The 57671-nt window shown below is 38.4% G+C and carries 45 protein-coding genes (1 of these 45 running past the window's edge); 40 read left to right on the top strand and 5 right to left on the bottom strand.

Features of this window, described 5'->3' with window-relative positions; genetic code table 11:
- The 9 genes from gmk to K4422_RS05065 all read left to right on the top strand — a co-directional run.
- Positions 1-244: the final stretch of a guanylate kinase gene (gene gmk, locus K4422_RS05105; RefSeq protein WP_206902568.1), read on the top strand. The gene continues 371 nt to the left of window position 1, outside the view; 244 of the gene's 615 nt are visible here — the last part of the coding sequence; its start codon lies off the left edge, out of view; its stop codon occupies positions 242-244.
- Positions 245-249: 5 nt separating this feature from the next.
- Entirely contained in the window at positions 250-555 is a 306-nt protein-coding gene (gene rpoZ, locus K4422_RS05100; RefSeq protein WP_206902567.1) for a DNA-directed RNA polymerase subunit omega, read from the top strand.
- A 219-nt stretch (positions 556-774) separates the two neighbouring features.
- A complete protein-coding gene (gene priA, locus K4422_RS05095) occupies positions 775-3180 on the top strand; it encodes a primosomal protein N' (protein ID WP_230709565.1) in 2406 nt (801 codons plus the stop codon).
- Between the two features lie 59 nt (positions 3181-3239).
- Complete coding sequence (gene def, locus K4422_RS05090) at positions 3240-3731, top strand: peptide deformylase (RefSeq protein WP_206902668.1); 492 nt, start codon at positions 3240-3242, stop codon at positions 3729-3731.
- Positions 3724-4668 (top strand): methionyl-tRNA formyltransferase, encoded by a 945-nt coding sequence (gene fmt / locus K4422_RS05085; protein WP_230709564.1) that lies wholly within the window; start codon positions 3724-3726, stop codon positions 4666-4668. The genes def and fmt overlap by 8 nt, the downstream gene beginning before the upstream one ends.
- Positions 4661-6025, top strand: coding sequence for a 16S rRNA (cytosine(967)-C(5))-methyltransferase RsmB (rsmB, locus tag K4422_RS05080; protein WP_206902564.1), 1365 nt, complete (start codon positions 4661-4663; stop codon positions 6023-6025). The genes fmt and rsmB overlap by 8 nt, the downstream gene beginning before the upstream one ends.
- 9 nt (positions 6026-6034) lie before the next feature.
- Positions 6035-6778 carry a Stp1/IreP family PP2C-type Ser/Thr phosphatase gene (locus K4422_RS05075; RefSeq protein ID WP_206902563.1) on the top strand — a complete coding sequence of 248 codons (744 nt, stop codon included), beginning with the start codon at positions 6035-6037 and terminating at the stop codon, positions 6776-6778.
- Entirely contained in the window at positions 6771-8933 is a 2163-nt protein-coding gene (gene pknB, locus K4422_RS05070; protein ID WP_230709563.1) for a Stk1 family PASTA domain-containing Ser/Thr kinase, read from the top strand. Before K4422_RS05075 ends, pknB begins: the two co-directional genes overlap by 8 nt.
- Positions 8934-9220: 287 nt before the next feature.
- Entirely contained in the window at positions 9221-10429 is a 1209-nt protein-coding gene (locus tag K4422_RS05065) for a pilin N-terminal domain-containing protein (protein WP_230709562.1), read from the top strand.
- A gap of 66 nt (positions 10430-10495) precedes the next feature.
- On the opposite strand, the gene K4422_RS05060 is transcribed toward K4422_RS05065, so the two are convergent.
- Positions 10496-12073 carry a helix-turn-helix domain-containing protein gene (locus tag K4422_RS05060; protein ID WP_230709561.1) on the bottom strand — a complete coding sequence of 526 codons (1578 nt, stop codon included), beginning with the start codon at positions 12071-12073 and terminating at the stop codon, positions 10496-10498.
- Positions 12074-12565: 492 nt separating this feature from the next.
- Between K4422_RS05060 and K4422_RS05055 the strand changes: the two genes are divergently transcribed.
- The 15 genes from K4422_RS05055 (at position 12566) to K4422_RS04985 (ending at position 32687) form a co-directional block, all read left to right on the top strand.
- On the top strand, positions 12566-13927 hold the full coding sequence (locus K4422_RS05055) for a pilin N-terminal domain-containing protein (protein WP_230709560.1): 1362 nt from the start codon (positions 12566-12568) through the stop codon (positions 13925-13927).
- A 51-nt stretch (positions 13928-13978) separates the two neighbouring features.
- Complete coding sequence (locus tag K4422_RS05050; RefSeq protein WP_230709559.1) at positions 13979-16783, top strand: prealbumin-like fold domain-containing protein; 2805 nt, start codon at positions 13979-13981, stop codon at positions 16781-16783.
- 75 nt (positions 16784-16858) lie between these two features.
- Complete coding sequence (locus K4422_RS05045) at positions 16859-17908, top strand: hypothetical protein (RefSeq protein WP_230709558.1); 1050 nt, start codon at positions 16859-16861, stop codon at positions 17906-17908.
- Positions 17909-18239: 331 nt separating this feature from the next.
- Complete coding sequence (locus tag K4422_RS05040) at positions 18240-22664, top strand: prealbumin-like fold domain-containing protein (RefSeq protein ID WP_230709556.1); 4425 nt, start codon at positions 18240-18242, stop codon at positions 22662-22664.
- Positions 22657-23895 (top strand): class C sortase, encoded by a 1239-nt coding sequence (locus K4422_RS05035; RefSeq protein WP_230709553.1) that lies wholly within the window; start codon positions 22657-22659, stop codon positions 23893-23895. Before K4422_RS05040 ends, K4422_RS05035 begins: the two co-directional genes overlap by 8 nt.
- Positions 23892-25055 carry a class C sortase gene (locus K4422_RS05030; RefSeq protein ID WP_206902556.1) on the top strand — a complete coding sequence of 388 codons (1164 nt, stop codon included), beginning with the start codon at positions 23892-23894 and terminating at the stop codon, positions 25053-25055. Before K4422_RS05035 ends, K4422_RS05030 begins: the two co-directional genes overlap by 4 nt.
- A gap of 188 nt (positions 25056-25243) precedes the next feature.
- A complete protein-coding gene (gene rsgA / locus K4422_RS05025; RefSeq protein WP_206902555.1) occupies positions 25244-26173 on the top strand; it encodes a ribosome small subunit-dependent GTPase A in 930 nt (309 codons plus the stop codon).
- A 33-nt stretch (positions 26174-26206) separates the two neighbouring features.
- Positions 26207-26860, top strand: a complete 654-nt coding sequence (gene rpe / locus K4422_RS05020) for a ribulose-phosphate 3-epimerase (RefSeq protein WP_206902554.1) — start codon at positions 26207-26209, stop codon at positions 26858-26860.
- Positions 26857-27498, top strand: a complete 642-nt coding sequence (locus K4422_RS05015; RefSeq protein WP_206902553.1) for a thiamine diphosphokinase — start codon at positions 26857-26859, stop codon at positions 27496-27498. Before rpe ends, K4422_RS05015 begins: the two co-directional genes overlap by 4 nt.
- 500 nt (positions 27499-27998) lie before the next feature.
- Complete coding sequence (gene mreC / locus K4422_RS05010) at positions 27999-28859, top strand: rod shape-determining protein MreC (RefSeq protein WP_206902552.1); 861 nt, start codon at positions 27999-28001, stop codon at positions 28857-28859.
- On the top strand, positions 28859-29368 hold the full coding sequence (gene mreD / locus K4422_RS05005; RefSeq protein ID WP_206902551.1) for a rod shape-determining protein MreD: 510 nt from the start codon (positions 28859-28861) through the stop codon (positions 29366-29368). Before mreC ends, mreD begins: the two co-directional genes overlap by 1 nt.
- A gap of 190 nt (positions 29369-29558) precedes the next feature.
- Entirely contained in the window at positions 29559-30899 is a 1341-nt protein-coding gene (locus tag K4422_RS05000) for a C40 family peptidase (RefSeq protein ID WP_230709551.1), read from the top strand.
- Between the two features lie 152 nt (positions 30900-31051).
- Positions 31052-31276 (top strand): DUF2829 domain-containing protein, encoded by a 225-nt coding sequence (locus tag K4422_RS04995; RefSeq protein ID WP_230709549.1) that lies wholly within the window; start codon positions 31052-31054, stop codon positions 31274-31276.
- The gene (locus tag K4422_RS04990; protein WP_230709547.1) at positions 31251-32024 is read left to right on the top strand and encodes a 3-oxoacyl-ACP reductase; all 774 of its coding nucleotides are present in this window, start codon (positions 31251-31253) and stop codon (positions 32022-32024) included. The genes K4422_RS04995 and K4422_RS04990 overlap by 26 nt, the downstream gene beginning before the upstream one ends.
- 150 nt (positions 32025-32174) lie before the next feature.
- The gene (locus K4422_RS04985; protein ID WP_206902548.1) at positions 32175-32687 is read left to right on the top strand and encodes a QueT transporter family protein; all 513 of its coding nucleotides are present in this window, start codon (positions 32175-32177) and stop codon (positions 32685-32687) included.
- Positions 32688-32890: 203 nt separating this feature from the next.
- Here K4422_RS04985 and K4422_RS04980 read toward each other — a convergent pair whose 3' ends face one another.
- A complete protein-coding gene (locus K4422_RS04980; protein ID WP_230709546.1) occupies positions 32891-34696 on the bottom strand; it encodes a M3 family oligoendopeptidase in 1806 nt (601 codons plus the stop codon).
- Positions 34697-34907: 211 nt separating this feature from the next.
- On the opposite strand from K4422_RS04980, the gene K4422_RS04975 reads away from it, so the two are divergent.
- The 3 genes from K4422_RS04975 (at position 34908) to K4422_RS04965 (ending at position 37002) form a co-directional block, all read left to right on the top strand.
- Positions 34908-35411: a VanZ family protein gene (locus K4422_RS04975; protein WP_230709545.1), complete on the top strand. Its 504-nt coding sequence runs from the start codon at positions 34908-34910 to the stop codon at positions 35409-35411.
- 179 nt (positions 35412-35590) lie between these two features.
- Complete coding sequence (locus K4422_RS04970) at positions 35591-36316, top strand: YebC/PmpR family DNA-binding transcriptional regulator (protein WP_206902545.1); 726 nt, start codon at positions 35591-35593, stop codon at positions 36314-36316.
- A 2-nt stretch (positions 36317-36318) separates the two neighbouring features.
- On the top strand, positions 36319-37002 hold the full coding sequence (locus K4422_RS04965) for a YoaK family protein (RefSeq protein WP_206902544.1): 684 nt from the start codon (positions 36319-36321) through the stop codon (positions 37000-37002).
- A 132-nt stretch (positions 37003-37134) separates the two neighbouring features.
- On the opposite strand, the gene K4422_RS04960 is transcribed toward K4422_RS04965, so the two are convergent.
- Positions 37135-38535 (bottom strand): L,D-transpeptidase family protein, encoded by a 1401-nt coding sequence (locus K4422_RS04960; protein ID WP_230709544.1) that lies wholly within the window; start codon positions 38533-38535, stop codon positions 37135-37137.
- A gap of 237 nt (positions 38536-38772) precedes the next feature.
- Positions 38773-39768: an L-lactate dehydrogenase gene (locus K4422_RS04955; protein WP_206902542.1), complete on the bottom strand. Its 996-nt coding sequence runs from the start codon at positions 39766-39768 to the stop codon at positions 38773-38775.
- Positions 39769-40156: 388 nt separating this feature from the next.
- On the opposite strand from K4422_RS04955, the gene pth reads away from it, so the two are divergent.
- From pth to K4422_RS04925, 6 genes are all read left to right on the top strand, one after another.
- Entirely contained in the window at positions 40157-40720 is a 564-nt protein-coding gene (pth, locus tag K4422_RS04950; RefSeq protein WP_230709543.1) for an aminoacyl-tRNA hydrolase, read from the top strand.
- Between the two features lie 267 nt (positions 40721-40987).
- Positions 40988-44521 carry a transcription-repair coupling factor gene (gene mfd / locus K4422_RS04945; protein ID WP_230709542.1) on the top strand — a complete coding sequence of 1178 codons (3534 nt, stop codon included), beginning with the start codon at positions 40988-40990 and terminating at the stop codon, positions 44519-44521.
- A 108-nt stretch (positions 44522-44629) separates the two neighbouring features.
- Positions 44630-46237, top strand: a complete 1608-nt coding sequence (locus tag K4422_RS04940) for a putative polysaccharide biosynthesis protein (protein WP_230709541.1) — start codon at positions 44630-44632, stop codon at positions 46235-46237.
- 18 nt (positions 46238-46255) lie between these two features.
- Complete coding sequence (locus K4422_RS04935) at positions 46256-46519, top strand: RNA-binding S4 domain-containing protein (protein ID WP_206902539.1); 264 nt, start codon at positions 46256-46258, stop codon at positions 46517-46519.
- 78 nt (positions 46520-46597) lie between these two features.
- Complete coding sequence (locus K4422_RS04930) at positions 46598-47056, top strand: septum formation initiator family protein (protein ID WP_396139787.1); 459 nt, start codon at positions 46598-46600, stop codon at positions 47054-47056.
- A gap of 43 nt (positions 47057-47099) precedes the next feature.
- Positions 47100-47549 (top strand): S1 domain-containing RNA-binding protein, encoded by a 450-nt coding sequence (locus K4422_RS04925; protein WP_206902538.1) that lies wholly within the window; start codon positions 47100-47102, stop codon positions 47547-47549.
- A 67-nt stretch (positions 47550-47616) separates the two neighbouring features.
- On the opposite strand, the gene K4422_RS04920 is transcribed toward K4422_RS04925, so the two are convergent.
- Positions 47617-48138, bottom strand: coding sequence for a helix-turn-helix domain-containing protein (locus K4422_RS04920; RefSeq protein WP_230709539.1), 522 nt, complete (start codon positions 48136-48138; stop codon positions 47617-47619).
- A gap of 292 nt (positions 48139-48430) precedes the next feature.
- Here K4422_RS04920 and tilS point away from each other — a divergent pair, with 292 nt between their 5' ends.
- The 7 genes from tilS to lysS all read left to right on the top strand — a co-directional run bounded on the left by tilS (position 48431) and on the right by lysS (position 57274).
- Positions 48431-49807: a tRNA lysidine(34) synthetase TilS gene (gene tilS / locus K4422_RS04915; protein WP_230709537.1), complete on the top strand. Its 1377-nt coding sequence runs from the start codon at positions 48431-48433 to the stop codon at positions 49805-49807.
- A gap of 36 nt (positions 49808-49843) precedes the next feature.
- Entirely contained in the window at positions 49844-50389 is a 546-nt protein-coding gene (gene hpt, locus K4422_RS04910) for a hypoxanthine phosphoribosyltransferase (RefSeq protein ID WP_206902535.1), read from the top strand.
- 160 nt (positions 50390-50549) lie between these two features.
- Positions 50550-52685, top strand: a complete 2136-nt coding sequence (gene ftsH, locus K4422_RS04905; RefSeq protein WP_230709535.1) for an ATP-dependent zinc metalloprotease FtsH — start codon at positions 50550-50552, stop codon at positions 52683-52685.
- Positions 52686-52780: 95 nt separating this feature from the next.
- Positions 52781-53278: an LURP-one-related/scramblase family protein gene (locus K4422_RS04900; RefSeq protein ID WP_206902533.1), complete on the top strand. Its 498-nt coding sequence runs from the start codon at positions 52781-52783 to the stop codon at positions 53276-53278.
- Positions 53279-53709: 431 nt separating this feature from the next.
- Positions 53710-54597 carry an Hsp33 family molecular chaperone HslO gene (gene hslO / locus K4422_RS04895; RefSeq protein ID WP_230709533.1) on the top strand — a complete coding sequence of 296 codons (888 nt, stop codon included), beginning with the start codon at positions 53710-53712 and terminating at the stop codon, positions 54595-54597.
- Positions 54590-55600: a tRNA dihydrouridine synthase DusB gene (gene dusB, locus K4422_RS04890; protein WP_230709531.1), complete on the top strand. Its 1011-nt coding sequence runs from the start codon at positions 54590-54592 to the stop codon at positions 55598-55600. Before hslO ends, dusB begins: the two co-directional genes overlap by 8 nt.
- Positions 55601-55774: 174 nt before the next feature.
- The gene (gene lysS, locus K4422_RS04885) at positions 55775-57274 is read left to right on the top strand and encodes a lysine--tRNA ligase (RefSeq protein ID WP_206902530.1); all 1500 of its coding nucleotides are present in this window, start codon (positions 55775-55777) and stop codon (positions 57272-57274) included.
- Positions 57275-57671 lie beyond the last annotated feature (397 nt).

The raw sequence follows: 57671 nt of genomic DNA, 5'->3' as shown, positions 1-57671 counted from the left end.
ACCGCCGGATTTACATGAATTAAAATCCCGCATTGTTGGTCGCGGAACAGATGCCGCTGAAGTGATTGAAGAGCGGATGAAAGTTGCCAGAGAAGAAATTGAAATGATGGCACTTTATGATTATGCCGTTGTAAATGATGAAGTGCTCCTTGCAGTAGAGCGAATCAAAGAAATTATTGCCAGCGAACACTTTAGAGTCGATCGCGTGATCGGCAAATACATTAAAATGTTAAAGGAGATGTAGTCAAAATGATGCTACGCCCATCTATCGACTCATTATTAGATCGAGTAAACTCAAAATATTCATTAGTAATTTTATCAGCTAAACGCGCCCATGAATTAGATGCAGGGGCTAAACCAACGTTGGATCAATTTGAATCTGTTAAAAACGTTGGCCGTGCGCTAGAAGAAATTGATGCGGAAACATTGGTTAACGATCCTCATCCAGAAGTAAAACGAGCACGTTTGAAAATGGAACAAGAAGAAAACCAAGCGGTACAAAAACGAGAACAACAAGAATTAGAAGCTCGTATTCGTGAAGAACAAAACTTATAGACTTATATAGACAAAGGATGTGGCATGTTGTATTCATACAACGTGCCACATTTTTTGGCAATTACCATTCAACTAAAGTGTACACGGCCTTAGCTAAGCGCTAAGCGAGTTTACAAAGCTTTTCTTATGTAGTTTAATGGCAATTTCTAAATTTTCCTTTATTAACAGACAAACTTTCCTATTTTTAGTAGAATATAGCGGAGAAGGAGGGGAAGTGACATGTATCCTCTAGCAGAAGTCATCGTGGATGTACCAACGATGCAAACAGATCAGCCGTTTACATATTTAATTCCGGCTGATTTACAACCGGTGGTAAAAAAAGGGATGCGTGTTGAAGTCCCTTTTGGTAATGGCAATCGTCATATCCAAGGGTTTGTAGTGGATATAAGTGAAACGAAAACTTTAGATGAACGGCTTAAGCCAATTGTTCGCCTATTAGATATTGCGCCGGTTTTGAATACAGAATTATTGGCCTTGGCTGATTATATGAAAGAAACGACCTATGCCTTTAAAATCACCTGTTTACAGACAATGCTGCCGAGTGTGATGAAGGCAGAATACAAAAAAACGATTCTTTTAGTGGATAAAAAAAGTGAAGCGGCCCACTATTTTCCAGCAAGTGGTGAAATTGATTACGACGAAGCGCAAAAAAATGGGCACTTACCTAAATTAATGAAATTTCGACAAGCGGGCATTGTGGATATTCGTTATGAAGTCCATAATAAAAATCGCGTGAAAACTGTCCGGATGGTGAAGGCATTAGTTGATGCAAAAAAAGCTGAGGAAATATTCCCCACGCTGCGTAAGGGGTCTTTGCGAAAAGCCCAGCTTTTAGAAATTCTAGCTGCACAAAAAGAAGAACTACCAGTAAAATATTTTACGGCGTTAGGTCTAACGACTGCTCATTTGAATCAAGGGGCAAAAGATGGTTGGCTAGAACTCTTTGAAACAGAAACGTATCGCGATCCTTTTGCTGAGCATGAGTTTGAAACGACTACTAATTTTGTCTTAAATGAGGAACAAGAAATGGCGGTCGCAAAAATTTTAGCTGCTTACAAAAAAAAACAAGCTGAGACTTTCTTATTAGAAGGAATTACCGGCAGTGGCAAAACCGAAGTGTATTTGCAAGCTATCCAGCAGGTTTTAAAAGACGACAAGACCGCGATGATGTTAGTACCAGAAATTGCGTTAACACCGCAAATGGTGGAGCGTTTTAAAAGTCGCTTAGGGGATGCGGTGGCAGTCTTACACAGTGGTCTATCCCAAGGGGAGCGCTATGATGAGTGGCGCAAAATTGAACGAGGTGAGGCACAAGTTGTCGTTGGTGCTCGTTCGGCCATTTTTGCCCCACTAGAAAATATCGGCTTAATCATTGTCGATGAAGAGCATGAAGCAACCTATAAACAAGAAGAAGCCCCCCGCTACCACGCCCGTGATTTGGCCATTTGGCGCAGTCGTTATCACAAGTGTCCGGTCATTTTAGGAAGCGCGACGCCTTCTTTGGAATCCCGAGCTCGTGCGCAAAAAAAAGTCTATACGTTGTTGCCATTACAAAAACGAGCTAATCCCAATGCTAACTTGCCTACAATTGAGATCGTTGATTTAAAAGACGAATACAGCAAAGGCAATATGACTTCTTTTTCTTTAACATTGCAAGAAAAGATGCGAGATCGTTTGGCAAAAAATGAGCAGATTGTTTTATTGTTAAATCGCAGAGGTTATTCTTCTTTTATGATGTGCCGCGATTGTGGTTATGTCCTTGATTGTCCGAACTGTGATATTTCATTGACCTTACACATGGATACGAAAACGATGCGTTGCCATTATTGTGGTCATGAAGAAGCTATTCCACATAAATGTCCGGAGTGCGGTAGTAAAAAAATTAGTTATTACGGTACAGGGACACAAAAAGTGGAAGCAGAACTGCAAGAATTATTACCAGAAGCGCGAATTCTACGGATGGATGTTGATACAACCCGTAAAAAAGGCGCCCATGAAAAAATTTTGACTGCTTTTGGCGAGAAAAAAGCGGATATTTTATTAGGAACCCAAATGATTGCCAAGGGTTTGGATTTTCCAGACATCACTCTAGTGGGTGTGTTGAATGCAGATACAGCCCTAAACTTGCCAGATTTTCGTTCCAGTGAACGAACCTTTCAGCTCTTGACGCAAGTTAGTGGTCGCGCTGGTCGTGCGCAAAAGGCTGGCGAAGTTGTGATTCAAACCTTCAATCCAGAACACTACGCCATTTCTTTAGCTAAAGCTCAAGACTACGAGCGTTTTTACCAACAAGAGATGCGCATGCGACATCAAGCGGGGTACCCCCCTTATTATTTCACCGTGAAATTAACGGTGAGTCACGAAACAGAAGTGCAAGCAGCACAAAAAAGTTTTCAATTGGCACGACAATTACAAGCAGCCCTCAGTCCCAACGCGTTATTGCTAGGGCCAACACCTAGTGCCATTATGCGGATTAAAAACCGCTATTATTATCAAATTATTATTAAATACAAAAACGAGCCAGCTTTAAAACCGCTCTTAGAACAAATTTTAGACGAGAGTCAAATAGATCAGAAAAAAGGACTCTACGTTTCAATTGATAATGAACCTTTGAATTTTATTTAGTTGCTAGTGTTCGTAGCAGGCTTTGTAAAAAAATGCTACCAGAAAAGTTAGGAGTAAATATGCCTTATCCAATTTTATTAGATCCAGATCGCCGCTTACGGCAAGAAAATAAAGAAGTAACCGAAATTACCGATGAATTAGTCATGATGATTGATAAAATGCATGAAACAATGCTGGCTCATGATGGAATTGGCATCGCCGCACCACAGGTTGGCAAAAATCTGCAAGTTGCGATTGTCGAGCTGGATGAAGAAGAACGTTTTGAAATGATCAATCCTAAAATTATTTCAAAAAAGGGTAGTACAATTGATGTGGAAGGCTGTTTGAGTATTCCCCATGTCTATGGTACCGTCAAGCGATACGACCTTATTACAGTTCGTTTTTATGATCGAGAAGGCGATGAGCTGGAGGTAGAAGCAGACGGATATCTTTCACGGGCGATCCAACATGAGATTGACCACCTTCACGGTATTTTGTTTACCGATAAAGTGATTGATTACATTAAAGAAGAAGATTTAGAAACCTATATGGAGGAGCATGAGGATGACTAAAATTGTTTTTATGGGAACACCGGCTTTTTCTGTACCGATTTTAGAAGGTCTATTAGCGGCAGGGTATGACGTGCAGGCAGTTGTCACACAACCAGATCGTCCAGTAGGGCGTAAGCATGTTATTACACCGCCGCCAGTGAAAGCCGCGGCTTTAAAACGTGACCTGTTAGTTTTACAACCAGAAAAAATTAGTGGTTCACCTGAGATGGCTAAAATTGCCGAATTGGCACCAGATTTAATTGTGACAGCTGCCTTTGGTCAATTTTTACCGGAAAAATTATTGCAAATTCCGCGACTTGGTTCAATTAATGTTCATGCTTCCTTGTTGCCAAAATATCGTGGCGGTGCGCCTGTTCATTATGCCATTATGAATGGAGATGACAAAACTGGCGTAACGATTATGGAAATGATCAAAAAAATGGATGCTGGTGCAATTTATAATCAGGCGGAAATCCCAATTACAAAAACAGATGATGTGGGAACGATGTTTGAAAAATTAAGCCTATTAGGTAGAGAATTGCTTTTGGCAACATTGCCGGAATTGATTAAAGGTAATGTGACGAAAATCCCACAAAAAGAAGATGAAGTGACTTTTTCACCGAATATTAGTCGCCAACAAGAAGAAATTGACTGGCAAAAGACAGCTGTTGCCATTGATAACCAAGTTCGCGGCTTACGTCCTTGGCCGATTGCCTTTACAACTTATGAAGGTGCCCGGTGGAAAATTTGGAACGTGACACCGCTAGTGGAAACGACCCAAGAAGTTCCAGGTACGATTATTAAAAAAGATAAAAACCAATTGTGGGTAGCTTGTGGCAAGAACACAGTTTTAGCCCTGAATGAACTGCAACCTGCCGGTAAAGGTAAACAAGATATCAAAGCCTTTTTAAATGGCGTTGGTCAAAAAGTAGCGCAAGGAGAAAAATTAGGTGAGTAATAAAATTCCCAAATCCATGAAAAAATCAGTGCGTTTTGTGGCATTGCATGCGTTAGAACGCGTTGAAAAAGGCGGCGCTTATTCAAATTTGTTAATCAATGATGCCATTTTAAAGGGGAAGCTTTCAGATAAAGATGCTCGTCTTTTAACCGGCCTTGTTTACGGGACAATCTCCCGACAACTTCTATTAGATTACTATTTGTCCCCCTTTTTAAAAGGGGCTAAAAAAGTTGATACGTGGGTGCGTTTATTATTACGCCTATCACTTTTTCAATTACTTTATTTAGACAAAGTGCCAGATCACGCCATTTTAAATGAAGCCACTGAAATTGCCAAAGTGCGAGGAAATGTTGGGATTGGCAAATTTGTTAACGGCGTTTTACGCAACGTGCAACGTCGTGGTGTACCAGAGATTGCCGCAATAGAGGATCCTTTAGAACGATTAGCCACAGAAATTAGTATGCCGATGTGGTTGACTGAAAGATTTGTCCAACAAATTGGTGAAGAAAATACTCGTAAACTAGGCTTATCGTTATTTGAAGTTAGTCATGTTTCTGCCCGGGTGGACCTTAGTAGTATTACGCGCGCAGAAGCCATTGCGACTTTAGCAGAAGATGGAATAAAAGCAGAAGAAAGCATCGTATCTCCTTATGGTATTGTTGCTAAAAAGGGCTTTTTGGCGGGGAGTCAACTTTTTCATTACGGTGCACTAACTGTACAAGATGAAAGTTCGATGCTCGTTGCGCCAGCTTTGCAAATAGAACCGGCGATGAAAGTTTTAGACGCGTGTGCTGCTCCTGGGGGAAAAACAACGCATATTGCAACATTTCTTGATGCCACAGCCGGAGGAAAAGTGACGGCATTAGATATTCACAGCCAAAAAGTGAAACTCATTAAAGAAAATGCTGCCCGTTTACGCGTAGAAGATGTTGTTACGACACAACAATTAGATGCCAGAGAAGCTCATGAAGAATTTGAAGCAGGAACTTTTGATCGTATTTTGGTGGATGCACCTTGTTCTGGTTTAGGTTTAATGCGTAGAAAACCAGATATCAAATATCAAAAACAAGCGAGTGATTTTGAACGCCTGCCGATTATTCAAGGTGAAATTTTAAATAGTGTGGCGCAAACATTAAAACCTGGGGGCTTGCTGGTTTACAGTACGTGTACCATTTTAAAAGAAGAAAACCAAGAAGTTGTTGCACGCTTTTTACAAGCTCATCCTGAATTTAAATTGGTACCTGTAGTTGCAAATGAACGTATCACAAGTAAACTAGTAGATGAAATGTTGACGTTATATCCACAGGACTTTATGACAGACGGTTTTTTCATTAGTTGTCTGAAAAAGGAAAAATGAGGTGGCAAGATGCAGATTAGTTTTCAAACGGATGTAGGCAAAAAGCGTAATAGCAATCAAGACTATGTAGCTATTTTTAAAAATAAAGCCGGTATTACTTTAGCCATTTTAGCTGATGGCATGGGGGGACACCAAGCCGGAGATGTGGCGAGTAAAATGGCGGTGGAAGGTATGGGGGAAAAATGGCAAGAAACCACCCTCACTTCGCCAGAAAAAGCTTGTTCATGGTTTGTTGCGGCAATTCAAAATGCTAACGAGGCTGTTTATAATTTAGGCCAAGAAAAAATAGAGCTGCAGGGTATGGGGACTACAATTGTTTGTGTGGCGGTTTTTGAAGAGGAATTCGCGCTAGCACATGTTGGCGATAGCCGCATGTATTTAGTCCGGGACCACGAAATTACCCAGCTGACAGAAGATCACTCTTTAGTAAATGAGTTGGTGCGCTCTGGTGAAATCACAAAGGAAATGGCAGCAACGCATCCTAGACGTAATGTGTTGACCCGCTCTGTCGGGATGCCAGGATCAGTGGAAGTAGATATTGCCAGTCATTTTTACAAAGCTGGCGATTATCTGTTACTTGCTTCAGATGGCTTAACCAATATGCTAGCAGATGATGTTATTAAATGGATTATTGATGAACCCATCACACTGGATGAAAAAGTGGCCAAATTAATTTCTGGGGCCAATGACGCCGGTGGTGCGGATAATATTACCGTTTTACTAATCGAAATTGGGGGCAGTGCTCATGATTGAAATTGGTAAAAAACTAAGTGGCCGCTATTTAATAATTGGTAATATCGGTAGCGGTGGCATGGCGAATGTCTTTTTAGCCCAAGATTTGATTTTGGATCGCGAAGTGGCGATTAAAATTTTACGCTTTGACTTCCAAAACGATCAAGATGCGATTCGCCGCTTTCAAAGAGAAGCGCTAGCGTCAACAGAACTTGTTCACCCGAATATCGTGACAGTTTACGATGTGGGAGAAGAAGACGGGATGCAGTATTTAGTGATGGAATACGTTAAAGGGATGGATTTGAAACAATATATCAAAAAAAATTATCCTATTCCCTATCTCACTGTTGTTGAGATTATGCAGCAAATTTTAAGTGCTATTGCGCTGGCCCATCAACATCGCATTATTCATCGGGATTTAAAACCGCAAAATATTTTGATTAATGAAGACGGTGTGGTGAAAATTGCTGACTTTGGAATTGCCATTGCTTTAACGGAAACGTCGATTACCCAAACCAATACAATGCTAGGCTCTGTTCATTATTTATCACCAGAGCAAGCTCGTGGCAGCATGGCGACCAACCAGTCAGACATTTACGCTATTGGAATTATTTTATATGAAATGTTAACCGGCCGGGTGCCTTTTGACGGAGAGTCAGCCGTAACGATTGCTTTAAAACATTTTCAAGAAGAAATGCCTTCGATTCGGACATTTGATCATAACTTGCCACAATCATTGGAAAATGTCGTTTTACATGCAACGGCTAAAAATCCTGCCGATCGCTATAAAACTGCAGATGAAATGCGAGAAGACTTGGCGACAGTCTTAAATCCGGAGCGTTTAAATGAACCACGGTGGCAACCTCATGCAATGGATGATGCAACGAAAGCACTAACACCGATTCCAGAAGAATTAATTACCCAAACGCCACCCCAAGAAAAATCACAACCACAAGAGAAAGCTCAAGTAAAGAAACCAAAGAAAAAACGTAAATGGTGGCTAGTTCCGATACTTTTATTTGTTTTATTATGTGGCGGCTTAGCTTATGCCTTCTTTTCTGGTGGTAAAAGTGAAGTAACTGTGCCAGATGTTAGTGAGATGACGGTAGCCGCAGCAAAAGAGAAACTGCAACAAGTCGGTTTAAAACCTGGCAAGATAGAAAAAATCCCCAGTGAAACGGTGGAAGCCGATCGAGTAGTAAAAACAGATCCGGCAATTGGCAATGTCGTCAAAGAAAAAACAGAGATCACGATTTACGAAAGTATCGGCCAAGAAAAAATCGATATGAAAGATGTTACAGAAGAAAACTACGATGACGCTTTACGGATGTTAAAAAATCTTGGCTTCCAAGAAAGTAATATTAGCCGTAAAGATGAGTACAGTGATACTGTTCTAGAAGGCAAAATTATTTCCCAAGACCCAACTGAGGGAGAAAAAGTTTCACCAGAATCTCAAAAAGTTGTTTTAACAGTTAGCCGTGGTGTTAAACCGGTAGCATTGATCGATTATAGTGGTTACACGTACAACGAAGCTGTAAATGATTTGATGGAAAAAGGGATTAAGGAAGCTCAAATTAAAAAAGAAGAAACTTACAGCGATACAGCACCTGCAAATCAAGTTATCGCCCAAACACCCAAAGATGGTCAAGAAGCTATTCCAGATAAAACCCAGATTATACTGACAGTAAGCCTTGGAACAGACAAAATTACGTTACCTGACTTAGCCGGCAAGTCTGATGTAGAGGCCAAAAATACGTTGAAAGATTATGGCTTGGACTATGAGAAAGCTGAAGAATTTTCGGATACTATTGCCAAAGATCAGGTTATTAGAACTGAACCGGGGGCGGGACAGACGGTAAAAATTGGCGATACAGTCAAAGTGATTCTCTCAAAAGGACCAGATAAAAGTGATGCGCCAGAGACGTTTAAAGTGAACTTATCGGCAAGTTACAAAGGAACCGACTCCAAAAATCAACAAGTGAAGGTCTTTTTAACGGATGCTAATGGTACGAAAAAGCAAGTCGCTGACTTTACCTTAGCACCAAATGATACCCATAAAGAAGCGATTGATGTCACGGTCAAAAAAGGTGAAAGTGCTACTTTTTATTTCCAAAGAGACAACGGTCATGAAAACAGCCAAGCTGTTAGTGGAGCTGGCGATATTGAAGTACCTTAATTAATCACTCATTTAAAAGAAGATGAAAAACTAGGACAAAGCCCATTTGCTTTTGTCCTAGTTTTTTTGTAAAAAAGTTTTGATACGAAAAAGCTAATTGATAGAAATTTTCTCGCGTTTTTTGGTGCTTTTTATTTGTTATAAAGCACGCGCTTTTTATTTCAATTACGAATTGGCAGCTAATCGGTTATTGTTTACTTTTTGAAAAAATTTTGTGTCGAAATGGACGTTGCTTAAAAATATGCTATACTTTAAATGAGGATATTTTAATATTAGGTGGTGAGAAGATGAAACGCCAGATTGAACTACTTGTTTTTACGATTGTTATTTTTCTCGGTTGTTTTGCAGTAGCAAGGCCAACCTTTGCAACAGAAGAAATTACATTGCGTCTGCATAAGCGCATTTTTTTCGATATTGAAAATAAGATAACCTATGATTTGAAGGTAGCAGATGAAAAGAGAGCCTTTCTTAGTCAAACATTGCCACAAGATGGGGCTAACTTTATCATTTATGATTTAACCCAACCCCTCGATGCAAAAGCAAAACCTAAAAAAATTGTTTTAGCAGATTGGAAAGATGCGACACGTCGCGATGTTTTTGAGGCAGCCAAAAAATATAAGATTGTTGCAAAAGCACAAACGACTTATGACAAAAAGACAAAACAAGCTGGCGTTGCGACCGTGAATCTTCCCCGACAGCAAGCAAAAGACCCCTTGTATTTAATCTTAGAAGTCAAAGCAGAGCCGAATTCAGAAATTAACGGGGTGCAAGAGCAAAGCGTGGTTCCTACCGTCTTTGATCCCCAAGAATATCCTGAAAACGAAGTAGATTTGTATTTGGAAACAGTATACTATTCACGACATCCTTATTTTTTCAATTATGGCAAAATGAGGGGCACCGGTGAAATGCCTTTAGCTGGTGTGGAGTATGTGTTGTATAAACTTAATGATGAAGCGAAAAGACTTTACTTGGAAAAAAATGATGGCAGTGATACGTGGTATTCCTGGACATTTTCTGAGCAACCTAGAAATGATAAGCGCCTAGAACACTTTGTATCCGATGAAGAAGGATTAATTACTACGAATCATCGCAACTTACCGCCAGGAACTTATTATTTTCAAGAAATTAAAGCAGTTCCAGGTTTTGATAAAAATGTGCAAATCAGCGATGTCGAAGTCTTCATTCCAACGTCCTGGACGGATTTAAAAGGGGATTTTTTCCCAGCCACTGTTAATGGCGTAGGAATTTGCGAAATGCGAGATGGTAAAGTACCAGAAATTGTATTACAAAAGGCGACACCTAAAGTGCTACACGTTCAACGGGCAAAAAATAGAGTCCAAGGTTTTAGTCTGAATAATGTAGTCTTGGCTACAAAGCAGTTACCTGAAAAGTTTAAAAAAGGCGAACTAGGTTTTGAGATTATGTTGATTGTACTATTTTTACTGCTGTTGTTTGGATTTTCCATACGTAAATTTTATAAAGATAAAACCAAATAAATAAGTAACCTTAAATAAAAGCCAAACCTGACCGAAATCACTCGACCAGGTTTGGCTTTTATTGCTTTAATTGGCAGCATCGATATCTTTAGACATTGCTTTGTCGCATTCACCGTTTAAAGAAGATAGTTGCTGACAGTTTTTTCTTTGCAGCTTAGATTGCTGTAATGTTTTTTGACGATAAGCATGCCAAAGTTGGGCAAAAAGTTCTTTTTCATAACTGCTATCTTCGATTAATTCAACAATGAAATTTGGCTTTGCTAAATTATCAGGTAAAAGAACGTCAAAGGTACTGATGAAAAAATCAATATTAGGATCATCAAAGTTCGTAAAATAAACTTGAACAAAACCAAACTGATTTAAAACTTCTTTGACGGTTTGCATAATAAAGTAATCAGGAATTGTTAAAATACCGACATTTAGTGTTTGGTTGTCGTAACAGTTTTTGAAGGTCGGCAAAATATTATAGGTCACATCTTCTACTAAATCATCACAACAATCCGCAAGCCAGGCAAAGTTTTTACGACGGCAGATGCGACGGAAAAAATCACCATTTCGCTTTAATAATTCAAGATAGGCATCATGTTCATGGGCGTGTTCATGACGCGTAATATCCATAATTAAAGGAGAATCACCTTGATGAATGACATAATTCATTAAGGTTACGAATAAGTTGATATGTAATAGAAAGGACTCTTCATAATCAGGCGTTGTTTCAGGGACTAATTCGGTAAAGAAGTATTGCTCATACTCTTCAATTAAGTCGATTAAACTATTTCCGGCTTCCTTTAGTTCTTCGTAATATTCGTTAAGCTCTTTGATTCGAAAGTCGTTGATGTTGATATAAAAAGGCGTGAAATACAACATGTAGGAAATAAAACGGCCTTGTAAGTATGCCTGCTGTGGATCGGTGATGAATTTTTCACAATAAGTTGTCAACGATGGCAAGAACTCACTAAAAGGCAACGTTTGAAATTTAGGTAACTCCAGTTTGTAACCTTGTTCTGCCCGCAAACGATTAACGCAAAGGCGAAGAAATATTTCCCGCGGGTGCATGAAATTCGCTTTATCAAAATGAAGCTCCCGCATAATCTTACGTTCATCGCAAAAATTGAATTCACTTTGATGGATATCTTTTCCTAAATTTCCCGCCCACAAATAGGTGGTATAAAACATCCGTAGCATCGCTTCATTTCCGTCAATCTTCATTTTAAAAGCTAGTAGACGAATTCTAAAAGAATTTAAATACTTTTTCAAAGGACGTAATTTCCGTAAAATCGTTGATTGACTCAAGTAAAAATCTTCACAAAAATTTTCAAAAGTTGCTTCAGGTTTGATTAAGGAATACAAGATGAAATTATACGGAATAGAAGTCCGAACGAGATATTGAATGTATTCGTTGTGATGATAATCTGCCGGGTGCCATAATATTTTACCGTTAGCGGTTAAAAAAGGCTTCCCTGCAAGTTCTAATAAATTCTCATGAATTTCTTGTGTCAGGGTGCTTAAGGTTGTATAGGACAAATTTAGTTCAGAGCAAAGATAATTTATCGAGTAAGTGCCTGCTTCCTTATCTGAAAAAAACTCCATCACGCTGATTTTCTGTCTGGCGGCGTCATCTAAAATTAATGGGCTTAGTAACATTATTCCACCTCCTTAAAGAATACTTATCTAATTTTTATTTTATCATGATATTGTTAAAATTAAAAAATTTATATATGGATTTGTTATTTTGTTATTTGGGAAAGCTTTTAAAATGGCGTTTATAGCTTGCTTTAAACTAGGTGAGTTGTTTGTTGATTAAAAAAAGATTAGATGATATTCTTATTTAAGTGATTTATTTGAAGATTGTAAAAGCTTTTTTGGTTGGAGAATCATTACATCTAAATCAATTTTAACAAATAATCTTTATGTTTTTAATAAATTTTATCGAAACATAAGATTAAATAATGAAGGAAAAAGAATCGTTTGAATTAGAACGCTAGCTTACGTAAGGTTAAATAACTTTAGTTTTCTATTTTTTTTGAAGGAAAAAATGTTTGGGTAAAGTGAGGAAATCAATCGGAGTGTGTACAATAAAAGTGTACTCCCGATTCTAAACTTATTTATAAGTAGATAGTTAAGTGGAGGGGTTATATGAAAAAAATAATATTTTTATTACTACCATTATTTATGGCCGGTTTATGTTCAGTTTTTTTTGCTGGAAAATCAGCGGACGCAGCGGGTGAGGCGATCGATATCGTCTTGCACAAACGAATTTTTCGGGATGTGCGTTGGCGAGCTAATGAAAATTTGGATTCTTGGTTTTATGATAATGACGGACTTCCTATCGATAAAGAACAGGAAGACGGTCAAGGTCAGGATAATACATTATTAGAAAATTCAGTTCCGCTAAACGGCGCCCAGTATAAAATATGGGATGCGACAAAATTAGTGGATGTAGCAACCTTTAAAAAGTATTACCACGACAGTGAGATTCAGGATGCAAGAGATATCGTACAAGTCTTTTCTCGCATGACAAGAAGTAATGCCATTAAGATTGCTGAAAATGCGCAATTACCACAAATGAGCATTGCCAACAGTAAGACAGTAGTAACCAAAAATGATGTGATCACAAAAGATAATCCCGCTTCAAAGCAAGCGGGAATAGCTCGTTTTACTAATTTGCCACGTAAAGAAGGCGATACCTTTAAAGCCTATTTAATTGTGGAAACAGCGGTATCTGAAACAAAAGAATTAAATGTTGACTTGGAAAAATTTGCTAAGCCGATTTTGGTAACATTACCTGTGATGGCAAATAATGAAGAGTTAACAGAAATCCATCTGTATCCCAAAAATGTCGGCTATGTTCGTGATCCATACTTTTATAAATTTGGTCAAAACCGAAGCGGTGAAAATCTAGGTGCGCTAGCAGGAGCAACATTTGTTTTATATCGGGAAGAAAGCGGGAAACGGCTTTATTTGGACATGAGCCCCACAACGGATCTGAAAAATAAATGGGTAGAATCTGAAGACCCCTTAAACGATGAACGGGTAAACAAATTTATTTCAGATGAAACGGGCTTAGTTAATACCGGTGAACGCTTTTTACCTTCAGGAACTTTTTATTTTGAAGAAGTTCAGGCAGCAAACGGCTATGAAATTACCGCGGAAGCGAGAAAAGTAGAGGTCGTCATTCCAGCAACTTGGGAAGAAGCGGTAACGATTAACGGCCAAAAAATGGAAGAACTTATCACGGGTATTGTGCCGGAAGATGCGCAGCAAAAGCAAATGCCGCGTGTCTACAATACGCAAAATGAAGCAGTTCACTCCCAGCAAGAAACTTCAAACAGACTACGTTTACCACAAACACTTGGTCAGTTAGTTGCGACAGTTGAAGCAACCACCCGCCGAATGTTACCGCGAACAAATGAAGGAAAAGCTGCATTTTCAGTGATTGGAGTAATTATTCTTATTGGTGCAATTTTCTTGTGGCGCAAAAAAAATGAAGATAACTAAATTTAGTGAGCTAGTATGGTTATAAAATAATGGGCAAAGGAGGCGGGACAAATGAAAAAGAAGATGATTACAGGAATCATTATCGCGTTAGTGTTGTTGCCGTTTCTTGAAGGCTTGTTGTCGGCATCATCTATCTGGAAAACATCTGCCAGTAATGATGAAACAGAAGACGTAATCAAAAATGATAATCTTTTGTTGACGCAAACACTGCAAGAAAATGAAACGGGGCCGTATATTCAAATCAAGTATCAAAAACGGCCACATCAACCAGATGAAACTTTACGCCTCCATTTTTTAGTAGCCGATGAGGAAAATAAAAATATTGACTTAGAAGCGGCCACTGATTTTGGTAAAACACCAGAAGGTTGGTACTCTGAACAACAATTGAAAGAAAAAGGAACGTTCAAAATCCCTATTACAGCGGGGAAACGTTACTATTTAGCAACGCGTTTAGTAGCAGAAACACCTGCGGCAACAGGTGAAAATGAAACGGCGCAATCTTCGGGACAAGTTGTAGAAAATCCTTTGCTTAGTGAAAAAGAGCAAGCAAAAAAAGAACTAATTTTTGTGCCGAAAAAAGATGAATTGGATTTGACTGATTTAAGAAATGCTAATGATAAACAAACTCTGATTCAGATTAAAGGACTAAAAGTCAGCTATACGAATACGCTAAAAGATAATGGCGCAAAAGCAGACTGGCAAGTTACTTTTACTAAAGCTTTTTCAGAAAATCAAAAATATAAAATCAGATACCAAATTTTAAATCCGAATAACAAAGCCAATATCTCAAAGGATAACGTGACAGAAGATAAAGGAAATTATCGCGAAGAGAAAAACGCTAACCCAACGAGTAATTTCACAGCAGAATTTGGAACAGATACAAAGCAGATGAAAATATCTGTCTGGTTAGTGGATGAAGCTAAAAAAGAAACGCAACTGTTGGATAAACAAGTCGTGACAGCAGAAGAGACTCAAGCAAGTGGAGGTGCTGGTAGCAACAGCTCACAAACGACTTCCACAAGACAAATAGGAGCAGAAAATTCTCCAACATCAGCAGATGGATTGTCCTATGCTAAGACGGTTTATGATGATGAACCCTCCGCACGATTGACAACGTTACGAGCAGCGGGCTTGTTCCATGTCTTTGCAAAAAAAATTGATTTAGGTCAACATTTGAATGGAAATTTCGCCGCTCCAATCGCTAATGTAAGAACGAATACGGGAGCGGGTTCGGCAAATGAACTTTTTTATGCCGGAGAGCTGGGAGATGGCTTTAATGGTATTAACAAATCTTCGCCACAAGCACCGGCTAAATTTGTACTGGGGTCAGGTATTTCTTATCGTAAGAATGCAAATGAAATATATTTAAATAATAGGAAGGTTGATTTTAGCGGTAATATAAGTTTTGAGCGGGAAAGTTCTATACCTTACATCAATTTTGAGGAGGAATTTACTTATTTAGAAAATCTAAATAGAGATATTGCCACTTGGGAGCCAGACATTGTTGTTGATAAAGCTTTCTTTACGGATAATAATAATCAGATTCATGAACAAAAGATTGATTTAACCAAAGCACCCTACGACAATATGGAGTCTATCGTGATTAAAATCGCGCCAAGTGCCCATGAGGTTCAACGTAAATTAACCATTAAAGGATTAGAGCCCGATCACTCGGGGAAAGTGCGCAACGTCTACTTTAATGTGGAAATTCCGGCAGGTACCAAAAATTTTAATTATAAACAAGAAATCGAGCTCCAAGATTCTGATGGTCAAAAGATTAATACAGGAGAGCATTCTGTCTTTACAAAAAGCCCTGTGCTGTATAATTTCTATTCAGCAGGTAGTGACGCTTTATATAAAGAAAACATTAATATTGGTGCAATTATCCAAGGTGCTATCGTTGCCCCGAGTGCCACAGGCAAAGCGAGTACAACAATTGAAGGAAATTTGATTTTCTCAGAGTGGAATGGGGGAACAGAAACCCATAAATGGGATTATAAACCTAAGGGTAGTGTGACGATTATTAAACAAGATCCTGTTGAAGATGAATATCTGGGCGGGGCGGAATTTGATTTATATGTAATTGAGCAAGATAAACATGTCAAAATAAATCCAGACGGTCAGCCATATAAGACGGATGCGCAGGGGCGCCTAACAGTTAGCGGTCTTTCACAAGGGTATCAATATTACTTTGTTGAGATTACCCCACCAAAAGATAAAAATGGGCAGTCTTATCCGGCTTATACGGATAAAATTTATTTTAAGATTACGCCTGGTACAGCGACTACCACAACTTATCACCCTGTCTATAATGTAAAAGCACAAGCGGAGTTTAAGTTTGGCGCTAAAAAATTATTAAAAGATACTGTCGACAAAGAAACGAATTTCTTGTTTGAAGTTCAAAAAATTGTGGAGGGTAAAGCAACTGCCACAGCTGCTTACGGTAAAGTAACTTACACTAAAAATGACGAGAGCAACACTGAAAAAGTTATCAAGTTTTACCCTTCAGCAGGTGATCGTGATAGCGAAAAAAATGAAATTGGCGATAGCGACTGGGGAAAAATACTTGAAGATGGCGCAAATTATCAATTAGTGGAAACTTCAACTCATGGTTACAATGTGAAATATTCGGGTTACGGCGGTGAAGGGAATAATAAATTTACTGCTAATTTTGCCAAAGATAAGGCCGTTCATATCAACTTTTTAGTAACAAATTATGAAGATGAATTTACCATCAAAGGCAAAAAAGAAGTTTCAGAAGCAGTTGCAGCAGATAAAACCTTTAAATTTGAAATCAAAGAAAAATTGACAGATAACATCTTGGCCTTTGGTAAAGCAGAGGTCAAAAAAGGGTAAAAAACAGCGACTATTAAATTTTATAAGGATAAAAACTATCAAATTAGCATCAGTGGTAATGATTGGTTTGCAATTGTGAATCCAGACAAGACATATGTGATTGTTGAAACGGAAAAACAAGGTTATAACGCCAGTTACAATGTGAATGATGTTGCTACGGATGAAATCAAATTCGTTGCTGGGGCTGTTAATAATATTGGACTTGTCGTCAAAAACAGCAAAGATAAAGAATCACCAAAAATTAATTTGACAGGTAGTAAAAAGGTAACAGGAGAAAATTTAGAAGAAAGCAAAACTTTCAACTTTGAATTACGCAAACAAGATGGTAATAAACAAGCAACAACCGATCCTATAATCGCAAATGGAGAAGCTATTGTCTCTGAGAAAAATAATCCTGCTCCAATCGTTTTCACAGACCCTAACAATAATAATGCTGAAATTACGACTAAAGATCAATGGACAGCGCTGTTAGGTGAGGGTAGCTATTATATTGTGGAAACAAATAGTGAAGGGTATAAAGTTGTTTATACTATCCGCGGCAACTCTGATGAATCCCAAGGGAATTCTTTTGATGTCCCGGCTCAATATAATGAAGATATTACGATTAATTTTACAGCAGAGAATACCAAAGAAGACATTTTTGAGTTTGAAGCTGAGAAAAAACTCACAGGTAATGTGCCGCTTCCTAATGGTGGTAAAGAATTTGAATTTGAAATTCAAGCTTTGGACACAAATAAACCAGTTGCTTATGGTAGTGTCAGTGTTTCTGCAAAAGATATTAAAACAAAAATTCGCTTCACTGATACAACACCAGCAAGAAATACCATTACCGATTGGACAAAAATTTTAGCAGATGGCAAAGAATATCAACTTGTCGAAACGACAACTGGGTATCACGTTCGCTATTTGGACGCGAAAAGTAAGCCAATAAACAATACTTTTACCGTGAATTATGGTGAAAGTGAGAAAATGTACTTCTTGGTTCATAATGAACTAGATGTAGGGGACCTGCCTTCTACTGGGGGAAGTGGAATCGTGAAGTTCATGCAATTGGCGCTAGTTATTTTGCTAATTGGTGGTCTAATTGGCGGCTATTACTGGTATCGTAACAAACAAGTGAAGTAAAAATGAGAAAAGAGTTGATTAGCATTTTGCCTAATCAACTCTTTTGCGTTGTAAATCATTTTATTTTTAAGACAACTGATAAAAATAATCGCAAGATTATTTTGAAATAAAAAAAATATAGCATATTCTAATCCTAAAAGTTCATTAATAATCCTGTTATTTAACTGTTTGAAATACTTTAGTGCACGATAAATACGATTTGAATTATGTAATATTATATTTTGATTAAAAGATAAGTTTTTGATAAAATTAGACTATAAAACTAATTTTAAATATAAGTGATTTCAAAGTAAATTGTTGAAATTTTGTTTAGGCAGAAAGGAACAGGCTAATGAAGAAGGGCAAATACTTATCATTGTTTACCGTTATGCTATTACTCGTGCCTTATATATTTATCTTAGCTGGGGTGAATGCCAAAGCAGATGAAATTTATCAATATCAGGACAAGCGTTTTATTGCCACCGAAGAAGTTGACATTTCTTACAAGTACACGGTTAACCAAAAAGAAAATAGTATTTATTGGCAAATTGAATTTACCAAAAATGCGATTCAAGATGAAACAAAATTGGGAATCCAAGTGGTGGATGTGGATGACAATTTAGTGGCCGCCACTAACACCCGATTTCCAGAAAAAAAGTTTAGTCGTACGACCAATAGTGCCAAAGAAATCGGCGTGGTTGAAAAGACAGCAAATAAAGTCAAGGAAAAAACTACCTATCAAATGGTTTTTCGGACGCAAATTAGAGTTGCAAAGCCGACTTATCGTTTAGGAATTCGCCTGCTGGGACAGCGGTTGAATGCAAATAATGGCCAATTACAAGAAATCAATTTTCATAGTGCGGGAAAAGTTTTGGAGATGGAAGCTGCACCAGTTGATAAAATTGAAATCATCTCACTGGATGCATTGTTACCAAAAAACAAAAAAGTTTCTCCTATTTCAGAAAGTGTATTAAAAGTTTTTGCTAACGGCAGCTGGCAAGATTACAACACAGTGCCAGATGTTGTCATTGACGAAGGAACCGAGCTACATTTAGAGCAGATCATTGATATTAAAAAGTTTATAGCCAATCCAGCTGTCGCTCAGGCAATCGGGCAAGCAGAAAATCAGACTGCTGCTAGAGGTAAGGAACTACAACTTAGTTACACGTTCCAATTTGGGATTGATAAACGGTTTAAACTGCCAGAACAAGCTAGTACGATACAGCCGATTCGCTTGGAGAATAAGGACGTTAATTATGGCTATTATAAAATTAAGTCTGCCAAAATGGATAGTCAGGAACACATTTGGGAAGTAACCTTAAATCAAAATGCATTTTTTATCGATGATTTAATTTTACCTTTGGTGTTAGAAACTGGTATCGAATTAGAAGATGATAGTGGTCATGCAAATTTATTATTGGCACAAACGGCTACGGCTAAAAAAGAGCAAGAAATTAAAACAACACAGCTAAGTTTTAAAATTGAAGAAACAACATCGCCAAACCAGACATTGGTGTATGATACCCAACTTGGTGGCGTCCCCATCGTATGGGAGACGACCGTTACACCAAAAAAAGTGGCTGGAAAATATGCCAAAATTAATAGTATGACGTTAACAAGCGATGACATAACACCACCTTATAAAGATGACGAAACCAGTAGCGGCGACGGCTTTGATTTTTTCTTTACCAACGAAAAGTTAAAGGAAGTTCTCAAGCAAAAACAGCTGCCGCTGTTTGATATTACAGCGTACGATGAAAGTGGACAAAAAGTTGCCGTTCCCCGCTATGAATTAGTTCACGTAGATGAAAAAACCAATCGCTCGCAAGTCGAATTTGTTGAAGAAGTTGCTGTTAAATTGGTTATTAAGACGACAACGGTAACGCGTAAAATGCATGCAGCTCGAAATGTGGTAAATCGGGTCAGTGGGACTTCTAAAAATGCAGGCAGTGCAGTGAGTGAAAAAACATTGGCAGTACCTGAGCATCGGCTGCATTTAGTAAATGATAGTCAAGCTGAAGAATCATTTGAATGGCGGGCTGCTTATTATCGAAATGCGCAAAGCACCGGGAAAATGACAACCACAGGCACACCAGGAACTGAAACAATCACATTAACGGTGAATGCAGGGAAGTTGGATAGCGACTCGATTAAAATTTTTGATGAAGATGGAATTAAAGGCCGCAAATTAGATGAGCGCCTGTATTCTGTGGATAAAGTTGACGATCAGACTGTGACAATTACTTTTTTTGATTTTGTGAAAAATGATCCAAAAGCAAAATTAACCGATGGCCGGTATTATATTTGTTATAACTCGACAGAAAAAGACGCACAAAAAGTTGTGGCTAAAGTTTTTAGTAATACAGGGTTAGCAGCTGAGGTCACTAGTGAGAAAAAAATGGCAATCGCCGTTAATCCAGTCGCTTTTAGTGGCTGGCACAATACGATGTTGTGGGAAGTAGAAGCCAAGACGATTCGTGCAAAAGGTCCGGTCGAATTAGCCTTAACCTTGGAACAGCGTGGCCAAAATTTTTATTTTAAAAAAGGCGATGTGCCTAAGACCTATGACTCAGCTGAGATTGAAAGATTAACGAATGAAAAAGGCGTTGTGGTAACAGCAACCAATGCGGCCGGTGTTACTCGTTATTTAAAAGATGACGAATACACGTTGCAGGTTAGCAATAAAAAAGAGCTGACTTCCGCAACGGGTGCGTGGGAAGGCAAGAGGGCGGGATTACAGATTATCGTGCCAGAAAAAGTAAAGGCCGCAACCCAAAAAATTACGGTCTATTTGCAAACAAGGACAGGTGGTATTGCCGATATTGAAGCGATGCCGGCGAAAAAAAATAATATGTATCTTGACGCTGCCCTAACACAAGCCAATCATAGTGTGAAAACAACCGGAATCTCCACGATTAGTGATGAGCGTTTTTTACAAAATATGGATAGCCAAGCAGTCTACAATGAAAGTCGTAGTAAGATTGACTGGATTTATTTTGCGAATACCCGCCGTTACGATTTGAAAAAAGAGCAAAGCTACACCATTTCCTTAGACAAAGAGCGGGTAATCAAGGCAAATCAAAGTGAGTATCATTACTTCACCGAAAAAGATTTAAACCAAATTCGTGTGTATCAATTAATTCCAGATGAAAATGCCAAGTCAAAAGGAATTTATGCCAATGCTAATAAAACCTTATTAGCTAAATCGCAGTATCATATTGTAAAAAAAGAGCCCATAACCCAAGGCGGGGAAACTTTTTACAAAGAAGTGGAAATCATTTTAGATGAAGACTTGGGGTGTTGTGGCTTAGCGATAGAAGTTTCTTCGACCTTTGATCAAAGTGCGGATTTAAACCAAGAGACAGCTAGTGGAAGTTACAGTTTCGTTGGCGATTTTTCATTTGAATATGGCGGACGCAAATTTCAAAAGAGTGAAGCGGAATATTTGTTAAAAAGAGATCGCCTGTTTTGTAATGAAGGTTTTTATGACGCAAAAGACAATACTGTTACCTGGGATATATTGGTAAATGCTCAAGGGGATAGCCTAGAGCAGCTAGTAATTGAAGGTGCCCCAGTGGAAAATCAAGTCATTGATTTAACCAGTATTGAAGTGTCTCATCCGACAATTATTGAAGGAGAATATTTTCCTGGAAAAAAAGTCAACAATGAGGAACGCTTATTTGATGTTCGGCTAAATGCCGATGATAACTATCAAAATGGTTTTCGCATCGATGTGAATCGCAAAGTTGATTTTCCTCTTTACATTCGTTACAAGGCTAAAGTAGTAGGGGACAGTCAAGCGGTTAGTAGTAAAACAAGAGTAAGTGCAGCTGAACAAAAAACACTAGAAGTGCAGCGGGAATTGGGTCTGCATAATCCGAATAAAGCCCAAAAGCAGACGAGTTATACGTTGAACATTGCTAATTTGGTTAAAGGGCCGGCCACACCAATTAAAAATTCGCAATTGCGCTTGGAGAAAAAAACATCAAGCGGTTGGCAAACCGTTACGACTGAAATTAAGACAAACGAGCATGGAATTGCCAAAGTAGACAATTTAACAGCGGGAGAATATCGAATTAATGAAATAAAAGTTGCGGGATTTTTGTTAAATGAAAAACCCTATTATTTTAAAGTTCCCTTTAATCCAGCTGAGATAGACACAATTAATGCGGATAAGTTTTTGTTGACCGGCCGTAATGAAGTGATTGACGTAATCATTTATAACGAATTAAAGCCTTTTGATGTGACCATAATTTATAAAGATAATGAAGGAGATAGGTTAACTGGCGGGCGGATGCATTTGGCAAATCAAACCGGCGAAATTTCCCATAACCTCCCTGGTGTCGCATCACCAGAATTAGCCCAATTTGTGGTGAAGGACTTACCAACAGGTATTTATCAGATAAAAGAGTTACGCGCACCAGCAGGCTATCAAGAAATGGCGAGTTCCATAACGTTGTCTATTGTCAACACTGGCAGTGTTTTAATCAATGGGGACAACACCAACTTGGATTATTTAGGCGGGTTTGTAAATGGGGAGGATCGCTCATTTGTGAAATTAAAGGGCGGTAGCCAAAACAATCAAGTTATGATTGAAATTTTAAATCACCCGATTGCGGCCACGAGAGCTGAAAATCGCCATAATCGCGAGTTCTTCACAGTTGGAGTAGCGTCAATTTTTGCAATTCGAAATATCGCGGATATCTATTATGTTTGTTGGAAAACACCAATTCGAATCGTGGACAAAAATAACAAAGGGAGCAGAAAAGATGAGTAAAAAAAAGGCTAATAAAAACAAAATGTCCAAAGATGAAAAAATTAATTTAGCTCTGAAATTTACGATGGTTATTTTGTTTTTAGTCGGAGCAGGTGTTTTTTCGTATCCTTTTGTAGTAGATTCTTTAAACAATTATATTGATCAGCAGCGGATTGAAGCATATCAAAAAGAATTACAGGAAAAAAATGAAAAAGAAGCCGCCGCGATAAAAAGAAAAAAAGCGGCAGAAAATGCCAAAATGGCGCAACAAGGCACGAGTATTCCAGGCATGGGGGTAGTAGAAGATCCCTTTGAAGAAAGTGTAGGCGACAATTCTTCGCCAGGAAGAGCCTATTTTGCCAAGCACACAGTCGGAGCAATTTACATTCCCAAAATCAATGTTAGTCTACCTGTTTTTGACACGACCAATGATGTATTACTGGATAAAGGCGCAACAATTTTACAAGGCAGTTCATTTCCAATTGGGGGTAAAAGCACACATTCAGTCATTACAGGTCACACGGGACTGCCCGATAAAATGATCTTTACGGATGTAGATAAGTTAAAAAAAGGTGATAAATTTTATCTGGAAATTTTAAACGAGAAACTCGCTTATCAGGTGACAAAAATTGAAACAGTATTACCTAATGAGTTAGATACGTTGAAAGTTGTGCCAAATCAAGATTTGGTAACGCTGGTTACTTGTACCCCGTATATGATCAATTCTCATCGCTTATTAGTCACAGGAAGTCGTATTCCCTATGAAGAAGAAATGACAAAGCAAATTCAAAAGGCAAAGGAATATCATAAGCGACGTCTGGTTGAATACATTGGGATCATTGTCTTAACATTAGGAGTTTTCTTGTATTGGGTTTGGCGTAAATTCGTGCTGATTGCTAGTCGTAAACATCGTTACGATTTAGTTTTTCAAGTCATTGACGGAAATAAGCAGCCTGTTGCAGGCAAAACTTTTCGTTTACTAGATTATCGCAGTCGGCAATTGGAAAGTGCGCTAGGTGATTTTCCTAAAGTCGTTACAAGTGATGAAAATGGGCAAGTCTTGTTTAAGCAAATTCCGGGAAATATTTATCGAATTGTTTGGGAAGATACCGATAAACCCTATTTGAAAGCAAAAATTGGTCGTGTGAAAGACAGTCGTTTTAAGCTAAAAACGAAAAAAGGACTGTTGGAAAAAGTTGGTAAAAATAGACAACGCAACTATCAAATGAATTGGCAAAGGAGCAAACCATGAAGAAAAAAGCGCCTAAAGGTAGTGTAAAACGGCTCATTGGCAGTATCATGATAATTTTAATGTTTGCGATCGGATCCTTAATTGCTTTATATCCATTTTATATTAATGCGTTAAATGACTTTTTAGATGAAAAACGATTGGAACAAGTTCAAAAAGATTTGGCGACAAAGCAAGATGAATTGGAAAAAAAGCGTAAAGAAAACGAAGCATTAACAAAGGGCGGGTTCGCACCAGGAAATGATCCTTTCGCAGAAGAGATTAGCGACAAGCAAGACGAAGCATATTATCAAAAACATTTGATTGGTAGAATTGCCATTCCTAAAATTGAAGTGGATATTCCATTGTTTGATACCACCAATCACTTTCTTTTAAATCGGGGCGCGACAGTTTTACAAGGGACATCTTTTCCCACTGGAGGAGCAAATACCCATACGATTATTTCAGCCCACAGTGGTTTGCCGGATAGAATTTTATTCACAGACTTAGAAAAAGTAAAAAAGGGCGATCAATTTGTGTTAACTGTCTATGGAAAGAAATTGGCCTATGAAGTCAATAAAATCGAAGTGGTGCTTCCTTCTGAAACAAGCACCTTGAAAATTGAAGCAGGACAAGATCTAGCGACGTTGATTACCTGTACGCCGTATATGATTAATTCCCACCGTTTATTAGTTACCGGACATCGTGTGCCTTATACTAAGAAATTGGAAAAGGCCGTAGAAAAAGGGAATACTGCGCGGGAACAAAAAAATGTTTTGATTATTGCCGGCACAATTTTGTTAGTATTACTGATGCTTTATTTATTGTATCGTGCGGTTAAGGCCTTTATTTTAAAACGGCGCCGTTTTGATTTGACCTTTGTCAGAGAAGACGATACCGGAGAAAAAATTGCGACAGCCCACTATATTTTATTTAATAAAAAAGGCAAGGCACCGGTGATTCGCAATGGGGATACCTTAAAAGCTACGGCTAACGCCGATGGAATGGTGACGTTTCAAGATTTACCAGGAGCTATGTACACCTTAAAAGAAATCAGTCCAGATAACACTTTATCGCTAAAAGTTGGCGTTAAAGGCTGGCGACAAAAAGCAATCCAGTTTTATCCAAAGTCAAAACAAAAAAGCTGGGTAGTGCATTCAGACAACCCAATCATTCGTAAATAAAGTAAAAACAGGTCTGTGATAATTTTTATCACAGACCTGTTTTGTACGCCATAAAAAAGAAAAATAAACTGATTTTACCAGGCCTTTTAGTTACAGTCGGTTTTTATTAAGGTTCAATTTTTAGTAGCAGATAAGCAATGTTCAGAAAAACCAAAAGAAATTTTTCAAACGAAAGTAAAAGCAAAACTATGGTAAAATATGGAAGTATAGTCTTGAACTTTATAGGAGGACAATGGGTGAAAGGTCAAATCAGAAAAGCTTTAAGTGGCTTTTATTATGTAGTAGCAGAAGATACCACGTATCAAACAAGAGGACGGGGAAATTTTCGTAAGCGTAAATTGACGCCCTTGGTTGGAGATTGGGTTGAATTTGAAAGTAGTAATTTAACTGATGGTTATATTTTGGATTTGTTACCACGTAAAAATGAATTAGTGCGTCCCCCAGTAGCCAATGTTGATTTGGGAATTGTCGTCATCAGTATGGTGGAACCGGCTTTTTCTTACAACTTGTTAGATCGATTCTTGGTCAATTTAGAATACAAAGAGATTGAGCCGGTCATTTATTTAAGTAAGTTAGACTTATTGCAGGATACACAGCAGCTTGCGCATGTTAAAGCGGTTTACGAAAAAATCGGCTATAAAGTCATTGCCTCAGAAAATGAGAAAGTAAATATAGCCGCCTTGAAAAAGTTATTTAAAGACAAACTAAGTGTTTTCATGGGCCAATCAGGTGCCGGTAAATCGACTTTATTAAATAAAATCCGACCAGATTTAAAATTAGCTACGGCTGCTATTTCGGACTATTTGGGGCGGGGAAAACATACAACGCGCCATGTCGAATTACTGCCAATCGACGGCGGTCTTGTTGCAGATACGCCTGGGTTTAGTTCATTGGAATTTCAAGATATTACCGCCTATGAGTTGCCTCGGATGTTTCCAGAATTTGTCGCTGCGGCCCCTTTTTGTAAGTTTCGCGAGTGCCAGCATGTCAATGAACCCGGCTGTGAAGTCAAACATCGCGTAGAACAAGGTGAAATTGCATCAGTACGTTATGATAATTATTTGCAATTTTTAGCAGAGATTGAAAAACGGCGTCCAATCTATAAGAAAAATAAATAACCTTTTATTTGAAAATTGTCAGGAGGAGTTTTTATGAAAATTGCACCATCGATTTTAAGTGCAGATTTTGCCAATTTAGCAAGAGATATTCAACGCGTTGAAAAAGCAGGTGTTGATTACATTCACGTTGATGTAATGGACGGGCACTTTGTTCCCAATATTACAATTGGCCCTGCTGTCGTTGCAGCGATTCGTCCGGTAACGAAATTACCTTTGGACTGTCATTTAATGATTGAAAATCCGGAAAATTATATCTTAGACTTTGCTAAAGCAGGAGCAGACATCATTAATGTTCACGTAGAAGCAACACCGCATATTCATCGGGCGTTGCAAATGATAAAAAATGAGAATGTTAAAGCAGGGGTAACCATCAATCCGGGCACTCCGGTTGTGGCCATTCAACACGTATTGCAGATGGCTGATTTAGTATTGGTGATGACTGTAAATCCTGGTTTTGGCGGCCAAGCCTTTATTAGTGAAGCAGTTGAAAAAGTTAAAGAATTGAAAGCTTTAAAAGAAAAATTCGGCTATCACTACGAAATTGAAGTAGATGGCGGAATTGTGCCTGAAACAGCAGAAATTTGTAAAGCGGCTGGCGCAGATGTTTTTGTGGCCGGTTCTTATATTTACAATGCTCCCGATATAGAAAAACGAATTGCCGCTTTGAAAGAAGCTTTGGCCAAATGAATATTTTACTAGTGGCAGGTGGGGATCCTAAACTTTGGCCAGCAGATATTATGGCCAAGCCCTTTGATTTATTTGTCGGAATTGATCGCGGTGCACTTTTTTTATTGGAAGAAAATAAAGAAGTGGCTTTAGCAGTAGGAGATTTTGATTCCTTAAGTAAAAAAGAGCATGACCTAGTGGGACAAAAAGCACAGGAAATCCTATCAGCGATTGCTGAAAAAGATGACACCGATACCCAACTGGCCTTAGCTTCAATTTTTGCAAAATATCCTTTAGCCCAGGTGACGTTAATCGGCGCAACGGGTGGTCGTCTTGATCATTTATTGGCTAATATTTGGCTAGGCGTAGAACCACGCTTTACACCTTTTATGCAGCAAATTACGATTCGTGATAATAAAAACTGCTTAAGTTATTTGCCAGCGGGAAAACATCGCGTAAAAAAAATTCCGGGGCTAAAATATTTAGCTTACTGTTGTTTAACACCTGTTTCAAAACTTACGTTAACAAAAAGCAAATACACATTAGACCAGGTAGAAGTATTACAGCCAACGTCATATGCTAGCAATGAATTTATCGGCCAAGAAGCTGAAATCAGTTTTGCCAGCGGCATTGTAGCAGTCATTCAAAGTCGGGATTAGTAAAACCTAATTTAGCTTTAGCTAAAAAGTAACTAAGCAAAAAAGCTGTTTGAAGTAATTTTTTGTAACAGTTTCTTACTTGAAGCCCAGGCTAGTTCTCTAGTGGTGCTAGCTGGTTAGTTGTCAGTAAAAGTGAAAGCTGCACGTTGTAACTTTAAAAAACGCTCTTATTAAAAGGGGTGTTACGCAAGGTTTGCAAGATGTTTTAATGAAAATAAGTCGGATACCTAAAATGCGCGTAGCAATTTTTTAGGGCCGGCTTATTTTTTTTACATAGGCCTAGCTCGTTCATTTTTTCTACTGGATAAAAATCGCACTTGACGGGTATACAATTACAGTCGCTAAGTTTTAATTTATCCAATTTGTGTAAAGAAGATGATTATTTTACAAAAAATCTCTTAAGAGTCTATACCTGCCTTTTGTTTAAAAGACTTTAGTGGTAAAATCATTACTATCAGTCGCACGCAACCGTGCCGGCTTTTTTCTTGAGGGGTGTATTTGTGAAGAAATTTAATCCGAATAAAAATATTATCATTACGCTGATTTTAGTCATCGTGGTGGTTTCTGTGATAAGTATTACGGCAGCCAGAAGAGCCAATAGCGAAAAAACAAACTTGGGTCAGTCTGTTGCAAATGATAGTGTCGCAATTGTTGACCGCGTTATTAGTGCGCCAGTTAAATTTGTTGAAAATACTTTTAGCAATGTGCACAATTTATTTGTGACTTATAGTGAAAATGAACGGTTAAAAAATAAAATCGATTCTTATGATGAATTGGCACAAAAAACTAAAAATCAAGAACGAGAAATAAAGAAACTACAATCTGAATTGAAGTTAAATGAGACGTTGACAGATTTTGAAAAGGTTTCGGCTAACGTCATTACCCGCTCACCGGATGCTTGGCAGGATATGCTGGTCATTGATAAGGGGTCAAAAGACGGCTTGAAAGTCAATATGGCAGTTATGTCACAAAAAGGTCTCGTGGGTCGGATTGTTGAAGTCAACTTAGCTTCTGCAAAAGTCGAATTACTTACTTCTGCGAATCAAAATTCCAATCATTTTCCTGTTCGAATTTCCGGCAAAGACGGCGAAACTTTTGGTCTACTGCGAAATTATGATGAAAAAACAGGGACGATGATTGTCAATCAACTGACCGGCGAGAAAAAATTAAAAGCTGGCGATGTGGTCCAAACTTCAGGCTTAGGCGGAAATTCTCCGGCGGATTTACCAGTTGGAACAGTCGTTGAATTTAAGTCGGACGATTACGGTCTAGACAAGCAAGTTTATGTGAAACCTTATGCGGACTTATACGATATGTCTGTTGTCACGGTCGTAAAAAGAGCGGTAGGTGACAGTGACTAATGGTAAAAAAAGATACTGTGAAATACTATGCGGCCCCAACTTTTTTCATCTTAATGCTGCTGGATGGTCAGTTTACCCGCTTGTTGGAAAATTGGAGTCGTAATTATTACATTGCCAATGCGCATTTATTGCTCCTTGGACTTATGTGTGGCTGCATGGTTTTATCAAAACGCTACATGTTAATCACCTCAGTAGTATTGGGAATGTTGTTTGATATGTATTATGTCGGCGTATTAGGTATTTACATGGTGGCTTTGCCACTGAGTGTCTGGTTGATGTATGCCTTAGCGGATACGCTGTATCGTAACGTTTTCACGATGTTTTTTGGCATGATTATTTTTGTTACTTTATTTGAACTGGTGACACTGAGCATTCAAATGCTATTTAAACTTGCTGATGTAAGTGATACGTTTTTTATCAGTCGTTTTTTAGGCCCGACCTTGTTAATCAATATGCTTTTATTCATAATTTTTATTTTTCCCTTCAAAAAATTATTTGTTATCGAATAATTTTTGAAGGTTTTTTTTTATGCTTACAACTTTGTCATATAAAAAAGTGCATTTGAAACATTTTTGTAACATTTCGTTTATCTTAATGTCATATGGCTGTGGTACAATTTTCATGTCGTCGGGAAAGGTCTAAAAAAATTCCCGAATAATTAAGAAAAAATTCAAAGTAAGCCAGTCGGAGGAATGAAGAGTGAAGAAGAGTTTGTTATCAGCATTGTTAGTTTGCTCATTAACACTTACAGCAGTTGCAGCTCCCAGTGTAGCCGCGGCAGATACTATCGATCAAAAAATTGAAAATCAAGATAAAGTAATCAACGATTTAAAAGGGCAACAAGCTAGCGCCCAAGCACAAATCGATACACTTGAAAGCGAAGTTGCAGCCATTACAGCTAAAGCCGAAGCTTTGGTTAACGACCAAGTTAAATTAAATAAAGACACACAAAAATTACAAAAAGAAATTGCAGACTTGAAAGTTCGGATTGCAAAACGGGAAGAAGCGATTAAAAAGCAAGCCCGTGACGTCCAAGTGAATGGCCAAAGCACGAACTTTATCGATGCAGTTGTAGAATCTGATTCTCTAACAGATGCTATCGGTCGTGTTCAAGCAATGACAACAATTGTTAAAGCGAACAACGATTTAGTAAAACAACAAAAAGCTGATAAAAAAGCCGTTGAAGATAAAAAAGCTGAAAACGACAAAAAATTAGCCCAAATCCAAGCAAACCAAGCCGAACTTGAAACACAAAAAGCAGATGTTCAAGGCAAACAAGCAGATTTAAATGCAATGAAAGCAGACCTTGCTTTGCGACAAAATACTGCTGAAGGCCAAAAAGCTGGCTTGCAAAAAGAAAAACAAGAAGCAGAAGCAGAACAAGCGCGCATTCGCGAACAAGAAAAACAAGCGGAAGCTGCACGTAAACAAGCACAAGAACAAGCAGCGCAAGATGCTGTAGCGCAAAGCGCAACAACAGAAGAATCTAGTTCAGCTAGCTCATCAGCAAGTAATGGTTCTTCAACTGGTTCAGCAAGCAACTCCAACACATCTTCAAGCTCAACTGGTTCATCAAGTACGAATAACAATAGCAATACTGAATCATCAAACAACAATAATAATAATGGTGGTAGTTCTGCTGCAGAAACACCTAAACCAGAAATTCCAAAACCAGAAATCCCAGCGCCTTCAGGTGGCGGTGTGATTGGTTACGCACAACAATTTATCGGCGTCCCTTATGTTTGGGGTGGTAAAGATCCTTCAGGCTTTGACTGTTCCGGTTTTGTTGGCTACGTTTACTTACACGCAGCTGGCCGTAACATTGGTACTTATACAGTAGCGCAAGAATCTGCTGGTACTATTATTCCTGTAAGTCAAGCACAACCAGGTGATTTATACTTCTGGGGTTCACCAGGTAGCTCACATCACGTTGCAATTGCAATGGGTGGCGGACAATATATTCACGCACCACAACCTGGTCAATCTGTTTCAATCAGTTCTGTTTCTTACTTTGCACCACAATTTGCGGTTCGCATGTAATAAATGAAATTCTGACACGGTCTTCATTTGGAGATCGTGTTTTTTAGTGTAGTCAATCAGTAAAAAGCGTGCTAAAGTAAATATAAATTTGCAACTCGTACAGATAGGTATTTTCTATTTGCTACTCGCTTTAGATAAGGAGAAGAAAACAAATGACATTTGAAGAAATTTTACCCCGCTTAAAAAAAGGAGAAAAAATTATTCGTAAAGGCTGGAGCGGTTTTGAACTTTACGTAACCTTAGTAAAAGGAGAAGTGTATGATAATTCCCCTGTTACGCCTTACTTTTTAATTAAAACTGCTGATGAAGGATTTTCGAGCTTTGCTCCAACGGTTTGTGACATTTTGGCAAATGATTGGGAAATTGTCCATGAGTGAGGATGATAACAGCGCGTTTTTAAATCAGGTGGTTTTCGTGACAGGGGTGGCTTCTGGGATTGGTCAGGCACAAGCTAAAGCTTTTTTAGCTGCCGGTGCTAAAGTCTTTGGTGTAGATGTGCAGGAAGACTTTAGCCAAAATTTTGCAGATCATGGGGAGAACTTTGTTGGTTATATCGCGGATGTATCAAAAAAAGAAGATTGTCTCAATGCAGTTGCCGCTTGCATAACCTGCTTCAATCAAATTGATATTTTATTAAATACCGCTGGGAAATTGGATAACTACAAACCGCTTTTAGAAACCGATGATAATTTATGGCAAGACATTCTTGCGACAAATTTAAATAGCATCTACTACATTACCAAATCCGCTTTACCCGCTTTGATTAAAGCTGAGGGAACGGTTATTAATATGTGTTCAATTGCCAGCCTTGTCGCAGGCGGTGGTGGGATTAGTTATACCGTTAGTAAACATGCTATTGCTGGATTTACGAAGCAATTGGCATTAGATTATGCCAGAAAAGTTCACGTGGTAGGGATTGCACCAGGAGCAATAAAAACACCAATGAATGCCGCTGACTTTGCTGGGGATGGTAAAATGGCTGCTTGGGTAGCGGAGGAAACGCCAGTTAAACGGTGGGCGCAACCTGAAGAAGTAGCGGATTTAACCTTGTTTTTAGCTAGTAGCAAAGCGCGCTATCTGCAAGGCAATATTGTCCCAATTGATGGCGGTTGGTTATTAAAGTGAAGACAGTTTAATAACCAATATAAAAAGAAGCTTTTTTTTGTTCAGGGTCTTTGCTATAGTTAAAGACAGGGAATAAATCCCACTGCACCACTTCAATCCTTTGGGTGCAGTTTATTACCAAGGTGGATAACCTTGCAAAGGAGAGAGTCAATGGATAATCAAATCAAAAAGTTAGGTTCAGTTCACTGGAAGACAGATGAAGTTGCCAAAATGGCCGTTGTTGCGGCGCTATATGTGGTGGTTACGGTTTTTTTAGCTCCTTTTAGTTTTGGCCAAGTCCAATTGCGCGTAGCAGAAATGTTCAACTTTTTAGCCTTGTACAACAAGCGCTATGTGTGGTCTGTGACCATCGGTTGTGCTATTGCCAACATCGCTTCCCCCAATGGGATCCTTGATGTTTTAATCGGAAGTGTCTGTACTTTTTTTGTGTTAGTTATTTGCCGTAAAATTTGTGCGAGTTTTACGGATATGCGGATTAAAATTGCGATTTGCGCTGTGTTATTTGCCTTTTCGATGTTTACTGTTGCCGGGCAACTAACTATTTTATACAAAATGCCATTTTGGATTAATTGGGGATATATTGCCATTGGCGAGTTACTATCTATGACTATTGGCGGGATTATCATGTATACGATTGGTCAAAAAATCGATTTAACAAAATAAATTTCTAAAGCAGACGCGATTGAAGGTCTGCTTTTTTTGTGCTCTTTTACAAGGTAGTTTTCAAAAGAAAGTTGGACGTTTGCAGACTTTCACTGCGGCTAAATCAGAATTTCTTTTTTGTTTTGATCGAGCTACTAAAAATTATCATTGCAAAAAAGGACAGTGACCAAAACGCGTCACTGCCCTGCCAGGTTTTAAAATCCTTATTTTACATATTCTTCTGTTAGTGTCATGAAGTCGTTGATATCATGTAACACCATATCGATTCCTGCTTGCCAGAAATCTGGTTTAGTTAAATCAACATTTAAATGTTTTTGGGCCAATTCTTCTGTTGTCATAGCAGCAGTATCTCGTAATAAAGCAATGTATTGATCTTCAAAATTACCATCACTTTTCATAGCTTGGGCATAAATTCCCATACTAAACAAGTAGCCAAATGTATATGGGAAGTTATAAAATGGTACATCATCAATAAAGAAATGTAATTTTGCTGCCCAGAAATGAGGATGATATTTTGCTAAACCATCGGCATAAGCTTCTTTTTGGGCAGCTACCATCATTTCTGTAATTTTTTCTGGTGCCACTAGACCCTGTTGGCGGGCAGTGTAAAAATCATTTTCAAAAATAAAGCGGGCATGAATGTTCATAAACATCGCAATCGCATTTTGCATTTTTGCATCTAATAAATTGATTTTTTCTGCTTTGGTTGTTGCGCCTTTTAACGTTGCGTCAGCGACGATTAGTTCTGCAAACGTACTAGCAGTTTCGGCAACGTTCATGGCATAATCTTGATTCAAGCGGGGAATGTCCCATAAAACACTGCTGTGAAAAGCATGTCCTAATTCATGGGCTAATGTGGCCACTTCGTTAATAGAATTGCTATAGGTCATGAAAATGCGTGACTCTTGTGTTTCTGGTAATTCGGTACAATAGCCACCAGGACGTTTGCCGGGACGATCTTCTGCTTCAATCCAGCTTTTTTCAAAAGCCATTTGGGCAAAATCTGCCATTTTTGGACTGAATTTGCGGAAGTTATCTAAGATAAAAGCAGCCGCTTCGTCATAAGTGAAAGTGCGTTCTGTCATACCGTCCAAAATAATCGGAGCATCTTGATCTTGCCATTCCATCTTCTCTTTACCGAATAATTGTGCTTTTCTCGTTAGAAAGTCTACGATTGGTTGCTTATTTTTTTGAATAGTTCCCCACATCGCATCAAGTGTGGCTTTTGACATCCGATTGTATTCCAACGGTTGTTTTAAATAATCGGTTGTGCCATGTAATTTGTAAGTGGATAAACGAAAACCATCCAAATGATTTAACGTATCGGCAAATAAATCGGCTTTTTCGCGCCAAACATTTTCCCAGGTGGCAAATAAAGCAGCCCGGACCTTTTTATCAGGATCTCCCATCATTTTATTGAAAGCTTGACCGGCAGATAGTTTTTGGACGTTGCCTGCTTCATCGGTAAAAGGGATCTCAATGGTTGCAACTAGTGTATCGTAGTGTTGACTCCAAGCGTTCAAGCCATCCAAAGATAACGTATTGATAATATTTTCAGCTTCTTCAGATAACAATTCATTCCCATCGCGCCGAATTTCGCTTAAACGAAAGGCAACAGTTTTTAACGCATCGCTTGTTAGGAGGTCAGACCAATCTTGATCTGAAATTTCAGTGAATTTTTTCGCTAAGATTGTTTCACTTAATTGAAAGATTGGTGAGAGTGAAGTTAATTTGCCATAACGGATTTTGGCATCCACATCGGTTACATCAGCAGACATTAGTGCGTTTAAAAATGAACTGCATTGAGAAAAACCGTTGGCAATCTTTTCTCGTAAATTTAATAGAGCTGCTAAATTTGCGGTAATATCACGATCTTTTACCTCAAAATTTTTGACCTTGCTTTGATAGTCTTTTAATTGCTCTTCTAAGAGTTCCATCCGGTCAGTCAGTTCCTTTGATTGACTACCACCAGGGAAAATACTGTCTAAATCCCATGTTAATGCGTACATCTACAACACTTCTTTCTATTAATTTAATCCTTTTTAGTATAGCACAACAAAAGTATTCAGAAACTTCTGAGAGCTTTGAATTTTACAATTATATTGAAACCAATCCTAAAATAATGACCTGGTATTAGAAAATTAAATAAGTCTATAACTATAAAGGAAGATAACAATTACTCGTTTGTGGTAAAATTAGAAACTGAATTGGAGGCGTCATATGAAACGAAATTTTAAAAATCCATACGTGTATTTAGGCATTGCCATTTTCATGATGGTGATTTTATTTATCAGTTCTTCGCAAACGTACCACCAACAATCACAAATCGGTTTTTTGGAAACACTTTTAAAAAATGAGCCCTTAAAAAAGCCCCTAAGTCAGATTGCTTTTAACTATGCCGGCAGTGAAGTCAGCATTGCGGCTAAAGGCTATTTTTCCTTTGTGGAGTTTTTTATTCGTAAAGGAGCACATTTTATAACCTACTTTATTTTAGGCGCAAGCTTGACATTGGCCTTATATTACCGTCAAAAAAATTTCTGGTGGGGTGGCTTCTTTGGTCTCTTAAGTGCCACCGGTTATGCTGCTTTGGATGAATTTCATCAAATGTTAACAGGGGATAGAACGCCGCTTTTTCAAGACGTACTTTTAGATATGTCAGGGGCACTAACAGCGATATTCATCATCTTGCTTTATCTTTTGGCTACTAAAAAAAGACTTTCATAGCTAGATAAGACCTGTGGCAAAAAATGTCAGCGGTTTTTACTTAAAAATAAGGTTCTCGTCATCATTTTGTTCTAACTTATTTTTTGATATGGTCTTTGATTTGAAAAATGTGGATAAAGGGCTACAATAAAGAGGTGAGCCTAAAAGTTTAGGTAAAAGTGTAACGAGGAGGAGTTTAGATGTCAGGACATTCAAAGTGGAACAATATTCAAGGTCGCAAAAATGCGCAAGATGCAAAACGCGGTAAAATTTTTCAAAAATTATCCCGGGAAATTTATATGGCAGCAAAATCTGGTGGTGGTGACGTGGCGATGAACCCAGCATTACGCTTAGTGGTAGATAAGGCCAAAGCTGCCAATATGCCAAATGATAATGTTGATCGGGCCATTAAAAAAGCAACTAGTTCTGCCGATGAGGCAAATTATGATGAAGTAACCTATGAAGGTTATGGTCCTGGTGGGGTAGCAATTTTAGTTCATGCCTTAACAGACAATCGCAATCGCACTGCCACAAATGTCCGCGTAGCTTTTACGCGTAATGGCGGTAATTTAGGGGAAACAGGTTCTGTTAATTATTTATTTGAGCGAAAAGGGTATATAGCCATTGAGCGTGAAGGCCTTGCTGTAGATGAAGATACGATGTTTGAAGATGTTTTAGAAGCAGGTGCAGAAGATTTGATTGCTGCTCCTGAAGTTTTTGAAATTTATACGGCAGCAGAAGATTTTACCGCAGTTAGAGATCAGTTAGAAAAAGATGGTTTTACTTTGGCGCAAGCTGAATTGACCATGGTACCACAAACCACGATTGTTTTAGATGATGAACAAAAAGCTAAATTGGAACAACTTGTAGACAAATTAGAAGACGATGACGATGTTGCAGAAGTCTTTACCAGTATGGAAAATTAAGCATGCAATTACCCAAGTTTAAATTTCTCGACGAACGGATTGCCATTCATGAAAGCTTACCGGTCGGAGTCATGCTGGCTATGGCGGGCGGTTTTTTAGATGCTTATACGTATTTATTTCACGGTGAAGTTTTCGCTAGTATGCAATCTGGTAATGTCATTTTACTGGGCTTAAATTTGGCGCAAGGTAATTTTGACCACATCATTCGGTATGTATTTCCCATTTGTATCTTTTTGTTGGGTATCTTTTTTACTGACGTGTTGAAATTTCGCTTTGAACATGAGCGCTTTGTTTGGCAAAATGTTGCAGTCGCCATTGAGGCGGTGGGGATTTTTTGTGTCGGGATTTTTTCTGATTCTGGTCATAATTTATTGATCAATTCTTCGTTGTCATTTTTTGCAGCCATTCAGTTTGCTACATATCGGCGTTTAGCAGGCTTGCCTTATGCTACGACAATGACGACTGGAAATTTGCGCTCAATTGCAGATTATACGTACCAACATTTTTTCAAAAAAGATCCAACTGCCAGTTTTAAAATCAAATATACGGCCACGATTATTTTTGCCTTTTGTTTAGGGGCGATTTTAAGTACGCTGTCTGCCCATCTTTTTGCTGGAAAAGCAATTTGGTTGGTATCCTTATTGCTATTTGGCGTACTTGGCATTACCATTTATCATCAAAAATGAAATAAGCCTAGCTTAGAAATTTTTTCTAAGCTGGGCTTATTTTATGCATAAAAAAAGACTGCGACAAAAATCTGTCACAGCCTTTTGGCATAATCTTTATTAGACATCATTTTAGCACGACGATTTTAGCAATTAAAAAACTAGGACCGGTGTGCCGGTTGAAACCATGTTGAATAATTTTGCCATTACGTCTGGTGGTGTGTTGATACAGCCGTGGGACCCACGTGTTTTCCAAAGATCGCCACCATAGGCTGGTTGCCAGTCTGAATCGTGAATACCAACGCCAGTCCAATCAATAGGCATCCAGTAATCTACTGGACTAGCATATTTTGTTCCGTCATCATTTTTGCCTCGGAGTGTTTCGTTGCGAGATTTTTCCCAAACATAGAATACGCCAGGTGGTGTTGGTGATTTTGGTTTACCCGAAACAATATCGGTTTCCAGTGCAACCGCACCATCTTTGTAATACCACATATGTTGATTTTGTAAGTCTACTTCAATATACGTATTGCCGACTAAAGGTTTGTCAGCTGTGCCACTGCCTTTTACAATTGGTGAGCGCGTGAAGTTTTCACCCTTCATAATTTGTTCCATTAGTGCGGGTACTTCTTGATCTGTTTGGATAGTCCAACTTAAAGTGCCATCTGGAACTGTCACATCACCCCGCAGTGTGCTTTTGAAGTTTGTGGGATTACTACTTGTATTATATTGTTGACCTAGTTCGGTTACATAACCCGTTACTTTGTCTTTATTTAAGGTAACTTTACCATCTTTATATTCCAACCAGTCCATGATAGTGGTTGTTGGAATTTGGAATTGGTCACCATTAATGGAATAATTTGCTTGAATTTGGGCAACTTTATTTAAAGCATTTAATTCTTCTTTTAATTTTGCATCATTGGCGGTAACTTTTGGCTTTTCAGTATAGTTGGTTAACTCCAAGCTGTCTTTATTACTGCTGACTGCTTTTTTGACGTCAGCCACGACAGCTGCAACATTAACGGAATTTCCTTCGACCTCAGGAGTCACTGTAAAACCGCCAGGACCTTTTGTTAAAGTAGCATCTTTTGTTTTTGTACGGCTTTTATTAAATTCATTTAATTCATTTTCAATTTTTTTAATCGCACTGGTAAGTTGATCTTCGTTGACTGCCACGCCGTCTAATTTATCGTCACTTTCAGCAAAGACATACGCCACGCCCCACTTCCAACGATTTTGGGCATCTTTGATTTTTTCCAAATCTTTGGTGTAGTCAGTTTTTAAACCTAAGTCAACTTTTTTTATCGACTGCCAATTTGTGCCATTATCTTTAATATCAAAGGTTTGCTCATCGGCGGCCCCTTTTAGTTTCGCATTGGCTTCTTTGACCGTCAAATTTGCAATGCTTGTTTCATTAATTTTTGTATTGGGTAAAAAATGATCGCTATAATGAAAGCTCCGCGCGGCATAGGCGCCCCCGGCAATAACGAACAAGGCTAAAAAAATAGCAAGAATCACTTTAGTATGTTTTTTGTGGCGAGAAGCTCTAGTCATCAGATATCTCCTTAAAGCGTTTAGTTTTATAATAAAATTATATCGAGAATATCATAGCACAGATTGTGAAAAAAGCGAAGATTATGCTTAAAAGACAATAAAAAATTTAAAACTGCTATTTTCATTAAGTCTACCTTTAATGAAATGATTAAGGAACCTTATTTTGAAATTTTTTATCAAAAAAACCTGCCAACAAAAATGCGGGCAGGTTTTTTGATTAGATTGAATTATTTAAGCTTATTTAGCAGCGTCTTCGGCTTCTAATTTTTTGAATGCTTCATCTACAATATCTTTTAATTGTGAAGCAGAAGCGTTCATACGGTCTTGTTCTGAGTCAGTCAATGGAATTTCAATAACTTGTTGAATTCCTTGGGCGTTAATGACAGCAGGTGCACCGATATAAATATCGTTTAAGCCGTATTGACCTTCCAAGTAAACAGATAATGGGAAGACTGCATTTTCATCATTTAAAATAGCGCGGGTAATTCGTGCCAAGGCCGTTGCGATACCATAGAAAGTTGCGCCTTTTTTATCGATGATCGTGTAGGCTGCGTCACGAACACTAAAGAACAAGTTAACCATAGCTTCTTCATCGACGTCAGGATTGTTTTTAATCCATTCGTAAATTTGTAAGCCGGCAACGTTAGCGTGTGACCAAACTGGAAATTCTGAATCGCCGTGTTCGCCTAAAATATAGGCATGGACATTGCGGGCATCTACTTTAACTAATTCCGCAATTTTTTGGCGGAAACGAGCAGAATCTAAGGAAGTACCTGAACCGATAACGCGTTCTTTTGGAAAACCTGAGAATTTCCATGTTGAGTAAGTTAGAATATCAACTGGGTTAGCGGCAACCAAGAAAATGCCGTTAAAGCCAGAAGCCACGATTTGAGTTACAACGTCGCGGTTAATTTTTAAGTTTTTATGAACTAAGTCTAAGCGAGTTTCACCTGGTTTTTGAGGTGCACCAGCAGTAATAACAACTAAATCGGCATCATGTGCGTCTGCGTAAGTAGCTGAGTAAATTTTCTTAGGAGAAGTCCAAGCTAGGGCATCAGTTAAATCTAATGCGTCGCCTTCAGTTTTTTTGACGTTAATATCGACGATCCCAACTTCTTGGGCGATATTTTGAGTTACAAGTGCAAAAGCATAACTAGAACCAACAGCTCCGTCACCTACTAAGATAACTTTTTGGTGGTCTTTTAAGAAAGCACTCTTTTTTCCATCTGTCATGTTTGTTTCATCCCTTCTCAGATTATTTCCTTCACAAGCAATCCTATCATTTCAGTTATCTTTTGTCATGCGATATGCCTCGATATAATACAGTTTTATCAGCTGTTTCTTTTTGTGAGCACTTACATTATTACAAAAGTTTGTTTTAGTTTGAACAATGGATTTTAGTGGGAATATCTCTAAAAAAAGCTAAAGAGCGCTTGCAACTTTTAGCTAATCTGTAAGTTTGTGTTATAATACTAAAACAATACAGTTAATAAAATTTTTTAATTAATGTGCAATTAACGAAATAGTGAGCGTAGCTAACTTGATTGCAAAACTAGACTAGGGGATAATTTGTCGCCTGGCCTTTTGGCGTGTTTTAGTTAAAGTGAAATGAGGAATAATAATGAAGATGATCGTTGGCTTGGGAAATCCTGGGTTGAAATATGCAAAAACAAAACATAATGTCGGCTTTATGACAATTGATCGTTTAGCCCAAAAGTACAACGTTACGTTTAAACGCAACAACTTTGAAGCTGAACAAGGAGAGCTTTTTCTTGATGGTGAAAAAATTATTTTAATTAAACCCCAAACTTTTATGAATGATTCTGGTAGAGCTGTGGGACCTTTGATGACGTATTTGGGTGTTTTACCCGAAGAGTTAGTGGTAGTATATGATGACTTGGATTTAGCGGTAGGGAAAATTCGTTTACGGCAAAAAGGCGCATCTGGTGGCCATAATGGAATTAAGAGCATTATAACACATTTAAAAGGCAGCCAAACTTTTGATCGAATTAAAATCGGCATTGGTAGACCGCCTCAAAATATGACAGTTGTCAATCATGTACTAAGTCCTTTTTCACAAGATGATTTACCATTGATTGAAACCAGTATCGACCATAGTGTCGCTGCTTTAGAAGAATATTTTAAAACAAATGATTTTATTAATACGATGAATAAATTTAATTAATAAAAACAAGATTAACTGAGTAGCTAGCGCAGCAATAAAAAAAGCGTCTTTAGTGACCGAACTCGTCACTTAAAGCCTCTTTATCTTATTGCTCGCTAGCAAAACGGTTATTTAAAACATCTTAATGAAATCGAGTTTTAAACAACCTGCCAGCTCCACAATAAAAAAAGCGTCTTTAGTGACCGAACCCGTCACTTAAAGCCCCTTTATCTTATTGCTCGCTAGCAAAACGGTTATTTAAAACATCTTAATTTAGGAGGTAAAAATATGGATTTGCTTGGTTTGTTTGATAAGGTACCGCAGATTGGCCAATGGCAAGAACAGTTAGCCCAAAAGAGTAAACGGCAATTGTTAACTGGCCTTTCAGGTTCGGCCAAAACACTGGCGCTGGTCAGTACATTAAAAAAATTGCAAAAATCAATTTTAGTCATTACGCCGAATTTGTATTATACCAATCAATTAGTTGAAGATTTGCGTAATGTAACAGATGCTGTTTTTGCCTTTCCAGTGGATGAAGTCCTATCAGCAGAAATGGCTTTTGCCTCACCAGAAGCAAAAGCAGAACGGGTGCAAACATTAAATGCTATTTCCCAAAATGAATTGGGAATTTATGTTATGCCAGTGGCGGCGTTGCGAAAGTACTTGCCTACGCCTAAGACGTGGCGTGACTATCAATTGCATTGGCAAATTGGTGATGAGTTAGATTTAACAACTTTACCAGCGCAGCTGGTTTTAATGGGGTATCAGCGGGAAAGTATGATTGCTAAACCCGGCGAATTCAGTATTCGTGGTAGCATCATAGACATTTATCCTTTACATGCAGAATATCCGGTGCGGGTGGAATTATTTGATGTTGAAATTGATTCCATGCGCTATTTTGACGTGGAAACACAACGTTCTCTAGGGAATGTAGACCATGTTTTGATCAGTCCAACCAGTGAGCTGGTTTTTACTGACCTTGAGCTCAAAACAGGTGCCAAAAATTTAAAAATAGCTTTGGAAAAACGTTTAGCAGTCACCAGAGAAAAAACAGATCAAGAGTTTTTAAGTGAATATTTTGGTCAACTGCAAAATGAGTGGTTGAAAGGCGAGCCAGGAGAAAATGTCAATTTTTATCTTGATTTTCTTTATGAGCAGCCAACGACGATTGTGGATTACTTTGCAAAAGACACGCTTTTAATGGTAGATGATTATCCCCGCATCATGGAAACCAATCGTGAAATTGAGCGAGAAGAAGGGGAATGGCAGGTTCAAAAAATTAGTGAGCTGCGCGTCTTTAGTGAACAAAAATTTGGCGTAGACGTGCACCAGTTCTTCCAAAAGGAAACATTTACGACTAGCTTTTTTGCATTATTTCAAAAAGGGATGGGAAATTTACGTTTTGGCGCGATTTGGAATTTTCAATATCGGCCGATGCAACAGTTTTTCAGCCAAATGGGTCTATTAAAAGCCGAGTTAGAACGCTGGGAAAAACAGCAGCAGACGGTTTTATTTTTAGTAGCAGATGAAGAAAGAGCACAGAAGTTGAATCATAATTTCCGTGATCATGAAATTTATGCACCGGTGGCCAAAGGGGATAAATTAATTACCGGTCGCAGTCAAATCGTGGTCGGTAGCTTGCAAAGCGGTTTTGAAATGCCGCAAGATCGTTTAGTCGTTGTGACAGAAAAAGAGATTTTTCAAAAAGTAAAACGAAAACGCGCGCGGCGTCAAACAATTACCAATGCCGAACGATTAAAAAGCTATAACGAATTAAAACCAGGGGACTACGTTGTTCATGCTAATCATGGGATTGGGAAATATATCGGCATGGAAACCTTGGAAGTCGATGGCGTTCATCAAGATTACATCACGATTTTATATCAAAACGACGATAAGCTCTTTATTCCCGTTACGCAATTAAACTTGATTCAAAAATATGTTGCTTCAGAGTCCAAGACCCCTAAAATTAATAAATTAGGTGGTAGTGAATGGAGTAAAACAAAACGAAAAGTCTCCGGTAAAATTGAAGATATTGCCGATGATTTAATTGCCTTATACGCAAAAAGAGAAGCAGAAAAAGGCTTTGCCTTTGCACCAGATGATGCGTATCAAAAACAATTTGAAGATGCTTTTCCATATACGGAAACAGATGACCAGCTTCGCAGCGCTGCTGAAATTAAGCGAGATATGGAAAAAGCAAAACCGATGGATCGCCTGCTGGTGGGGGATGTTGGGTTTGGGAAGACCGAAGTAGCGCTACGGGCTGCCTTTAAGTCTATTAAAGAAAGTAAACAGGTTGCCTTTTTAGTCCCTACCACAATTTTAGCGCAACAACATTATGAAACGATGCTTGATCGTTTTGAGGGTTTTCCAGTCAATATTGGTTTGCTTAGTCGTTTTAGAACGAAAAAACAACAAGCTGAGACACTGGAACAAATTCGCACCGGGCAAGTGGATATTGTAGTAGGAACGCACCGCTTATTGTCCCAAGATGTGAAATTTTCTGATCTAGGATTATTGGTCATTGATGAGGAACAACGTTTTGGTGTGAAGCACAAAGAACGTTTGAAACAATTACGTTCTCAAGTGGATGTTTTGACCTTAACGGCGACACCGATTCCCCGCACGTTGCACATGTCCATGTTAGGGGTACGGGATTTATCGGTCATTGAAACACCACCGGAAAATCGTTATCCTATTCAAACCTACGTGATGGAAAAAAATCCTGGCGCGATTCGAGAAGCGATTCACAGAGAACTAGCCCGAGATGGTCAAATTTTTTATTTGTACAATCGAGTGGAAACGATTGAAAAAAAAGTCGATGAATTGCAAGCTTTAGTCCCAGAAGCCCGGATTGGTTACGCCCATGGTCAAATGACAGAAATTCAATTGGAAAACACGTTGTTAGACTTTATTGAAGGGCAATATGATATTTTAGTCACCACGACGATTATTGAAACAGGAGTGGATATTCCAAACGTCAATACGTTGTTTGTGGAAAATGCCGACTACATGGGTTTATCTACTTTATACCAATTAAGAGGGCGCGTTGGTCGGAGTAATCGGGTAGCTTATGCGTATTTCATGTATGAACCACAAAAGATTTTAAATGAAGTAAGTGAAAAGCGACTCCAAGCGATTAAAGATTTTACTGAACTAGGCTCTGGTTTTAAAATTGCAATGCGAGATTTATCGATTCGAGGCGCGGGTAATTTATTAGGTGCCCAGCAGCACGGCTTTATTGATGCGGTTGGTTTTGATATGTATTCGCAAATGTTAGAAGAAGCTGTTGCCCGCAAGCAAGGTAAAAATATTCAAAGCCAAAAAACTTCAGTGGAAATTGACTTGGGGATTGACGCTTACTTGCCGGGTACGTATATTACTGACGAACGCCAAAAAATTGAAGTATATAAACGGATTCGTGAATTAGAAAACGAAGAGCAATTGGATGAATTGCAAGATGATTTGTTGGATCGTTTTGGAGAATACCCGGATGAAGTTGCCCATTTATTGACGATCGGTCAAATTAAAATGGACGGCGATCGCGCTTTATTGGAAAGTATTCGCAAGATTAATCAACAAATTAAAGTAACGTTAAGTAAAGTTGGTACAAAAACGTATACAGTCGAACAATTATTCGAAGCGTTGTCTGTGACCAAAATGAAAGCTGCAATGGCGGTAAGTAACGACAAAATGACGATTACATTAACCATTGGGCAAAAAATGACGCAGGCTGTCTGGCTTCATGAAATTCAAGAATTTATTAAAGCGTTACGAGAAGAAAAATATAAGCGCGCGATTGTACCTGAAACGAAATAACTTAGCAAAGTTTAAAATTACTTTATTTTAAGTAAAGAAATGCAGATCAGATGTTCTTTCATAGCAAATTGAGGCACACTAAAAGAGCAAAAAGCAAGAGGTGAGAAGATGAAGGCAGAAAATGCCAAAGAAAAAGTAAGTCAAATGCAAAAAATGATGCAAGGCGCCTTTGTGCTAACTGCCGCTTCTTTTATTGCCAAAGTATTAAGTGCGATTTATCGCGTTCCCTTACAAAACTTGGTGGGAGACAAGGGCTTTTACGTGTACCAGCAAGTATATCCTATTTATGGTTTGGCGATGACCTTAGCGCTATCGGGACTGCCCCAATTTATCTCCAAATATATCGCAGAAATAAATGGTGTCAAAGAACAAAAAAATGCCATTCAAAAATTAATTCCAGTCGTATTTTACTGCGGGCTAATCTTGTGGGGAGTGACTTTTTTTGGTGCTGGTATTATTGCACTTTTAATGGGCAATGAGCTGTTAACCCCGTTAATTATGATTGTATCGTTCACCTTTTTATTGATGCCTTTTCTCGCTTTTTATCGTGGTAACTTTCAAGGGCAACTGCAAATGGTTCCCAGCGCAGTTTCCCAAGTGGTGGAACAATTTGTTCGCGTCGGTGTCATTATTGCGGCAGCGCTTATGTTTCAAGCTGGCATTTTAGATGTCTATGAAACCGGTACGCTTGCTATGAGTGGCGCTGTTTTTGGCGGACTGTGGGCTGTGGTATTGCTCGTTTATTATCAAAAGAAAATCAGTGGCGTCAGTTTGAATTTACTAAAGGATTTTCATTTTGGTAAAATTGATAAGAAATTAGTGCGGCGCTTTGTGGTTGAAGGCGGCTTGCTGTCGATTTACACGGGGTTTTTGATTTTGTTTCAATTAATTGATTCTTTTGTCATTGCCAATGAATTACAAAATTTTGGTTTTAATCAAACGAACGCACAAATTGCTAAAGGAGTATATGATAGAGGACAGCCCATGGTACAATTAGGTTTGGTAGTGGCTGCTGCCTTAAGTTCTACTTTTTTACCAGCCTTAACGAAATATCTAGTTGCCCGGAATCATAAGTTGTTTCAAAGTTCAGCCAAAATTTATTTGCGCCTGACAACGAGTATTTCACTGGCTGCTTCTTTTGGGTTGGCGCTGGTCATGCCTTCTTTAAACTATGCTCTCTTTAAAGATCAGGCCGGTAACGACGTCTTACAAGTTTTTGTTTTTTCTGTCTTTTTAATGGCAGTCATTCAAGCTTATCAAGCAGTCGCCCAAAGTCAAAATCATTTTCGACCGGCTTTAAAAGCGGCGATTGTAGGCTTAGTGGTGAAATTTGCCACGACATTAATTTTGACCGCCACAATGGGAACGTTAGGGGCCAGCGTGGGGACGATATTGGGTTTAGTGGCGACTTTGTGGCGTCTCATTCAAGCTGAAGATCAAGTGATTAATCGTTTTTGGCGTGAGCGTTTCTTTCTAAAAAAAATGATAAGCAGCTTATTAGTTATGAGTGGAGCTGTGGTGCTATTTTATTTTTTAGTGGCTCTTTTTGGCGGATTCCAAACGCGTTTTGGAGCACTTGTAGTGACTATTTTAGCGGTTGCAGTAGGGGTTTACGCCTTTTTAAAAGCTGCGATACGCTTTGATTTGTTGACACTAAGAGAATGGCTAATGTTGCCTTTTGGTAAAAAATTATTACGTTTAAAAAAATCTAAATAAAGAAAACGAGGGAAAAAGATGCGTTTAGACAAATTTTTAAAAATTTCACGGATCATCAAGCGGCGTTCTGTCGCAAAAGAAGTAGCGGATAAAGGTCGCATCCAAGTAAATGGCAAGCTGGCCAAATCTTCTAGTACGGTTAAAGTTGGCGACCAGGTCAAAATTGGTTTTGGAAATAAGACCTTAGAAATTAAAGTCTTAAAATTACATGAGTCCACCAAAAAAGAGGATGCTGCTCAAATGTATGAAATTATTAGCGAAATAAGAAACGAAAATGTCTAGAAATTCATTAGACAAGCCTACTTTAAGTTGCTATAATTAATTTTGGATTATCCAATTTGCGCAAGGTAAGGAAAGGACGTGACAGACGTGATAAATGGCCGCAATCAAAATGTTGAACAACTTGACAATGAATATGTCAAAAAACAAATTGCCAAATATCAAGAACAACATCGGAAGGTTGTTTTTAAACGTCGTCGTTTAACGTTACTTTTAGTCATTACCTTTTTGATTTTTGCTTTTGTCGGTTTCCAACTTTTTTCAGATCATCAACGTTTGGTGAAATTAGAAGCGATAAGACAAGAAGCTCTGGCAGATAATAAGGTAGTAACAAACAATGTCGACCAATTGAAAAAAGAAGTCGCTTTGCTAAAGGATGAAGACTATGTGGCAAAACTTGCCCGCAGCCGTTTTTATTATTCTAAAGACGGTGAAAAAGTTTATCCTATCGCTGGAAATAATCAAAGCAATAAACAAGAAGACGCAAAAGTGGAAAAAGCCATTGATCGGACGAATGGGTCATCTACTGCTGAAGAGTAGTAAATATAAATTTCAGGTTTAAACTAGGAGGAACAAATCTTTTATGTCAATCGAAGTAGGAGCTAAGCTGCAAGGAAAAGTGTCGGGGATTACAAATTTTGGTGCTTTTATTGATTTGGGTAACCGTAAAACTGGTTTGGTGCATATCAGTGAAGTATCAGATGGCTTTGTCAAAGACATCAACGACGTTTTAAAAGTCGGAGATGAGGTAACAGTGTTGGTAACATCTGTTGGTGATGACGGCAAAATTGGGTTATCCATTCGCAAAGCAGTAGATAAACCACAAGCAGAGAAAAAGGAATTCAAAAAAGAACCAAGTCGTCGCCCAGCTCCTAAGAAACCATTTTCTAAAGGACCTAGCGTAAGTGCTAATAAAAAAGAAGACTTCGATTCATTGATGAGTTCATTTTTAAAAGACAGTGATGATCGCCTATCTTCACTTCGTCGTAATACAGAAGGCAAACGTGGTGGCCGTGGCGGCCGTCGCAGCTAAAAAACTGTACCGCAAAATTATTGCGGTACAGTTTTTTTCTTAGCTCAATTGATCATTTTTTATCAGGCTAGAATAATAGGGAAGCAATTATTAAGGCAAATAAAAGGATAAGGGATAACAACATGCCTGCACTAATAATAGGGTGACTATTTTTGAAAAATTGCCAAGCTGTGGTGTTAGTAGTTGCTAATTGCTTTGTAAAATAAAACAATACCAGCATGTTTAAAAGCATACCTAAAGACAAGCAAACCATGGCAAATAAAGATAATTTACCAAAAAAATTTTGCGTAACAAAAGTTAGACCGAAAATAATATTTGTTACCCAACTAATAAGAAAGTATTTCTCCGCTATCTTTGTTGCCTCGATTTTCTTAATGTTTTCTACCACATTTGATCCCTCCAATAATAGATTATCAAGTGATAAATGAAAAAGTTTGGCTAAAAGAATCAGGCTATCAATATCTGGAGTGGTTTTATTGTTTTCCCAATTTGAGATCGTTTTTGTTGAGACAAAAATTTGCTCAGCTAGCTGTTCTTGTGTCAATTTGCGGGCTATTCTTTTTTCTTTTAATAAATTTCCTATTTCCATTTATCTACTCCTATAATTTACCCACAGGTAGGTGTTGTTTCCATCCAATATATTGCAGATCATACAATAAGTCACGAGTAAAAGATTTCTAATCCACAAGCTTAGTGAAAAATTGACTAGAAAAATATTACAATTCTGATTTTAAGGCACTTTATCGATGAAAGGAATGCGTTACTTTTCTTTTTTTGCTGGATACTGTTACTTCTTATTTTGCCGCAATCGTGTAAAATAGAAGGTAACAGCAAAAGACGCAACCAGCGATAAAAGTGTTGGTGCCTAAAGAAGGAGAAAGATGGAACGAGAATTTGAACAGTTGGGGAATAAACAAGCCTTTTGGCAACAAGGCAGTCGAATATTATTAGCGGTTTCTGGTGGAGCAGATTCTTTTGTGTTGCTACGTTTAATGGCAAAAATGAGTCGAAAATATGATTTTTCCATCGGAGTTGCCCATACTAATCATCAACTAAGACCAAGTTCAGCCAAAGAAGCGCAGAATTTGGCTCAGTATTGTAAGGAACACGCCATTTCCTTTTATGAACGAAAATGGGAGGACGTTCCTCATGCCGGGGTAGAAGAAGCGGCACGAAGGTTTCGCTATGCTTTTTTTACTGAACTGATGCAGGATTATTACTTTGACACATTGATGACTGCTCACCATGCAGATGATCAACTGGAAACTATGCTGATGAAAATGATTCGAGACGGCCAATTGAAAAATGCAATGGGAATTAAAGCGCGCCAAGCTTTTGCTGGCGGCAAATTAATTCGTCCCCTTTTACCCTACAGCAAAGAAGAGATTTATGATTATGCTAAAAAAGAAGCGTTGCCGTATTTTGAAGATGAAAGCAACTACTATTTAGATGTGCAGCGAAATCGAATTCGTCAACAGATAACGCCGCTTTTAAAAGCAGAAAATCCCCAAATTTTAGCGCATTTTCAGCAATTATCCCAACAGTTGATTTGGGCAGAAGAAATTATTGAAGACAAAATGGCAGCTTGGGTTAGCGCAAATGTGACGCAAATAGAGCAGAGTTTAAGTTTTAAGGTTAGCGCCTTTTTGACCTTACCAATAAGAGAACGTTATTTTACCTTGCAGTATTTGGCTCAAAAACTAAAACGCAGTTGTGAGGTGACCATTACTGAAGAAAACTTGCAACGCATTTTGGCGCTTATGAAATCAGACAAAGCCCAATGGCAATTGGATATTGCAGCAACGTGGCAAGTTTTAAAAATGTATGATGAACTGACGATTGGCAAAAAGCCAACTGTTAATAAGGCGCAAACTTTTCATTTTAAAGTAGGCGATAGTGGTTTTTTGTCTGAAAATGAATGGCTAGCTATTGTTTCTGTAGATGAAAATGTTAATCTTCCCGAAAAAGTCAAACTTTGGTCAGAAATCAGTCAACCTTTGGCATTAAACTTCCCCAATGAGGTGATTATTCGAAAAAGAGTGGATGGGGATCGCATTCAACTAAAAGAAAGCTTACGCAAAAAGGTTAGCCGCATTTTAATTGATAAAAAAATTCCCAATGATAGACGGGAAAAAACGTGGGTTGTGACAGATACGAACAATCAAGTCTTGGCAGTGCTACCAATTGCCTTTTCTTATTTGAGTATTGCTGTAGAAACTGATAAAATACACTACAGACTGCTTTATAAATACCAATAATCTATCCATTGGTGATAGTAAAATAAGGAGACAGACATGTTAGCAAAAGATATTGAAAAAGTGCTTGTATCACGAGAAGAAATCAACGCCCGCTGTAAGGAACTAGGAGAAGAATTAGCAGCAGAATACAAGGATAAAAATCCCCTTGTGATCGGTGTTTTAAAAGGTTCAATTAATTTTATGGCGGATATTTGCCGTGAAATGGACTGCTATTTGGAATTAGACTTTATGGATGTTTCAAGTTATGGCAACGCTACTGTATCTTCTGGTGAGGTTAAAATTTTAAAAGATTTAGATACAAATGTTGAAGGCCGGGATCTATTAATAGTAGAAGATATTATTGATAGTGGCCGGACGTTAGCTTATTTAGTCGATTTATTTAAATACCGCAAAGCCAATTCAGTCAAAATCGTAACATTATTAGATAAACCTGAAGGCCGCGTAGTAGATATTGAAGCGGATTATGTTGGTTTTGATGTGCCAAATGAATTCGTCGTAGGCTATGGCTTAGACTATATCGAACAATACCGCAACCTACCCTATGTAGGCGTTTTAAAACCTAGCGTTTACGAATCAAATTAATCCGCTAAATGAAATGACTTGTGATACAATAAAATGGTCAGGATTGATAAAAATCACACAAACAATATTTGAAGGACCTTTTTTAAACGGAAAAGAGTTGTTTTAAAATAACGATTTTTCAAAAAAAAAAAAGACTTTCGATTAATTAAGGAGGGCAAGCATGAACAAAAAAGGTAATAATGGTATGTTAAAAAATACCTTATACTATGTACTCGTGCTTTTGGCCATGATTACGGTGGTTTATTTCTTATTTGGAAATAATAGCCAACAATCGCCAGATATCGAGTACTCTACTTTCCGCCAACAACTATCTGACGGTAAAGTGAAGTCATTTAGTGTACAGCCGGTGAATGGTGTTTATAAAATTACCGGGGAATACAAGGACAAACAAAAAGTAGAAAACAATAATGGGTTAACCGTTTGGGGCGAAACAAGCAGCGAGTCAACGCACTTTGCCACAACGATTTTACCAAACGATAATACATTGAAAGAAGTTACTGCACTAGCGGATCAAGAAGACGTGAAAACAGTAATTAAAGAAGAGTCCAATAGTGGTCTTTGGATTTCTCTTCTAATGACCTTCTTACCACTTGTGATCATCATTTTCTTCTTTTACATGATGATGGGACAACAAGGTGGCGGCGGTGGCGGTGGCGGCCGTGTTATGAACTTTGGCAAATCAAAAGCCAAAGAAGCTGACAAAAAAGCCAATCGGGTTCGTTTCTCTGACGTTGCCGGTGCCGAAGAAGAAAAACAAGAACTAGTCGAAGTAGTTGAATTCTTAAAAGATCCACGCCGCTTTGTTGAATTAGGCGCAAGAATTCCTGCTGGTGTGTTATTAGAAGGACCTCCCGGAACTGGTAAAACATTACTTGCTAAAGCCGTAGCAGGCGAAGCTGGCGTACCGTTTTATTCCATTTCAGGTTCTGACTTCGTTGAAATGTTCGTCGGTGTCGGAGCATCTCGGGTAAGAGACTTGTTTGAAACTGCGAAGAAAAATGCACCTGCGATTATCTTTATTGATGAAATCGATGCTGTTGGTCGCCAACGTGGCGCGGGTATGGGAGGCGGTCACGATGAACGTGAACAAACCTTGAACCAATTACTCGTTGAAATGGATGGTTTTGATGGCAACGAAGGCGTTATCGTTATCGCTGCAACAAACCGTTCTGACGTATTAGACCCAGCGTTATTACGTCCAGGTCGTTTTGACCGTCAAATTTTAGTTGGTCGTCCTGACGTTAAAGGTCGTGAAGCAATTTTACGTGTTCATGCCCGGAACAAGCCGTTAGCTGACGATGTTGATTTGAAAGTTATTGCCCAACAAACGCCTGGTTTTGCCGGTGCTGATTTAGAAAACGTCTTGAACGAAGCTGCTTTAGTAGCTGCTCGTCGGAATAAGAAGAAAATCGATGCTTCTGATATTGATGAAGCAGAAGATCGCGTTATTGCCGGTCCTGCGAAAAAAGACAAAGTAATCAGCAAACGGGAAAGAGAAATGGTGGCTTACCACGAAGCCGGACATACGATTGTTGGTTTAGTTCTATCTCGTGCTCGTATTGTTCATAAAGTAACGATTATCCCACGGGGTCGTGCTGGCGGTTATATGATTGCTTTACCAAAAGAAGATCAAATGTTAATGACCAAAGATGATATGTTTGAACAAATCGTTGGGCTTTTAGGTGGACGGACTGCTGAAGAAATAATTTTTGGTGTGAAATCCACAGGAGCATCTAATGACTTTGAGCAAGCGACAGGTCTTGCCCGCAGTATGGTAACTGAATACGGAATGAGTGATAAATTAGGTCCGGTTCAATATGAAGGCAATCACCAAGTCTTTGTCGGTCGTGATTATGGTCAAACAAAAGCTTACTCTGAACAAGTAGCCTATGAAATTGACCAAGAAGTACGTCGTATCCTAAATGAAGCGCACCAAAAAGCGCATGAAATTATTGAAGCGCACCGGGCGCAGCATAAGTTGATTGCTGAAAAATTATTAGAGCATGAAACATTGGATGCTAAAGCCATTAAATCCTTGTTTGAAGAAGGTAAAATGCCAGCAGGAACAGAAACAAAAGAGTATCCTTCTGAAAAAGCACAAACCTTTGAAGAAGCTAAACGCGCATTAGAAGAAAAAGATGCGCAAAAACAAGCCGAAGAAAAACAAGATTTTGAAGAAGCAAAAGACTACTTCGATGCTGAAGCAAAAGAAGCAGAGTTCCATCCAGAACAAGAAACAAAAGAAGTTCAAGATGAATTGAAACAAGAAAAAGATGAAACAGACAAAGATGCATAATCTTATGTTTCATAAGACGTGATAGTTTTTACTATTGCGTCTTTTTTTCATATAATGAAGCGAATTTATATTAAATAAAGAAATGAGGAGTCTGTGTGAGAAAGCTTTATATCAAACAAAAAGTGTTTAGTATTGGTGAGAAATTTAACGTGACCGATGCCGACCAAGAACCTTTATATCATGTCCAAGGTAGTTTTTTGAAAATTCCAAAGCAGTTCACGATTTTTGATCGCAATGATCACGTTATCGGTGAAATTACCAAAAAAGTTTTAGCGCTTTTGCCTCAGTTTACAGTTATGATTGATGATGAGGCGGCCATTGTGATTAAAAAGGAATTGACTTTATTTAAAGCGCGCTACCATATTGAAGCAGACGGAATTAGTGTGCAGGGAAATTGGTGGGATATGGACTTTGAAGTTGTAAAAGATGGTCTGCAAATTGCAGTTATCAATAAACGCTGGGTTTCATGGGGAGATACGTATGAAGTCACAGTTTTTGATGAACGTTATGAAAAACTAATCGTTGCTTTAGTCGTAGCAATTGATTGTGTCAAAGCAGATGACAATGCAGCGGCATCTTCTGCAAGTAGTTAAGCTAGTGGCGGTGAAAGAGGCTTCTTATGGCAAGAGGTCTCTTTTTTTGTCAGATAAGAAAATATAAGTTTTTTTCACCAGTAAAAACATTACAGCAGCCGTTATAACGATGTCTGGTTTTGTAAACTCGCTTAATCGCCAATAAGCAAAAATTTTATTGCGTCTAAGCAGCGATGTATCGAAATTTTAGTTTTATGGCTTAGGCTTGAAGGATTTCTTCAGGTGTTTTTTGCAAGGGGATGACAAGAGTGAAAAAGTACAGGGAGTTTTTTCATACTTTTTCTTAATTCAATCTGATAAAGTTGAAAAAAATGCAACTTCCTTGTATGATTCAGAAATGAATGCCAAGTCAGTTGCAGGTTGGACTGTCAGCAAGTGAAATTTATCTTTTAACTTGCCACGCAATTATTAAACGACAAAGGAGCAAAATCATGAGTGATTATTTAATTAAAGCATTGGCTTATGGCGGTTTAGTCCGAGCATATGCAGTAGATGCTACAAAAACAGTGACAGAAGCCCAAAAACGTCACGATACATGGAACACGTCTTCGGCTGCATTAGGTCGTACTTTAGTAGGAAGTTTATTATTAGGGGCTACTTTAAAAGGTGACGATAAATTAACGGTTAAAGTAGAAGGAGATGGTCCTGCTGGGGCGATTGTGGTGGATAGTAATGGTTATGGCGATGTAAAAGGCTACATTAAAAATCCGCACTTAAGTTTACCCCTTAACGAAGCTGGCAAAATTGATGTACGGGGAGCAGTCGGGACAAAAGGGATGTTCACCGTTATTAAAGACTTGGGATTAAAAGAACCATTTTCTGGTCAAACGCCGCTTGTTTCTGGTGAATTGGGGGAAGACTTCACCTATTACTTAGCTGTTTCAGAGCAAATTCCTTCTGCTGTCGGTTTGAGTGTCTTAGTGGATACGGACGATAGTATTAAAACTGCTGGCGGTTTTATGCTGCAAATGATGCCGGGAGCTACAGATGAAATCATTACAGCTATTGAAACCAACTTAGCCAATATGCCACGGGTTTCTGATTTATTAGATGCTGGGAAAAAACCAGAAGAAATTTTAGATGCGTTATTACCTGACACTGATTTAATGATCCTAGAAGAAAAATCCGTCCAATTTAAGTGTGATTGTTCTAAAGACAAGTTTGCTGAAGCAATTATTGCTTTAGGACCTGATGAAATTAAAGCGATGATTGATGAAGACCATGGCGCTGAAGCAGTTTGTGCGTTTTGTGGTAATAAATATGAATACACGGAAAAAGACTTGGAAGCTTTAATGCAGGAGGCAGTAAAAAATGACTAATCAAACATGGAAAATCGGCAACGTGGAAATTCCTAATCGGGTTGTCGTAGCGCCAATGGCGGGGATTACCAATGCCGCATTTCGAGTAACGGTCAAAGAATTTGGTGCAGGCTTAGTAGTCTGTGAAATGATTAGTGACCAAGGAATTCATTTTCGTAACAAAAAGACATTAGAAATGCTTTACATTGATGAAAACGAACATCCTTTAAGCGTTCAAATTTTTGGTGGCAATAAAGATTCTTTAGTTGAAGCTGCGAAGTTTGTTGCTGAAAACACCCAAGCAGATATCATTGACATCAACATGGGGTGTCCGGTTAACAAAGTTATTAAAGCCGAAGCTGGTGCGAAGTGGTTACTAGATCCCAACAAGGTCCATGAAATGGTAGCAGCAGTAACAAGCGCAGTGAATATCCCAGTTACCGTTAAAATGCGAATTGGCTGGGACGATCAACACGTTTTTGCTGTTGAAAATGCGAAAGCTGCCGAAGCTGGCGGGGCGTCAGCAATCGCAATGCACGGTCGCACGCGGGTACAAATGTATGAAGGAAAAGCTAACTGGGATATTTTAAAAGAAGTTAAAAAGAACATTAGTATTCCTTTTATGGGTAATGGTGACGTGAAAACACCGCAAGATGCTAAAAGAATGCTAGATGAAGTCGGTGTTGATAGTGTGATGATTGGTAGAGCAGCATTGGGTAATCCGTGGATGATTCACCGTACCGAACGCTATTTAGCTACAGGTGAGCTCATTGACGAACCAACTCCAGCTGAAAAAATTCAAACTGCTAAAGTTCATTTGCAACGTTTAGTTGACTTAAAAGGTGAGATGGTAGCGGCAAGAGAATTTCGCCAACATGCATCCTATTACTTAAAAGGGATTCCGCGAGCAGCTAAAACAAAAGTAGCTGTTAATCAAGCAGAAGATCAAGCAACAATTGTCGCAATTTTAGATGATTTTGTCGCCAAAATACAAGGTGCGCAATTGGCCCACAGCGCACATTAATCTAAGTTTTTTTTCAAGCCGAAGCTGATTTTCGGCTTGCTTTTTTTTGGTTTCATTGGCATTATAAGGAAGAATAGACTAGAGAGTTATAGTAGTTGGCAATTTTTTTGGTTACAAAATTTAACTTGTAATGGATAAACCACTACTTCAACTAAAAAACAAGGAGGAAAACGCGTGACTGAGGAACAACAGCAACAGACACAAGAAGAATTGAACGATCAAATGCTGGTGCGTCGCCAGAAGATGGAAGCACTGCAAGAAAATGGAATCGATCCTTTCGGAAAACGTTTCGAACGCACTCACAATTCCGCAGAATTACATGAAATGTTTGATCAACGGACTAAAGAAGAATTAAGTGAAATGAACCTATCTGCTAGTGTAGCAGGTCGTATGATGACAAAGCGCGGTAAAGGTAAAGCAGGCTTTGCCCATTTACAAGACCGTGAAGGCCAAGTCCAAATCTATGTGCGTAAAGATGAAGTAGGAGAAGAAGCCTACGAATTATTTAAACATGCAGATCTTGGTGACTTTTATGGTGTCGTAGGTCAAATTATGAAAACTAACACGGGTGAAGTTTCAATCAAAGCGCGTGAGTTTATTTTATTATCAAAAGCATTGCGCCCGTTACCAGACAAATATCATGGCTTGACCAACGTAGAGCAACGTTACCGTCAGCGCTATTTGGATTTGGTAGCAAACCGGGAAAGTTTTGACCGTTTTACAAAACGTAGTCAAATCATCAGTGAAATTCGTCGTTACTTAGATGGTTTGGGTTATTTGGAAGTGGAAACTCCAGTCTTGCATAACCAAGCTGGTGGTGCTGCTGCACGTCCTTTTATCACACATCACAATGCATTAGATATGGACTTGTATTTGCGTATCGCATTGGAATTACATTTAAAACGTTTGATTGTTGGTGGAATGGAAAAAGTTTATGAAATCGGTCGTGTCTTCCGTAATGAAGGGATTGATACAACCCATAACCCTGAATTTACCATGATTGAAGTGTACACGGCCTACACCGATTATCGTGACGTAATGGATTTAACAGAAGGTATCATTCGGAATGCTGCACAAAAAGTTTTAGGTACAGGTAAACTTACTTATGACGGTAAAGCAGTTGACTTAGACACTGAGTTCAAACGCGTCCATATGTTAGATGCTATTAAAGAACAAACCGGTGTTGATTTCTGGCAAAAAATGTCTTTAGAAGATGCACGTGCTTTAGCTAAAGAACACAATGTTGAAATTACAGATGCTATGGAAGTTGGACATATCATTAATGAATTCTTTGAAACGTTTGTAGAAGATACCTTGATTCAACCTACTTTCATTTATGGCCATCCAGTAGAAGTTTCACCATTAGCGAAGAAAAATCCAGAAGACGGCCGCTTTACAGATCGTTTTGAATTGTTCATCGTTGGCCGTGAGTTTGCGAATGCTTTTACTGAATTAAATGATCCAATCGACCAACGCGCTCGCTTTGAAGATCAAGAAAAACAACGTGAAGCTGGTGATGATGAAGCTCATGGCGTTGACGAAGACTTCCTAGAAGCTTTGGAATATGGTATGCCGCCAACCGGTGGTTTAGGTATCGGGATTGACCGTTTAGTTATGCTTTTAACAGACGCACAATCAATTCGTGACGTATTATTATTCCCAACAATGCGCTAGAATTTCTAAGAGTTCTTGAAAACCAGTTTCAAATTGATTTTCAAGAACTCTTTTTTTTATGATTTACCAGCGAAAAACAAGTGAATAATAAAACTGAAAAAGCTTTATTCACGAATGATTATGATGTAGCAACTTTATATTAATCGGGTATACAAAAAAACAAAAAAATATAGATAAAATCGTTGACCTGATACGATTTAGTTGGTATATTATTACTTGTCCGTTAGCGACTTGGCTATTTTCAAAAGTCACAAGAAAAAAGTTTTGAAAAAAACAAAAAAACTTGTTGACAGCAAGCTAACTACTTGCTAAACTAACGGAGTTGCTTGATGAGCGGCGAACTTCTGAAATATCATTTCAAAAAGTTTTTAAAACTTTTTGAAAAAAACAGTTGACA

The sequence above is a fragment of the Enterococcus sp. SMC-9 genome (assembly GCF_021011285.1).
GTDB lineage: Bacteria > Bacillota > Bacilli > Lactobacillales > Enterococcaceae > Enterococcus_C > Enterococcus_C montenegrensis.
This window is presented reverse-complemented; position numbering and strand designations above follow the sequence as displayed.

Excerpts from the sequence above, each read along its gene's own strand:
- rpoZ (WP_206902567.1), top strand. The coding sequence starts at position 250 with ATGATGCTACGCCCATCTATCGACTCATTATTAGATCGAGTAAACTCA.
- priA (WP_230709565.1), top strand. The coding sequence starts at position 775 with ATGTATCCTCTAGCAGAAGTCATCGTGGATGTACCAACGATGCAAACA.
- def (WP_206902668.1), top strand. The coding sequence starts at position 3,240 with ATGCCTTATCCAATTTTATTAGATCCAGATCGCCGCTTACGGCAAGAA.
- fmt (WP_230709564.1), top strand. The coding sequence starts at position 3,724 with ATGACTAAAATTGTTTTTATGGGAACACCGGCTTTTTCTGTACCGATT.
- K4422_RS05075 (WP_206902563.1), top strand. The coding sequence starts at position 6,035 with ATGCAGATTAGTTTTCAAACGGATGTAGGCAAAAAGCGTAATAGCAAT.
- pknB (WP_230709563.1), top strand. The coding sequence starts at position 6,771 with ATGATTGAAATTGGTAAAAAACTAAGTGGCCGCTATTTAATAATTGGT.
- K4422_RS05065 (WP_230709562.1), top strand. The coding sequence starts at position 9,221 with ATGAAACGCCAGATTGAACTACTTGTTTTTACGATTGTTATTTTTCTC.
- K4422_RS05060 (WP_230709561.1), bottom strand. The coding sequence starts at position 12,073 with ATGTTACTAAGCCCATTAATTTTAGATGACGCCGCCAGACAGAAAATC.
- K4422_RS05055 (WP_230709560.1), top strand. The coding sequence starts at position 12,566 with ATGAAAAAAATAATATTTTTATTACTACCATTATTTATGGCCGGTTTA.
- K4422_RS05050 (WP_230709559.1), top strand. The coding sequence starts at position 13,979 with ATGAAAAAGAAGATGATTACAGGAATCATTATCGCGTTAGTGTTGTTG.
- K4422_RS05040 (WP_230709556.1), top strand. The coding sequence starts at position 18,240 with ATGAAGAAGGGCAAATACTTATCATTGTTTACCGTTATGCTATTACTC.
- K4422_RS05035 (WP_230709553.1), top strand. The coding sequence starts at position 22,657 with ATGAGTAAAAAAAAGGCTAATAAAAACAAAATGTCCAAAGATGAAAAA.
- K4422_RS05030 (WP_206902556.1), top strand. The coding sequence starts at position 23,892 with ATGAAGAAAAAAGCGCCTAAAGGTAGTGTAAAACGGCTCATTGGCAGT.
- rsgA (WP_206902555.1), top strand. The coding sequence starts at position 25,244 with ATGGTAAAATATGGAAGTATAGTCTTGAACTTTATAGGAGGACAATGG.
- rpe (WP_206902554.1), top strand. The coding sequence starts at position 26,207 with ATGAAAATTGCACCATCGATTTTAAGTGCAGATTTTGCCAATTTAGCA.
- K4422_RS05015 (WP_206902553.1), top strand. The coding sequence starts at position 26,857 with ATGAATATTTTACTAGTGGCAGGTGGGGATCCTAAACTTTGGCCAGCA.
- mreD (WP_206902551.1), top strand. The coding sequence starts at position 28,859 with ATGGTAAAAAAAGATACTGTGAAATACTATGCGGCCCCAACTTTTTTC.
- K4422_RS04995 (WP_230709549.1), top strand. The coding sequence starts at position 31,052 with ATGACATTTGAAGAAATTTTACCCCGCTTAAAAAAAGGAGAAAAAATT.
- K4422_RS04990 (WP_230709547.1), top strand. The coding sequence starts at position 31,251 with ATGATTGGGAAATTGTCCATGAGTGAGGATGATAACAGCGCGTTTTTA.
- K4422_RS04985 (WP_206902548.1), top strand. The coding sequence starts at position 32,175 with ATGGATAATCAAATCAAAAAGTTAGGTTCAGTTCACTGGAAGACAGAT.
- K4422_RS04980 (WP_230709546.1), bottom strand. The coding sequence starts at position 34,696 with ATGTACGCATTAACATGGGATTTAGACAGTATTTTCCCTGGTGGTAGT.
- K4422_RS04975 (WP_230709545.1), top strand. The coding sequence starts at position 34,908 with ATGAAACGAAATTTTAAAAATCCATACGTGTATTTAGGCATTGCCATT.
- K4422_RS04970 (WP_206902545.1), top strand. The coding sequence starts at position 35,591 with ATGTCAGGACATTCAAAGTGGAACAATATTCAAGGTCGCAAAAATGCG.
- K4422_RS04965 (WP_206902544.1), top strand. The coding sequence starts at position 36,319 with ATGCAATTACCCAAGTTTAAATTTCTCGACGAACGGATTGCCATTCAT.
- K4422_RS04960 (WP_230709544.1), bottom strand. The coding sequence starts at position 38,535 with ATGACTAGAGCTTCTCGCCACAAAAAACATACTAAAGTGATTCTTGCT.
- K4422_RS04955 (WP_206902542.1), bottom strand. The coding sequence starts at position 39,768 with ATGACAGATGGAAAAAAGAGTGCTTTCTTAAAAGACCACCAAAAAGTT.
- pth (WP_230709543.1), top strand. The coding sequence starts at position 40,157 with ATGAAGATGATCGTTGGCTTGGGAAATCCTGGGTTGAAATATGCAAAA.
- mfd (WP_230709542.1), top strand. The coding sequence starts at position 40,988 with ATGGATTTGCTTGGTTTGTTTGATAAGGTACCGCAGATTGGCCAATGG.
- K4422_RS04940 (WP_230709541.1), top strand. The coding sequence starts at position 44,630 with ATGAAGGCAGAAAATGCCAAAGAAAAAGTAAGTCAAATGCAAAAAATG.
- K4422_RS04935 (WP_206902539.1), top strand. The coding sequence starts at position 46,256 with ATGCGTTTAGACAAATTTTTAAAAATTTCACGGATCATCAAGCGGCGT.
- K4422_RS04925 (WP_206902538.1), top strand. The coding sequence starts at position 47,100 with ATGTCAATCGAAGTAGGAGCTAAGCTGCAAGGAAAAGTGTCGGGGATT.
- K4422_RS04920 (WP_230709539.1), bottom strand. The coding sequence starts at position 48,138 with ATGGAAATAGGAAATTTATTAAAAGAAAAAAGAATAGCCCGCAAATTG.
- tilS (WP_230709537.1), top strand. The coding sequence starts at position 48,431 with ATGGAACGAGAATTTGAACAGTTGGGGAATAAACAAGCCTTTTGGCAA.
- hpt (WP_206902535.1), top strand. The coding sequence starts at position 49,844 with ATGTTAGCAAAAGATATTGAAAAAGTGCTTGTATCACGAGAAGAAATC.
- ftsH (WP_230709535.1), top strand. The coding sequence starts at position 50,550 with ATGAACAAAAAAGGTAATAATGGTATGTTAAAAAATACCTTATACTAT.
- hslO (WP_230709533.1), top strand. The coding sequence starts at position 53,710 with ATGAGTGATTATTTAATTAAAGCATTGGCTTATGGCGGTTTAGTCCGA.
- dusB (WP_230709531.1), top strand. The coding sequence starts at position 54,590 with ATGACTAATCAAACATGGAAAATCGGCAACGTGGAAATTCCTAATCGG.